The organism is Citrobacter sp. 50677481 (genome assembly GCF_001463265.1).
In the GTDB taxonomy this organism is placed as follows: domain Bacteria; phylum Pseudomonadota; class Gammaproteobacteria; order Enterobacterales; family Enterobacteriaceae; genus Citrobacter_A; species Citrobacter_A sedlakii.
The window spans coordinates 1-46,798 of sequence record NZ_LNHZ01000050.1 but is presented as its reverse complement, the minus strand read 5'-3'; the positions used below and the strand labels follow the sequence as shown (position 1 = coordinate 46,798).

The window sequence follows — 46,798 nt, the reverse complement described above, 5'->3', positions numbered from 1 at the left end:
ATTTCGGGCTGACAAGAGGAAATTTAAAATAATTTATCAACCGCGCAATTTTTATTCTTTACGTTTATTTAACCGGCGATTTGACGGTTAACTGGGCGATTTCCCGGGCAAAACCTGCAACCTGCTCCCAGTCGGTATAGATCACTTCTTTATTGGTGTCCGTTTCGCCGCCTGACATTTTCATAATCAGTTTGATCATTATGCGGTCATACCAGCGATAGCGCGGGTAAAGCAACGCGCCGGCGATCACCGCACAGCGGTCAGGGCGCCACTGCGAGCTCATTAAAAATTTACGCGCGTAACTGTTAGTCTGCGGCGTGCGCTTTTCCGGTTTACGCGCCACCAGATTTACGGAATAGAACGCGCTCGGCATCCCGTTCAGCCGCGTCGCATGTTTTTTTACGAACTCCTGAAAGGCTGTATGGTAATGCCCGTAACGTATAGACGCGCCAATAACCACGCGATCGTAGCTGTCCCATTCAGGTTCTTCGGTACGGTGCAAATTCACGACGTCTGCCCAGATGCCCAGTTCTTTCAGTTCTGACGCCAGATACGAAGCGATTTCGCGCGTTTGTCCATCCCGGGTTGAAAAAAGAATCAGTGTTTTCACGTGTTACTCCATTATTCACGCCAGAAGGTCGGGGTAAAAAGTACCAGCAAAGTGAAGACCTCAAGACGGCCAAACAGCATATTGGCAATCAGGATCCATTTCGCCACCGGATTCATACTGGCAAAGTTGTCCGCGACGACACCCAGCCCGGGTCCAAGGTTGTTAAGTGTAGCCACCACGGAGGCAAACGCGGAAAAGTCGTCCACGCCAGTCGCGATAATCGCCAGCATACTGACAATAAATACCAGAGCATACGCCGAGAAAAAACCCCAAACCGCTTCGAGGATACGTTCCGGCAGCGCACGGTTCCCCAGCTTAATACTGTAGACCGCATTCGGATGCACCAGTCGCTTCAGTTCTCGGTTCCCTTGTTTGAACAACAGGAGGATACGGATCACCTTCAGCCCCCCGCCTGTCGAACCGGCGCAACCGCCGATAAACGCGGAGCACAACAGCAGCACTGGCAGGAACAGCGGCCAGCGCGCAATACTGTCGGTAGTGAAGCCCGCCGTCGTCGCCATCGACACCACCTGGAAAAAGGCCTGGTTGAGCGTCGTTAGCGCAGAGTTATAAACATCATGGAACCAAAGCACGATCGTGCAGATGACCACCAGCGTAAGCTGCACGCCAATAAACATGCGAAACTCCGGGTCACGCCAGTACACTTTGAGGCTACGTCCGCTTAACAAAGAGAAGTGCAAACCATAGTTACAGCCGGAGATTAATAAAAAGATAGCGATAATCGTGTTAATCGTTGGGCTGTCAAAATAGCCCACGCTGGCGTCGTGCGTAGAAAACCCGCCGATGGCGATAGTGGCGAAGCTGTGCCCGATAGCGTCAAACGCGGGCATCCCGGCAAACCATAGCGCCAGCGCGCAGGCCACGGTCAGCAGGACGTAGATCAGCCACAGCGTCTTTGCCGTCTCCGCAATACGCGGGCGCATTTTGTTGTCTTTTAGCGGCCCGGGCATTTCAGCGCGATACAGCTGCATCCCCCCGACGCCAAGTATCGGCAGAATCGCCACCGCCAATACGATGATCCCCATCCCGCCAAACCACTGCAGCATCTGGCGATAAAAAAGAATCGCGTGCGGTAACGAATCCAGACCCACCAGTGTGGTGGCGCCCGTTGTGGTTAAACCGGAAAATGATTCAAAAAACGCATCGGTAATGGTGAGGTTCGGGCTTTCCGAGAAAATAAACGGTAACGCACCCACGCTACCCAGCACGGTCCAGAACAACACCACAATCAGAAACCCTTCGCGCGATTTCAGTTCACCTTTCTCGCGGCGGTTAGGCCACCACAGCATTGAGCCTATCGCCAGCGCGACAAAGAACGTTTGCGTAAATGCACGTCCCGCCCCATCACGATAGATGAGGGCTACCAGTCCGGGAATAATCATCGTCCCCGAAAATAAGATGACCAGTAGTCCAACGATTCGGGTAATGGCGCGAAAATGCATCTCTGCCGCTTCCTTAGTTCTTCAAAATGAGGGGGGATTATTCTTCAATCGCTAACAAATGCAATGAACCGCGGCTAAAATCCGCCAGCCTTGCTGAAAATTCGGCCACTTTCGCATAAGGAAGCGCCACCCTGAGCCGAACGAACGCCTGGTATTCACGCGTGACGATGTTGCCGTCATGCTGAGCCAGAAGTGTTTCCACGCCAGCCAACTGCGCGTATTCACACTGCAAAGTATATTCGGTTAACGGCGTCTTGCGCTGTGTTGTTAGCTGACGCAGCGCCTGATTGACGCCGCCGCCGTACGCTTTCACCAATCCACCTGTTCCGAGCAGGATCCCACCGTAATAGCGCACCACCACGGCGGTGATTTCTCCAACGCCGCAGCCCATCAGTTGGGCAAGCATTGGCTTGCCCGCCGTGCCCGCCGGTTCGCCATCATCGGAAAACCCCAATTGCTGCGAATCATCCGGCGCGCCTGCCACCCACGCCACGCAATGGTGACGGGCATCCGGATGCGCCGCTTTCACTGACCCGACAAAGGCTTTCGCCGCCTCAACGCCATCGGTATGCGCCAGAAGCGTAATAAAGCGGCTTTTTTTGATCTCCTCGACTACAGTGACCGGCGCCGCAGGAATTAACCAACTGTCCATTACGCCAGTTTCAGATCCCGCGTCATGTTTTCCACGCCGTTATCATGAATCACCACGTTATCTTCGATACGAATGCCGCCGAACGGTTTCAGCGCTTCAATTTTCTGCCAGTTGAAATGCTTGCTGTACTGCCCTTCGCGCCACGGCGCCAGCAGCGACTCGATGAAGTAAATCCCCGGCTCAATGGTCAGGACCATGCCAGGCTGGAGCACGCGGGTACAGCGCAGGTACGGATATTTTGACGGCGCGGCAAGATGCGTACCGCTGTCATCCTGCATAAATCCGCCAACGTCGTGTACCTGTAACCCCAACTGATGGCCGATTCCGTGCGGCATAAACGGCCCGGTAAGATTATTCTCCACCATCGCTTCTTCGCTCATATCCGTAACAATCTGGTGCTTACGCAACAACTTGGCGATGCGTTGATGGAACTGGATGTGATAATCAACGTAGCTGACGCCCGCCTTCATGGTGGCGATCAGCGCCAGCTGTTCATCGTTAACGTCTTTTACCAGCTGCGCATAATCGTTGTCGCTTTTCGCCGACCAGGTACGTGTGAGATCTGCCGCGTAACCGTTGTACTCTGCGCCCGCATCCAGCAAAAAGCTGCGGATTTCAGATGGTGCCTGATGATCCAGTTTGGTGTAATGCAGTACAGAGGCGTGTTCATTGAGTGCGACGATATTGCCGTAAGGCACATCGGTATCACGATGTCCGGTGGCGGTCAGGTAGGCCAGATTAATGTCGAACTCGCTCATGCCGGAACGAAAGGCTTCCTCTGCGGCACGATGACCATTCACCGCCATTTTCTGCGCTTCACGCATACAGGCCAGCTCATAGTCTGTTTTATAGGCGCGATAATAATGCACGTAATCAATCACCCCTTTCGGGTTGATATTGCTGGCCGCAATATCCAGTTGCAGCGCGCGCTCCGGAACCGGGCCAATATAGCCGATATTGCCGCGTGCAGCAGGCAGTTGGCTACCAATGCCCTCCGCTTTTGGCAGCGCAATGACTTCAATTTCTTCTGTCCAGAAGGAGGTCGGCAGCGGTTCCACATTGTGCCAGTAATCCACCGGTAAATAGAACCACAGTTTCGGTTTGTTTACGCCATCCACCAGCAGCCAGCAGTTCGGCACCTGCGTCACTGGCACCCACGCCTTAAACTGCGGATTCACTTTAAACGGATAGGGATGATCGTCGAGGAAGACGTTAACCAGCTCGCCGGAATGAATAAGTAACGCATCGAGTTTGAAGCGCGCCAGCGCGTCACGTGTCCGTTCCTGTAGGGTAACGATATGATTTTTATAGAGTGCGGCCAGTGATTCCATTTTCTATCCTTCTGCTTTTTTGACCTCAAGTCTCCGCATCTTAGCACAACGACCCGAAAGAGCGTGATTTCTGCCGACCGTGATCGGATCGGCATTTTTTTAATCACTTATTTGCATTTCTTTAACACAAAATACACACTTCGATTCATCTGGTACGACCAGATCCCCATGCGGATTCAGGAGACTGACATGCTTTACAAAGGCGACACCCTGTACCTCGACTGGCTGGAAGATGGCATCGCCGAACTGGTGTTCGATGCCCCCGGCTCAGTCAATAAACTCGACACTGCGACCGTCGCCAGCCTCGGCCAGGCGCTGGATGTACTGGAAAAGCAGACAGATTTAAAAGGGCTGCTGCTGCGTTCTGAGAAAGCAGCCTTTATTGTCGGTGCGGACATCACCGAATTTCTTTCACTGTTTCTGGTTCCCGAAGAACAGTTAAGCCAGTGGCTACATTTTGCCAACAGCGTCTTTAACCGTCTGGAAGACCTGCCGGTCCCTACCCTTTCCGCCGTCAACGGCTATGCGTTGGGCGGCGGCTGCGAATGCGTGCTGGCGACCGATTACCGTCTGGCGACGCCCGATCTGCGCATCGGTCTGCCGGAAACGAAGCTGGGCATTATGCCAGGCTTTGGCGGCTCCGTCCGTATGCCGCGCATGCTGGGCGCCGACAGCGCGCTGGAAATTATTGCCGCCGGTAAAGACGTTGGCGCAGAGCAGGCGCTGAAAATCGGCCTGGTCGATGGTGTGGTGAAGGCGGAAAAACTGACGGAAGGCGCAATAGCGGTACTGCGCCAGGCGATTAACGGCGATCTGGACTGGAGAGCGAAACGTCAGCCAAAACTGGAACCCCTTAAACTCAGTAAGATTGAAGCCGCCATGAGCTTTACCATCGCCAAAGGCATGGTCGCGCAGACGGCGGGCAAACATTACCCGGCCCCTATGACAGCGGTGAAAACCATTGAAGCGGCGGCGCGCTTTGGCCGCGAAGAAGCGCTGAACCTGGAAAATAAGAGCTTTGTTCCATTGGCGCATACCAACGAAGCGCGCGCGCTGGTTGGCATCTTCCTGAACGATCAGTTCGTAAAAGGCAAAGCGAAGAAGCTGACCAAAGACGTTGAGACGCCAAAGCAGGCTGCCGTGCTGGGCGCGGGTATTATGGGCGGCGGTATCGCTTATCAATCGGCATGGAAAGGCGTGCCGGTGATCATGAAGGATATCAACGACAAATCGCTGACGCTGGGAATGACCGAAGCCGCCAAACTGCTGAATAAACAGCTGGAGCGCGGCAAGATTGACGGTCTGAAGATGGCGGGGGTGATTTCGACGATTCATCCGACGCTCGACTACGCTGGCTTTGATCGCGTGGACGTGGTTGTGGAAGCCGTTGTGGAAAACCCGAAGGTGAAAAAAGCCGTGCTGGCGGAAACAGAAGAAAAGGTCCGCCCGGATGCTGTGCTGGCGTCAAACACGTCCACGATTCCCATTAGCGAACTGGCAAGCGTACTGAAGCGTCCGGAAAACTTCTGCGGGATGCATTTCTTTAACCCGGTGCACCGTATGCCGCTGGTCGAAGTGATCCGTGGCGAACAAACGTCTGATGACACCATCGCCAAAGTGGTGGCGTGGGCCAGCAAAATGGGCAAAACGCCCATCGTCGTTAACGACTGCCCGGGCTTCTTCGTTAACCGCGTACTGTTTCCGTACTTTGCCGGATTCAGCCAACTGCTGCGCGACGGCGCGGATTTCCGCAAAATCGACAAAGTGATGGAAAAGCAATTTGGCTGGCCGATGGGTCCGGCGTATTTGCTGGACGTCGTGGGCATTGATACCGCCCACCATGCGCAGGCAGTGATGGCCGCAGGTTTCCCGCAGCGTATGCAGAAAGATTATCGCGACGCGATCGACGCCCTCTTCGACGCCAACCGTTTTGGTCAGAAGAACGGTCTGGGTTTCTGGCGCTATAAAGAAGACAGCAAAGGTAAACCGAAAAAAGACGACGACGCGGCCGTGGACAGCCTGCTGGCGGACGTCAGCAACGCGAAGCGTGATTTCAACGACGACGAAATTATCGCCCGCATGATGATCCCAATGGTCAACGAAGTGGTGCGTTGTCTTGAAGAAGGCGTCATCGCCAGCCCGGCGGAAGCCGATATGGCATTGGTGTACGGCCTGGGCTTCCCGCCATTCCACGGCGGCGCGTTCCGCTGGCTGGATACGCTCGGCAGCGCGAAGTACCTCGACATGGCGCAACAGTATCAGTCTCTCGGTCCGCTGTATGACGTGCCGGAAGGGCTGCGCGACAAAGCGCGCCATAACGAACCCTACTATCCAGCAGTTGAGCCAGCCCGTCCGGTTGGCGAGCTGAAAACGGCTTAAGGAGTCACAATGGAAAAGGTTGTCATTGTTGATGCGATTCGCACCCCGATGGGCCGTTCAAAAGGCGGCGCGTTCCGTAACGTGCGCGCGGAAGATCTCTCCGCGCACCTGATGCGTAGCCTGCTGGCGCGTAACCCGGCGCTGGCTCCTGCCGCGCTGGACGATATCTACTGGGGCTGCGTACAGCAGACCCTGGAGCAAGGTTTCAACATCGCCCGCAACGCGTCGCTGCTGGCGGAGATCCCGCACTCGGTTCCGGCAGTTACCGTTAACCGCCTTTGCGGTTCGTCAATGCAGGCGCTGCATGACGCCGCGCGGATGATCATGACCGGCGATGCGCAGGCCTGTCTTGTCGGCGGCGTGGAGCATATGGGCCATGTGCCGATGAGCCACGGCGTGGATTTCCATCCGGGTCTGAGCCGCAACGTCGCCAAAGCCGCGGGTATGATGGGGCTGACCGCAGAGATGCTCTCCCGCATGCATGGCATCAGCCGTGAAATGCAGGACGCGTTTGCCGCGCGATCGCACACCCGAGCCTGGGCGGCAACCCAGTCTGGCGCGTTTAAGAATGAGATCATCCCGACCGGCGGTCACGACGCGGACGGTGTGCTAAAGCAATTTACTTACGACGAAGTGATCCGTCCGGAAACGACCGTCGAAGCGCTGTCCACCCTGCGTCCGGCGTTCGATCCGGTCAGCGGTACGGTAACGGCAGGCACTTCGTCAGCCCTTTCCGACGGCGCAGCCGCGATGCTGGTTATGAGCGAGGGCCGTGCGCGGGAACTGGGCCTGAAAATTCGCGCCCGCGTACGTTCAATGGCGGTGGTGGGGTGCGATCCCTCGATCATGGGCTACGGTCCGGTTCCGGCGTCGACGCTGGCGCTGAAGAAAGCCGGGCTGACCGCCAGTGATATCGGCGTATTTGAGATGAACGAAGCGTTTGCCGCGCAGATCCTGCCGTGCATTAAAGATCTTGGGCTGATGGAGCAGATTGACGAGAAGATCAACCTGAACGGCGGCGCGATCGCCCTCGGTCATCCGCTCGGCTGTTCAGGCGCCCGCATCAGCACGACGTTAATCAATCTGATGGAACGTAAAGATGTGGAGTTTGGTCTGGCGACAATGTGTATCGGCCTGGGGCAGGGCATCGCGACAGTATTCGAGCGTGTCTAGGTGAGTTCAAGGCCCGGCACGCTCCGGGCCACCAGAAAAATCACCGGAGGGCGTCTCCCTTCACCGGGCATTATTTAGTTGCCGTTCTTCCCGCCTGTCAGGGGCGGGTTTTTTATTGCTTAAATGAAAGCGAACGCATCGCCAAACAGACGATCGGCTCGCGCGCTGCGCTCGTTGCAGAACAGGTCGCGCGCAATTTTCGCCATCTCAAAGCGACCCGCAATATAAATATCATGTTCTGCCAACGTACCGTGATCCTGCAACACGGCGGTTAATACCGTCCCGGTGCGCCCGCGCCAGCCCACTTCAGGCTGTTCAACCACCGGCTCCACGCGCAGGTTCGGGTGCTTCAGCGTCAGCGCTTCCAGCTCTGAGAGATCGTAGAGATGCTTTTCTTCGCGGCCACCCCAGTAAATGGTCACCTCACGGTTCGGGTTGCGCGCCAGGGCCGTCAACAGTATTGAACGCGCGTAAGAAAATCCGGTACCGCCGGCAATCAGGATCAGCGGGCGCTCTTCATCGTCGCGCAGCCACGCTTCACCGTGCGGAATATCAACGACGATCTCATGATCTTTAAGAATGCGATCCATCACCGCTTTGGCATAGAGGTTAATTTCAGACGCGCCAATATGAAGCTCAATAAACCCCTGTTCGTCCGGCGTTGACGCCATTGAGAACGGACGTTTATCCCGTTCGTCCATCACCACCATCAAATACTGACCGGCACGAAAGGAAAATGCCGCGTCGGGCACTAAACGAACGCGGTATACGGTATCGGTGATAGCTTCTACCGAGGTCACTTTACAGCTTAAGGTTGTCATGCGCTCCCTCTATGGGTCTATAGGGCAAAACGTTCGCGCCTCAGGCGCCTTTACCGTGATTAAAGATGGCCAGTTCATCCCAGATCGCGTCAACACGCGCGATAACATCCGGGTCTTTTTTAATGGGACGCCCCCACTCGCGTTGGGTTTCACCTGGCCATTTGTTCGTGGCATCCAGCCCCATTTTTGAACCCAGCCCGGAGACCGGCGAAGCAAAATCCAGATAATCGATTGGCGTGTTTTCGACCAGCACCGTGTCCCGTGCAGGGTCCATACGGGTGGTGATCGCCCAGATGACGTCGTTCCAGTCGCGAGCGTTGACATCGTCATCGCAGACGATAACAAACTTGGTGTACATAAACTGGCGTAAAAATGACCAGACCCCCATCATGACGCGTTTAGCATGTCCCGCGTACTGTTTTTTCATCGTCACAACGGCCAGACGGTACGAACAGCCTTCCGGCGGCAGGTAAAAGTCGACAATTTCCGGAAACTGCTTTTGCAGAATGGGGACAAAGACTTCGTTCAACGCTACGCCAAGTACCGCCGGTTCATCCGGTGGACGACCGGTATAAGTCGAGTGGTAAATGGCGTCTTCACGCTGGGTAATATGCGTGACGGTAAAGACCGGGAAGCTGTCCACCTCGTTGTAATAGCCGGTATGGTCCCCGTATGGGCCTTCCGGCGCCATCTCGCCGGGCTCAAGATACCCTTCCAGTACGATCTCCGCGCTGGCTGGCACTTCGAGATCGTTAGAAATACATTTAACCACTTCGGTTTTTGTACCGCGCAGCAGACCGGCAAAAGCATATTCGGACAGCGTATCCGGCACTGGCGTCACTGCGCCAAGAATCGTGGCCGGATCGGCCCCCAGCGCCACGGAAACCGGGAAGCGCTCGCCAGGGTGCGCCGCACACCACTCCTGATAATCAAGTGCGCCGCCGCGATGCGACAGCCAGCGCATGATGAGCTTATTTTTACCAATCAACTGCTGACGATAAATGCCCAGATTTTGCCGCTCTTTATGCGGCCCACGGGTCACGGTAAGCCCCCAGGTAATGAGCGGCGCAGCATCTTCCGGCCAGCAGGTCATAATGGGAATGCGGTTCAGATCGACGTCATCACCCGTAATAATCTTCTGCTGACAGGGCGCGCCACGAAGGCGCTTCGTCGGCATATTCAGCACCTGTTTGAACTGCGGAAGTTTGTCAAAGAGATCGCGAAAGCCCCTCGGCGGTTCCGGTTCTTTCAGAAAGGCCAGCAGCTTACCCACTTCACGCAGTGCGGAGACATCATCCTGCCCCATCCCCATCGCGACGCGCTTTGGCGTGCCAAACAGGTTACAGAGCACCGGCATGGAATAGCCTTTAGGATTTTCAAACAGCAGCGCGGGTCCGCCAGCACGCAGCGTGCGGTCAGCAATTTCGGTGATTTCCAGGTGCGGGTCAACTTCAAGCGTGATGCGTTTAAGTTCGCCCTGTTGTTCAAGCAGCGTCAGGAAGTCGCGTAAATCGTGATATTTCATGGCGTCCATTATAGCCTCTGGGTAAGCGCCTCATTATACGGCGTTCATCATCGTGATGCTGTATTTTTGTTAAATTAGCGTGAACTCAGGCAGCCAACAAAGAAGCAGCCGGAATTACGCCGGGTATAATTAACTTAGCGCATAGCTTTTGCTATGCTTGCGCCCCGAACAAGCGGATAAGAGTCATTATGCAATCCTGGTATTTACTGTACTGCAAGCGCGGGCAACTTCAGCGTGCCCAGGAACACCTCGAAAGACAGGCGGTCAATTGCCTGACGCCGATGATCACCCTGGAAAAGATGGTGCGTGGAAAACGTACCGCAGTCAGCGAACCGCTGTTCCCCAACTATCTGTTTGTGGAATTTGATCCGGAAGTGATTCATACCACAACGATTAACGCCACGCGAGGCGTCAGCCACTTCGTTCGTTTTGGCGCTTCCCCGGCCACCGTGCCCCCCAGCGTCATCCATCAGCTCTCCGTGTATAAACCGGAAGGCATTGTGGACCCGGAGACGCCTTACCCGGGTGACAGCGTGATCATCACCGAAGGCGCCTTTGAAGGGCTTCAGGCAATCTTCACCGAACCAGACGGCGAAGCGCGCTCTATGCTGCTGCTTAACCTGCTGAATAAAGAGGTGAAGCAGAGTGTGAAAAACACGGGTTTCCGTAAGCTATAACGCTCTTGCCGACCCGCATCCGGTTCACAGCGCGATGCCGAACAGCGTTCTGACATTGGTATCCGTTGTGGCGGCAAGCCACTGCGGATCGTCCCCGCGCCAGTGCGCGATACGCGCGAAAATATGCGGCAGATGCGCCGGTTCATTGCGCCGCGACGCCGGTTTCGGCGACAGATCGCGCGGCAATAAATAGGGTGCATCGGTTTCGATCAGCAGCTTATCCGCAGGAATAAACGGCAGTATTTCACGCAACGCCAGCCCGCGGCGCTCATCACACACCCAGCCCGTAATGCCTATGTATAACCCTCTGTCGATGCACGCCTGCATCTCCTGGCGTGTGCCGGTAAAACAGTGCAGCACAGCGCCCGGGAGCTTATCCAGCCACGGGTCGAGCAGCGCCAGGAAACGCGTATGCGCGTCACGGCAATGCATAAAAACCGGCATCTGTAATTCGGCGGCTATCCGCAACTGTGCGTCGAAAGCTCGTTCCTGCTCTTCTGGCGTGGAAAAGTTGCGATTGAAATCAAGACCGCACTCGCCAATCGCCACCACCTCCGGTAACGCCGCCAGGGCGACAATGGCTTCCTCCGTTGACGGTTGCCATTGGCTACTGTCGTGCGGGTGAACGCCGGCGGTGGACCAACATTGGGGATAATGTTGCGCAAGACGCTGCGCCTGCTGACTTTCATGGAGATTCGTGCCGGTAAGAAGCATGCCGTTCACGCCAGCGGCAAGCGCTCGCGCCACCACCTCGTCCCGGTCTCTGGAGAACTGCGAACTGGTCAGGTTTACGCCAATATCAAACATGCTTCTCTCCATATGAAAACCGCCCTGACGGGCGGTTATATTTAATCTTCGGTCTTTCCGGCTCTTGCAGCGTCTGCTTCTGCTTCCGCCTCGTTATCTTCATCCCGCGTCTGTCGTTTGCCGACGTAAAAACGCGAAAAGAAAACGCCGACTTCAAACAGGCAGTACATGGGTATTGCCAGCAGTGTTTGAGAAAAAACGTCCGGCGGCGTAAGCAGCATGCCAATTACAAAGGCGCCAACCAGCACGTAGGGACGTTTTTTACGCAGATCGTCCGGCGTGGTAATACCTACCCAACACAGCAATACGATGGCAACGGGCACCTCAAAGGAAATACCAAACGCCATAAACAGCGCCATGACAAAGCTGAGATAGCTGGCAATGTCGGTCGAGACCTGTACGCCTTCCGGCGCAGTGTTAGCCAAAAAGCCAAACGCCAGCGGGAACACCACGAAATAGGCGAACGCCATACCAATATAGAACAGCAGCGAACTGGAGATCAGCAGCGGTACCACCAACCGTCGCTCATGTTTATACAACGCCGGTGCAATAAACGCCCAGACCTGATACAGGATCACTGGTGCTGACAGGATCAGCGACACCATGAAGGTCAGTTTGATTGGCGTGAAAAAGGGTGATGCGACGTCCGTCGCGATCATGGTCGCACCCTGCGGCAGCTGTTTTATCAGCGGCGCGGAAACCAGGTGATAGATGTCATTAGCAAAATAGACCAATGCCAGAAAAATCACGATAACCGCAATGATGCAGTTAAGCAGGCGTTTGCGCAGCTCGATCAGGTGCGTGATAAGCGGTTGAGTATCTTCTACAGCCATGTTTACGGTTTATCACTCGACGTGGTGGAGGCGCCTGCAGCAGGCGCAGCGGATTTCGGTTCAGCGTCTTTCACGCCAGCGACAGGCTTCTCCGCCGCCACAGGTTTTTTATCCTCGGCAACCGCAGCCGTTTCCAGAGCCTCGGGGGCCTGTTCAGGCGCGCTGGCCTGGACTTCTGCCGTCGCCGGGGTAACCCCTTCATGCTGCTCTTCGTTCCCTTTGACTATCGGGTTATGGATAGTATGCGCTTCATCACTCGCCTTTTCCGGCTCGTTAGCGCTGTAGGAACGTTTCATCGACTCTGCCGCCTGACGCAGTTCGTCCATTGAGGCCTTCAACTCAGGCGTCAGGTTTTCGAGGCTCGCTTTCTCAACTTTTTTCAGGCTGTCCTGAAACTCCTGGAGCTTCAGTTCCTGCGTCAGTTCATTCTGAACGGTCGTGGCGAGAGAGCGCAGCGCGCGAACCCAGCCCGCTATCGTTTTGACGGCTACCGGCAGTCGCTGCGGCCCCAGCACGACGAGGCCGATAATAAATACCAGTAACAGTTCGCTAAAACCGATATCAAACACGAATTACACCTGCTCTTTATCGTGGCGCTTGGCGTCTTCTGTTTTAGCGTCTGCGGGTTTGTCAGTGATTGACTTCGCGGTGAAGTCAGCATCCTGACTGGTTTTTTCCTGTTTCGCATCATCATCACTCATGGCTTTTTTGAAGCCTTTAATGGATGCGCCGAGATCGGAACCGATAGAACCGAGCTTTTTGGTGCCAAACAACAGGACAACGATGACGGCAATGATCACCAACTGCCAAATACTGATACCACCCATACATGTTCCTCAGTGATAGATGATGAAATAATTAGGCCCGTAGTATACGTTACATAGCCCGCGATGAGCGATGAAAAAATCAGCGAGTTTTGCGCCAGCCAACGATCCAGGCGACGAGGCCGCCCGCCATTAACCAGCCGGGCATATAGCCCCATTCAGGACGACTAATCAGCAGGAAGGTCCCACTTAATAGCAGCGTGGCGCCAATACCGAATAAATAACGGGACTGACCCTGACGGACATGGTTCTCATGAAGCTCGCGCGCAATCTTATCAACACTGTGCTGTAAATATTTGCCCTGGCGCAAACTGTCGTACACCAGTTCAGGCAGTTCCGGCATTTTTTCGACCCAGAACGGCGCTTTTTCCTTAAAGGCTCTGACCAGAGCAGGAATACCGACCTGATCTTTGATCCAGGATTCGAGAAAAGGTTTCGCCGTTTTCCAGAGATCGAGCTGCGGATACAGCTGACGACCCACGCCTTCAACGTACAACAATGTCTTCTGCAATAATACCAGTTGCGGCTGCACTTCCATGTTGAATCGACGCGCCGTATTGAAAAGGTTTAACAACACGTGGCCAAACGAGATCTCCGCCAGCGGCTTTTCAAAGATAGGCTCACAGACCGTGCGGATAGCGAACTCAAACTCTTCGACGTTGGTATCCGGCGGAACCCAGCCTGAATCGACGTGTAATTCCGCCACTTTGCGGTAATCACGGTTAAAGAAGGCGATGAAATTTTCCGCCAGATAACGCTTATCTTCTTTGTTTAACGAGCCGACAATACCGCAATCAATACCTATATACTGCGGATCTTCCGGGTGCTCATAGCTCACGAAGATATTGCCGGGGTGCATGTCCGCATGGAAAAAGCTGTCGCGAAACACCTGGGTGAAGAACACTTGCACACCGCGTTCTGCCAGCAGTTGCATGTTGGTGCCGTTCTTTTCCAGCGCCACGACATCGGAAACCGGAATACCGTAAATGCGCTCCATCACCATCATGTTCTCACTGCAATAGTCAGAATACACTTCCGGGACGTAGAGCATCGGGCTGCCTTCAAAGTTTCGGCGCAGCTGGATAGCATTAGCCGACTCGCGCAGCAGGTTCAACTCATCGATTAGCGTCTTCTCGTACTCGCGTACCACTTCCGTTGGACGCAGACGACGACCATCCGGCAGCAAGCGGGGCACCCAGCGCGCCAGGCGGTAAATAAGCTTAAGATCCGCTTTGATGATCGGCAAAATGTCCGGCCGGATAACCTTAATGACCACCTCTTTGCCGTTCGATTTCAGCCTGGCCGTATGCACCTGGGCGATGGACGCTGACGCCAGCGGCTTGATCTCAAAATCGTCAAACCAGGCTTCAACGGGCAGTCCGCCCATCGCCGCTTCGATTTGCGCTTTCGCCAGTTTGCCGTCAAACGGCGCAACTTTGTCCTGCAACAGCGCAAGCTGGTCAGCAATTTGCGGCGGGAAGAGATCGCGGCGGGTAGAGAGCATCTGCCCGAACTTGATCCACACTGGCCCTAACTCTTGCAGTGCCAGTCTCAGCCGCTCTCCCAGCAGTTTGTCTTTATGACGGTTTGGCATCCAGAACAGGCCATATCGCCATAACCGTAGCGGCAGCGTGATCCGCATTCTGGGGATGAGCTCATCAAGTCCGTAGCTTAAAAAGGTGCGAATGATGAAATATAGGCGCCGTACTTCACCTGGCGTCATTTAGCCTCCAGTTTTTCCAGCCGCTTCGTCAGCGCATCAACAGCGCGTTCCACCGCTGCCGTTTCTTCCGCAAACCAGGCGACCTCAAGGGGTCCGGGCGCCATTCGCCACTCTTCCGTGATTGCTTCGGCGACATAGCGCTGTTGGCGTTGAATGCCGTGACGGAGAAATCTGGCCCCACCGCGCAGGGCTTTACCGATCCCTTCCGCCGCGATATCGCCAGTGTAGGGCGCGATCAGCTCGGCAGGATCGAATTCCGCTAAATCGGCAAGGGCGACAAAATTCTGAACGACCTGAATATCACCCTGAACTTCCAGTTCGCCACTGCGAATCAGCGCGGTGAGCTGCTGACGGTCGCGCAGTTCAGGCAGCACGCTGGCGTAGGTAATGACGGTGCAATCAGCCTCGCCCGCCCACTCACCCAGCACGTCAACCTGACGCTCGCTGAAAACCAGAATCAATGATGTCGAAAAGCCTTTTAGTTCCACGCGCAGCACTTTACCCAGCAGGCGCGTTCGCGCGGTTTTCAGCGCTGGTGAACGGTACAGGAACGTATTGAGCAGACTTTCCATTCCTGCGGTCACTAAGGGTTTAAAAGGCATCCCCGCTCTCCTGTCAGAACTTATAGCCGCGATGCAGCGCTACCACACCCGCCGTCAGGTTGTAATAATCGACGCTTTCAAACCCGGCGTCCTGCATCATCGCTTTCAGCGTGTCCTGATCGGGATGCATACGAATAGATTCCGCTAAATAGCGGTAGCTGTCCGCATCGTTCGCCACCATGGAACCGATACGTGGTAGAACGTGGAAAGAGTAGGCATCGTAGGCTTTGCTCAGCGGCTCGATAATCGGCTTAGAAAATTCCAACACCAGCAGGCGTCCGCCGGGTTTCAGCACGCGGAACATGGAGCGCAGGGCTTTGTCTTTGTCCGTGACGTTACGTAGACCGAAGGAAATGGTGATACAGTCAAAGGTGTTGTCCGGAAAGGGCAGCGCTTCCGCGTTAGCCTGAACGTATTCGACGTTGCCGATAACCCCGATGTTACGCAGTTTTTCACGGCCCATCTTAAGCATGGAGTCATTGATATCCGCCAGGATCACCTTGCCGGTTTCACCGACCAGGCGAGAGAACTTGGCCGTCAGATCGCCCGTCCCTCCGGCCAGATCAAGCACCGTCTGACCGCGGCGAACGCCGCTGCAGTCGATAGTGAAGCGCTTCCACAAGCGATGAATGCCAAATGACATTAAATCATTCATGACATCATATTTTGAAGCCACAGAATGAAAAACGTGGGCCACCATGTCTGCTTTCTGTTCTTTAGCGACAGTCTGAAAACCAAAGTGCGTCGTTTCTTGTGAATTATCCACCATCTCAGTGCCTGCTCATCAAAAAATTGTTCGAGAAGTGTAACAGATTGGGGCTATTTGCCCTACCCTTCTACCCGTTCCGGCGACGCCAAACGGGCTAAATCGATTGCTGTTTGACGCCGCTATCGTCTGAATGAAGCGTGTTTTCAGGTGCTTCGGGCACCGCGCGCAAACGGTATTCTTCATCCTGCGACGTCGCCTGTTCGGCCAGTTCCGGATTAATCTCGCGTTTGATTTCCACGCCTAACCCCCGAAACGCTTCTGCCTGCGCCAGCACGTTGCCGCGCCCCGACGTCAGTTTTTTCATCGCCTGACGGTAGTTGTCCTGCGCTTTCTCGAGGCTTTGCCCGACAGACGACATATCATCCACAAACAGCCGCATCTTGTCGTACAGTTTACTGGCTCGTTCGGCAATTTGCTGCGCATTGCGGCTTTGATGCTCGTAGCGCCACAGGTTGGCGATGGTCCGTAACGCCACCAGCAACGTCGTAGGGCTGACCAGCATAATGTTATTTCTCAATGCCTCGGTAATCAGCTCGGGCTGTCTGTCCAGCGCCAGCAAAAAAGCAGGCTCGACGGGGATAAACATCAGCACATAGTCCAGCGAACGCAGTCCTGGAAGCTGCTGGTAATCTTTACGCCCAAGCAGGCGAATATGGTTACGCACGGATGCGATATGCTCCTGGAGCGCGCTCTCACGGGTGACGTCATCTTCCGCGTTGAAATAGCGCTCATAGGCCACCAGCGTCATTTTAGCGTCGATCACGACATCTTTGCCCTGCGGTAAGCGGACAATCACGTCGGGCTGCATCCGCGAACGAACATCATTTTCAATGCTGACCTGCGTTTCGTACTCATAGCCTTCGCGCAGGCCGGAAGCCTCCAGCACGCGGGTAAGCACCACCTCACCCCAGTTGCCCTGGGTTTTATTGTCGCCTTTCAGCGCGCGCGTGAGATTGACCGCTTCCTGCGCCATCTGCGCATTGAGCTGTTGCAGATTACGAATCTCATGCGCCAGCGTATGCCGCTCGCGCGCCTCCTGACCAAAGCTGTCCTGAACCTGGCGGCGAAAACCGTCCAGTTGCTCACGCAACGGCGTGAGCAGGCTGTTAAGGCTCTGTCGGTTTTGCTCGTCGACCCGGCGGTTGCTTTGCTCAAAAATCCGGTTCGCCAGGTTTTCGAACTGCTCGCTGAGGCGCTGCTCGCTGTTGATCATCTGACGAATTTTGTCTTCCGCATGCTGCTGCGTCGCTTCCATTCGCGTCGTAACTTCCCGCAGATCCGCTTCCAGCGAGGTGTTAATACTGCGCAGACTGCGAAGCTCATTGTTCAGCAGTTCGCACTCGTCGCGCCAGTGATCGCTTTGGGCAAGCTCCTGTCTGGCCGCGCTTAGCGCCGCCACCATCTCTTCACGCTCGCTAAGCTGATCGGCTTTTTGCTGTGCATGTTGATAACTGGCGATCAGCCAGCCCAGCGCAACGCCTACCAACGCTAGCACTGCATAAATTATGAGAGAGATATCCAAAATGCCTCCTGCCGCAACCACTCACCAGCACAAAATAGAATTGTGCTGTATAAACGTCCAGTTTGAAAGGGATTTCCTGCGAGGCGTTACGCAAAATAAAAAGGCCGAACGCGTCGGCCCTGGGGGGAAAAACAGAAAATTAGATCAGGCGACGCGCCGCTTCCACCACGATTTTCACCGCATGGCTTTCGGTTTGCTTCATGGTCTCGGCGTTCGGTATCTCTTGCTGAGTACGGTTGACGATAACCCCGGCAACCATTCCCGCACGCAGACCCTGGCTGGCGCACATGGTCAGCAAAGTTGCAGACTCCATCTCATAGTTCATGACGCCCATCGCCTGCCACTCTTCCATCGAGCCTTTAAAGCGGCTCACAACGCGACCAGAATAGGTGTCGTAACGCTCCTGCCCTGGATAGAAAGTGTCAGAGGACGCGGTTACGCCTACGTGCGTAGTCGCCCCTATTGATTTCGCCGCCTCGACCAGCGCGGTGGTACAGTCAAAATCTGCCACCGCCGGGAATTCCATCGGCGCGAAGTGCAGGCTTGCACCGTCGAGACGCACAGATGCCGTGGTCACCAGAACATCGCCCACATTGATATGCGGCTGAATCGCGCCGGTGGTACCGATACGCAGGAAAGTACGAATGCCCAACTGCGCCAGCTCTTCTACGGCGATGGAGGTGGACGGGCCGCCGATACCGGTCGAGCAGACAATCACAGACTTGCCGTCCAGCTCTGCGCGCCAGGTCGTAAATTCGCGATGCGATGCCAGCTTAACCGGCTTATCCATCAGCGCGGCGATCTTTTCCACACGCTCCGGATCGCCTGGAACGATTGCAAGCGTAGCCCCTTGTAAATCGCTTTTGGTGAGGCCGAGATGAAAAACATCAGACTTGGACATATAAAACTCCTCTGTGATTCGGTTTTAGTCAGAAGAAGCAAAAAGATACTCTACCGAAGGATGCAGGTGATTTTCGTGACCATCATCACCATGAGGGAAAACAGTTGCATTGAATTACGCTGATTAAGTGATGCCGATCACAATTAGTTGTCAACCCTGCCTTCCATTGCACAAAAATTGAGCCAATTCAGGCAGTGTGCTTTAGTGAAGGCTGTCTATAGTTAACATTGCGCTATGTATTTTAAGGGTACGGAGAATACCATGACCTCAACACAACAAACGGGCTTTGCACCTGCGGCCTCTCCCCTCGCCTCTACAACGGTTCACACTCCGGACGACGCCATTATTGCCGGTTTTACCTCCATCCCTTCTCAGGGAGAAGATATGCCGGCTTATCAGGCGCGACCAAAACAAAACGATGCGCCCCTGCCAGTGGTCATTGTAGTGCAGGAAATTTTTGGCGTGCATGAACACATCCGCGATATTTGCCGCCGGCTGGCGCTGGAAGGGTATCTGGCTATTGCGCCAGAGCTCTATTTTCGCGAGGGCGATCCGAATGATTACAGCGACATCCCGACGCTGTTCAGCAATCTGGTCAGCAAAGTGCCGGATGCACAGGTGCTGGCCGATCTTGACCACGTCGCCAGTTGGGCGGCCCGCAACGGCGGCGATCCGCACCGTCTGATGGTGATCGGTTTTTGCTGGGGGGGACGCATTAGCTGGCTGTACGCCGCGCATAATCCACAGCTCAAAGCTGCCGTCGCCTGGTATGGGAAACTGATGGGTGAAAAGACCCTGAACTCACCGAAGCATCCGGTCGATATCGCCACGGATTTAAATGCGCCAGTGCTGGGGCTGTATGGTGGTCAGGATACGGGGATCCCGCTCGATACGGTTGAGACAATGCGCCAGGCGCTGCGGGCGGCAAACGCGAAAGCAGAGATTGTAGTTTATCCGGATGCCGGACACGCATTTAATGCCGATTACCGTCCGAGTTATCATGCGGAATCCGCGAAAGATGGCTGGCAGAGAATGCTGGCGTGGTTCAGCCAGTACGGCGGGAAGAGAGCGTAATGATTAAAAGCCCGGTGGCGGCTACGCCTTGCCGGGCCTTTGTCACAGGGTTGGCAAAGGTATTAACCCTGACGCAAATTCTGCGCTGCCTTCACCATGTTCGCCAGCGCCGCCCGCGTTTCCGGCCAGCCGCGAGTTTTCAGGCCGCAGTCCGGGTTGACCCACAAACGTTCCGCCGGGATGCGCTGGGCCGCTTTTTGCAGCAGGGCTTCAATCCACTCCACGCCTGGCACGTTCGGGGAGTGAATGTCATACACGCCCGGCCCAATTTCGTTCGGGTAGTCGAACTCTTCAAATGACTCCAGTAGCTCCATGTCTGAACGCGACGTCTCAATGGTGATCACATCCGCATCCAGCGCGGCAATCGAGTCCATGATGTCGTTAAACTCGCAGTAGCACATGTGGGTGTGGATCTGCGTGTCGTCCTTAGCGACGGCGGCGCTGATGCGAAACGCTTCCACGCCCCACTGTAAATAGGCATCCCAGTCGCTGCGACGCAGCGGCAGACCTTCACGTAGCGCCGGTTCGTCAATCTGGATAATACCAATGCCCGCCGCCTCCAGATCCGCCACTTCATCCCGCAGCGCCAGCGCGATCTGTTTGGCGATGGTTTCGCGGGTTACGTCTTCGCGCGGGAAGGACCAGCAGAGAATGGTCACCGGACCGGTTAACATGCCTTTTACCGGCTTGTCGGTCAGCGACTGAGCGTACTTCGCCCAGTCGACGGTAATCGGCGCAGGACGGCTGACATCACCAATTACCACTGGCGGCTTCACGCAGCGCGAGCCGTAACTCTGCACCCAGCCGTTCTGGGTAAAAACAAAGCCGTCAAGATGCTCACCAAAGTACTCCACCATGTCGTTACGCTCAGCTTCGCCATGGACCAGCACGTCCAGTCCTAATCGCTCCTGTTCAACAATCGCCTGCTTAATGTGTTCGGCAATACCGGTGCGGTAGTGATTCGCATCCAGATTACCTTTTTTGAAGTCCAGTCGCAGGCCGCGGATTTCCGTGGTTTGCGGGAAGGAACCGATGGTGGTCGTCGGCCAGGCGGGTAATTTGAAACGCGCACGCTGGGCTTCGGCGCGTACTTCATACGGATTCTGACGTTGACTGTCCTGCGCGGAGATCGCCGCCAGACGTTTTTCTACCGCCGCATTATGTACGCGTGTTGACTGCCGACGCGCCTGAATTGGTACGCTCCACTCGCGAATTGCCGTCGTGTCGCCGCTGTTCAGCGCATCGCGCAGCAGGGCCAGCTCTTCACATTTTTGCAGAGCAAAGGCAAACCAGCTTTTCACCTCCGCATCCAGACGGGTCTCTACGCTCAGATCGATCGGGCTGTGCAGCAGGGAGCAGGAAGAAGCGATCCACAGCTCACGTTTGTCCACGATGTCCTTAATTTGTGCGTATTTTTCCGTTAGATCGGCGCGCCAGACGTTACGACCATTTACCAGACCTGCAGACAGTAGCCAGTCAGCGGGCAGACGCGTATGCAGTTCCGCCACATCGTCTTTACCGTGTACCAGGTCAACGTGCAGACCCTGTACCGGCAGCGCTGTAATGGTGTCGAGATTCGGCGTCACGCCCTCGAAATAGGTGGTGAGCAGCAGCTTCACCTGTCCGGTGAGCGCGTCATACGTCGGTTTAAAGGCATCGAGCCAAATCTGGGGCAGCTCCAGCACCAGCGCAGGCTCATCGATCTGTACCCACTGAATACCGCGTTTGCCCAGCTCAATCAGCACCTGTTTATAGACCGGCAGAATATCGTTCAGCAGGCTGAGACGGTCAAATTGCTCGCCTTTCACTTTACCCAGCCACAGGTACGTTATCGGACCCAGCAGGACCGGTTTCACCTGGTGGCCCAGCGCCAGCGCTTCGTCTACTTCGTCCAGAAGCTGGGTCCAGGTCAGTTTGAACTGCTGACCTTTTACGAATTCCGGCACCATGTAGTGATAGTTAGTGTTAAACCATTTGGTCATTTCTGCCGCCGCAGCCGGTTCACCGGTCGGCGCGCGACCGCGACCGATGCGGAACAGGGTATCGATATCAACAGAGCCGTCTTTATTCTGATGACGCGCCGGCACGTTGCCAAGCAGCAGGCTGGTGGTCAGCACATGATCGTACCAGGCGAAATCGCCTACCGGCAGCAGGTCAATACCGGCCTGTTTTTGTTGATCCCAGTGGCGCGCGCGCAATTCACGCCCTACCGCCAGCAGCTCTTCACGGGACGCGTTGCCCGCCCAGTAGCTTTCTTGCGCTTTTTTCAGCTCGCGACGCAGGCCGACGCGAGGAAAACCGAGGGTGTGATTAATAATTGTCATTTTTATAACCTCATAATGTGTAATCCGAAGGATTTCGGATTTAGGGAAGGCGGCAAACTTGCTCATCCCCAGCAGCTTACTGAAGTAAGTGACTGGGGTGAGGAAGTGCAGCCAACGCACCATAAATTCGAAAGACGCAGGATTTAGACGTCCAGATGTTTACACATCTATATTTGGCGGTTACTGTATATTCCTCAAGCGCAATTTGCTCATGCCGAAGTGAAGGACTTTCATGATCGAGATTAAACACCTGAAAACGCTCCAGGCGCTGCGGAATACCGGGTCGCTCGCCGCCGCCGCCGCGACGCTGCATCAGACCCAGTCCGCCTTGTCTCACCAGTTCAGCGATCTGGAACAGCGCCTTGGCTTTCGGCTGTTTATCCGTAAAAGCCAGCCGCTGCGCTTTACGCCGCAGGGTGAGATATTGTTACAGCTCGCCAACCAGGTATTGCCGCAGATTAGCCGCGCGCTGCAGGCCTGTAATGAACCGCAGCAAACACGCTTGCGCATCGCGATTGAGTGCCACAGCTGTATTCAGTGGCTGACCCCGGCGCTGGAGCAGTTCCGCGCGAAGTGGCCGCAGGTAGAGATGGATTTTAAATCCGGGGTGACGTTTGATCCGCAGCCAGCGTTGCAGCAGGACGAACTGGATCTGGTACTGACCTCCGACATTCTGCCGCGCAGCGGGCTGCACTATTCCCCAATGTTTGATTTCGAAGTGCGGCTGGTACTGGCGCCCGATCACCCGCTGGCCAGTCAAATCCAGATCTCACCGGAAGATTTAGCCAGTGAAACGTTGCTGATCTATCCGGTACAGCGCAGCAGACTGGACGTCTGGCGACATTTCCTGCAGCCCGCAGGCATCAGCCCGGCGCTGAAAAGCGTTGATAACACGCTATTGTTGATTCAGATGGTAGCGGCAAGAATGGGCATCGCCGCCCTGCCGCACTGGGTGGTGGAGAGTTTTGAGCGCCAGGGTCTGGTGGTCACCAAAACTCTGGGCGATGGGCTCTGGAGCCACCTTTACGCCGCCGTGCGCGACGGCGAACAGCGCCAGCCGGTGACCGATGCGTTTATTCGCTCGGCGCGCAGTCATGCCTGCGATCACCTGCCGTTTGTGCGGAGCGCGGAGCGACCCACTTTCGATGCACCCACAGAGAAGCCAGTATCACAACCGCGCCTGTGATAAAGCTCGGCCAGTGAGGCTGTTGATGCCAGATCGCCAGATTAACCAGCAGCCCGGCAGGCACATGCATGTTATTCATAATGCCTAACGTGCCGGCATCCACCTGCGTCGCCCCCACGTTCCACATGAAATAGCCGATACCTGACGCCGCCACGCCGAGGAAGACCAGAATGCCCCACTGCAGCGTCGTTTCTGGCATCTTCTGCGCATTGCCAAGCAAAGACCACGCCGCCACCGCCACCAGAAACGCGCCGACGTAGAACCAGGCGAACGCGTTGTACTGCGGCATAGGGCGGGTTTCCATTAGACGCTTGTAGCCCACCATGCCGATGGCAAAGCTGATATTGGAAAGCTGCACCAGCAGAAGGCCGGTCCAGAAGTGATCGGTGACCTGATCATAACGGATAATACCCGCGCCGATCACCGCCAGAAGGGCGCTAAACGCATATCCCCAGCGCAGGCGGCGTTTGCTCATCACGTCATAAATCAGCGTGATATAAAGCGGCGTCAGCACGGTAAACAACAACAGTTCCGACACGGTCAAATACAGATAGGCGTGGAAACTCAACATATACATTATGCCGAGCTGCATTGCGCCCACCAGCATATACAGCCCGACAGTTTTCAGGCTGTGGCCGCGCGTGCGCAGAAACGGTAAAAAGACCAACGCCGCCAGGCCAACCCGCACCAGCACGGCGAAATAGCTGTCGACGTGTCCGGCAAGGTATTCGCCGAACAGGCTAAAAGAAAACGCCCACAGGATGGTGGTAATGATGAGTAACGCCACAATGGAACTCTCCGGGTTCAAGGAGTATCCATTGTAGCGTAGAGTTAGGTTGACAACTGACTAACTAACGAACAATCACCTTAACGCAAAAACAGATTGCGCAGATAATGCGGCACCGCATCATCGGCATTAATCCCAATCACTTCCAGCTCGGCATGTAAATCTTTCAGACGCTGGTGGGCGTTGCCCATGATGCAGCCCTTGCCAGCCATCGACAGCATTTCCGCGTCGTTCATGCCATCACCAAAGGCGATGCAGTCGGTCAGGCTGTAGCCCATCGCCTTCGCCACGGCTTCCAGCGCGTGGCCTTTCGATACGCCGCCTGCCATCACCTCCAGACAGGTGAGCGTGGAAAAACTGACGTTCACGCGGTCGCCCCAGCGCGCGTTGATCGCCTGTTCCAGTGGCAGCAGCACCTCATGGCTGTCGCTGGTGAAGAATACCTTGCTGATGCCTTCCGGCTCCAGCAGCGCCGGCTCAAACAGGGAGTAGTTAAAGACTGCCTCTTTGAAAAAACGCATTTCATCCGGGCGGTGACGGTTCATAAACCATTCATCGTCACGATAGACATTCGTGATGATATCCGGGCTTGCGTTCACCACACCAAACAGATCGCTGGCGATATCGCGATCCAGATTATGGGTAAACACCAGATTGCCGTCCATATCATGCACCCGCGCACCGTTAGAGGTGATCATGTAGGACTTAATTTCCAGATTATCGCGGATTTGTCCCACGTCGACGTGGTGGCGACCGGTGGCAAAAACAAAGTTAACGCCACGCGCGGTCAGCAGTTTCAGTGTCTCTTTAGCGTAAGGAGATAGGGTATGGTCGGGCGAGAGCAGCGTGCCATCTAAATCAGACGCAACAACCTGATACATATAGAAATTCAACCTCTAAGCAAAGCGGTTTCCGCTGGTGAGTTATGCTTGTTGAAAAAATCAACAATAGCGTGAAGCGCGACTGAGCGCATGGCGTCCTTTTCAAAAAGGATCTCATGGTACGCGCCTTTGATGACAAGCGGTTGACCCCCTTCGATCGGGTGTCCCGCCGCGGCGCGGATTTCACAAAAACGGTAATGCATGCGGTTATCCACCACACGCTCTTCTTCGGCCTGGATCAGCAACGTTGGCGTGGCGTCGTCGCCCGCCCCGGCCAGCACATGCTCTGCCGCCAGGATGCCTTCACGTACCCAATGGTAGGTCGGGCCGCCCACGCGCAATTGTGGCTCATCGGCGTAAAACCGCAGGTTACGCCGATAACGCTGCCGACTGTGCGTTAACAAATTCATGCCAAACGGCAACGCCCGCCAGCGCCCGGTGCCAATCGCATAACCTTCACGGATGCGGGGATGCCCCTCGGCCCAGTCGAGAATATGGCGAACCATCCAGTCGGGCAGGCGCATCACAATACCAAACATCGGCGCGCATAGCGCGATCGCATCGCACTGGTTTGGATGACGTTGCAGAAACAAAGTCGCAATCGCGCCGCCCATCGAGTGCGCCAGAATGTAGCGCTTCCGCCACGGTCCCGGCTGCACTTCCTGTTCCCAGAACGCCGTTAAATCATCAACATAATCGTTGAAGTTATCGACATGACCACGGTGCGGATCCGATAACATGCGCCCGGAACGGCCCTGCCCCCGGTGATCAATGATCAGGACATCAAAGCCAAGATGAAACAGGTCATAGGCCAGTTCGGCATATTTAACGTAGCTTTCAATACGCCCCGGACAAACCACGATCACCCGATCGTTTTGCTCTGCGCGAAAACGGACGAAACGTACCGGCACGCTGTCTACGCCCGTAAATTCCGCTTCCTCCCGCTGGCGCCAGAAATCGGTCAGCGGTCCCATTGAGAACGCCGCGAACGCATTTTCTCTCGTTTCCCAGTCTTTTTGCTGCTGAAACATCAGGTATCCAGCCTCGTTTACCAGGTAAAATCGTTTTTTTGTCGTTGCCTGACACAACCGCACAACAGTAGCGTATTGTGGCATAAAAATAGACAATCAGGGAGTTTCCGATGACTTTCGAATGGTGGTTCGCCTACCTTTTGACGTCCATAATTTTGAGCCTTTCACCGGGCTCCGGCGCCATCAATACCATGACCACCTCCATTAACCATGGCTATCGTGGCGCAATGGCCTCTATCGCCGGGTTACAGGCGGGCCTGGCTATCCATATCGTGCTGGTCGGCGTCGGACTGGGAACGCTGTTCTCTCGGTCGGTACTCGCATTTGAGATACTGAAATGGGCGGGCGCGGCCTATCTGATCTGGTTGGGCATCCAGCAGTGGCGTGCAGCGGGGGCCATTGATTTGACCACAATGGCGAATACCCAATCCCGCGGACGTCTGTTTCAGCGCGCCGTCTTCGTCAACCTGACCAACCCGAAAAGCATCGTTTTTCTCGCCGCGCTGTTTCCACAGTTCGTCATGCCGAAGGAGCCGCAGCTGATGCAGTACATCATTCTCGGTGTGACGACGATTGTCGTTGATATTGTGGTGATGATTGGTTACGCGACGCTGGCGCAGCGAATTGCGCTCTGGATCAAAGGACCGAAGCAGATGAAGGCGCTGAATAAAGTGTTCGGTTCGCTGTTTATGCTGGTCGGCGCGCTACTGGCTTCGGCAAGGCATGCGTGACAAACGGAGTCGCGCTCGCAATACCTTGTTGACGATCAGAACGGTGGAATATTGACCGTCGAACCAGACAGCAAAGAAAGAAACAGGGTTCATTCTTTGCTGTTGAACGCAGTGTTGCTGGATAGACTGACTCAGCGGTTTATGCTGGAGCAGATGAGCGGACAACAAATTACCGTGCTGGTAAGGCGGGAAATAAATCAGCGCGAAATGATCAAATGGATGCCAAAGCCCGCAAACAGCGCGCCGGCAAAGCCGTCGATCCATTTCGCCAGCCGCTGATAGCCGCGACGCATCTGTGGCAGCGCAAACAGACTCGCCACCACCGTAAACCACGCGAATGTTTCCACGATAATCAGCACAAAGATACCCCAGCGCGCGGCGGTACCCACGTTATCGCCAACAAACAGGGAAAACACCGAACCGAAATAGATTATCGCTTTTGGGTTCGCCAGATTGGTCAGCAATCCCTTCAGAAAACTGCGTCCGCTCTGCGCCAGTTCAACCTGCGGCGCGGGCGCGGCAGTATCCTGCTTTTTCAGCGCGCCGCGTAGCATCTGGTAGCCCATCCAGCACAGATACAGACCGCCGCCGACCATAATAATGGTATGCAGCCAGGCCATTTTTTCAATAATCAGATGCAGGCCAAGCAGCGCGATGCCCGCCCAGACCATAACGCCACAGGTAATCCCCAGCACGCCCATCATCGCTTCTTTACGCGAGCGGCTGACGGCAGTCTGCGAGACGAAAAAGAAATCCGGACCCGGACTCATGAGCGCTACAATGTGCACCATCGCCACGGTGAGAAATAACATTAGCATGATCGAAATACTCGCGGGGGAAACAGTTCAGTGAGTAACCATCCTGGCACTTTTTTGCCTGGCTGACTACTCCTCGTCGTCACCGTCTACGTGAGCGCGAATCAGCGCCATAAATTCTTTACCGAAGCGTTCGAGTTTACGCATCCCGACACCGTTGACGCTGAGCATTTCGCTGGCGGAAACCGGCATCTGTTCGGCCATCTCAATCAGGGTGGCATCGTTAAACACCACGTACGGCGGGATATTTTCTTCGTCGGCGATCGCCTTACGCAACTTGCGCAGTTTTGCGAACAACTTGCGATCGTAATTGCCGCCGAAGGATTTCTGCATAACCCGCGGCTTAAGGGCTACGATACGCGGTACGGCAAGCTGAAGCGGCACTTCGCCGCGCAGCACCGGACGCGCCGCGTCGGTCATTTGTAACGCGGAATGCTGGGCGATATTTTGCGTCACCAGCCCCAGGTGGATCAGTTGACGGATCACGCTGACCCAGTGCTCATGGCTTTTCTCGCGTCCCATACCGTAGACTTTGAGCTTGTCATGTCCCAGTTCACGGATGCGCTGGTTGTTGGCGCCGCGGATCACCTCAACAACATACCCCATGCCAAAACGCTGGTTCACCCGGCCTATCGTCGAGAGGGCAATTTGCGCGTCCTGCAGGCCATCGTACTGTTTTGGCGGATCAAGGCAGATATCACAGTTGCCGCACGGCTCCTGCCGCCCTTCACCAAAGTAGTTGAGCAATACCAGGCGACGACAGGTTTGCGCCTCGGCAAACGCGCCCATCGCATTCAGCTTATGTCGCTCGATATCCTGCAGTTGCCCCTGCGGTTTTTCTTCCAGGCAGCGGCGCAACCACGCCATATCCGCCGGATCGTAAAACAGCATGGCTTCCGCAGGCAGGCCGTCACGACCCGCGCGTCCCGTCTCCTGGTAATAGGATTCAATGTTGCGCGGAATATCAAAATGCACCACAAAACGCACGTTGGGTTTGTTGATGCCCATGCCGAACGCCACGGTCGCCACCACGATTTGCAGGTCGTCGCGCTGGAATTTCTCCTGCACGTCCGCACGCACGTCATTTTCCAGCCCCGCATGGTACGCCGCCGCGCTAAGCCCGCGGCTTTGCAGGCGTGCGGCGGTATCTTCCACTTTCGCCCGGCTGTTGCAGTAAATGATGCCGGACTTGCCGCGCTGCTCCTGCACGTAGCGCATCAGTTGATCGAGCGGCTTAAATTTCTCCATCAACATGTAGCGAATGTTGGGCCGGTCAAAACTGCTGATCTGAATTAAGGGGTCGTTGAGGCCTAATAAACGGACGATATCCAGCCGGGTGGTTTCATCCGCCGTAGCGGTCAACGCCATGAACGGCAGCGCGGGGAAGCGCTGGCGAAGCTGGCCTAACGCCGCGTATTCCGGGCGAAAGTCGTGGCCCCACTGCGAAATACAGTGCGCTTCATCAACGGCCAGTAAGACGGGATTCCAGTGGGCAAGATGCTCGAGGAAGTTATCCAGCATCAGACGTTCAGGTGCGATATAGAGCAAACGAATCTTCCCGGTACGGCATCCTGCCATCACCTCATGTTGCTGTTCACGCGTCTGGGTCGAGTTCAGGCAGGCCGCCGCCACGCCGTTCGCCAGCAGCTGATCGACCTGGTCTTTCATCAGGGAAATCAGCGGCGAGACCACCACTGTTAACCCATCAAGGAGCAAAGCAGGGATTTGATAGCACAGGGATTTTCCGCCGCCGGTCGGCATAACCACCAGGCAGTCGCGTCCGGACATCGCAGTGTCGATGATCGCTTCCTGGCCCGGGCGAAACTGTTGGTAGCCAAAGGTCTCCTGCAAAACCTGTTTAGCTCCGGACTCCAGATTCAACACTTCCGCCTGCGCCACATTCACCCCGTTCGCCATCAAATAAAACAGGCGCTATTTTCAGCGCCTGAGAGAGAAACTGCAATGTTTAATCGATCAGAAGATATCGTTAAGCATCACGCCGACACCCACTCGCGTCTGGTTGAAGTTGTAATCGATAAGCGACTCGCCATAGCCGCTGTATACCTGGGTGTAAAGCCGAACGTGCTTCGTCAGCGGATAGCTCAGACCCAGTTCAGCGCCGCCGTAGCCGGTGTTCCAGTTATACTGTCCTTTCGCGCTCAGCACCGCATCGCCGAGGTGATACCCGATTTTCAACTGGTAATAGCCCATATATTTGGTGATATCGGGGTTATCGTCGGTGCTGCCGATGACGTACCACGGTTTCACCTCCACCAGCCAGTTGCCGTTTTCCGCCATCAGGCGCGTGTAAAGACGGTTCCAGCTACGTGAGGTTGGGTCCGAACGCCCGTTGGAATCATGGTTGTACCCCATTTCCACGTCGCGCAGCGTCCAGCCCGCAAAGCGATAATCGGTTGCAAAGCCGAGAAAAAGTTGTGGCTCGTAGTTGGTTTCACGAAACGGCGAGGACTCTTCGCTGTTGGAAAGCTGCCACCAGGATTTCTGAGTATACGACGCCCCCAGGACTGAATGGGGTCCCAGGAGCCCTCGCCACAGCGGGAATGCCAGGCTCAACTGGAATTTCACTTCGTCTTTGCGGGCGTTTTCAGACCAGTTATAAGTGCTGATCGCTTCTTTATTTAAGTCGCTGGTACTGGTGTAGATCAGGTAGTTGGTGTCGTAAGGGTAAAGCGTGAACGGATTGTCATGCTCCACCAGCATATTGGCGATGATACTGCCCTGTACCGACGGCGTGTCATGCACCTCTTTTACCGTCGCTTCTTGCGCAAAAGCGACCACTGGCAGCATAGCTGCCGTCCATAAACCACCCAGAATCGCCCGCATTCTTGTTGTTCTCCTGAACGAAATAGTTAAGTTTTGAATAAAAATTGTTTCCGCCATTCTACATATTTACTGGTGTTGCGGTTAGTTATCCCGTCTTAAAGTAGAAATCAACAAACAAGAAGCATAACATCAACATTTCATTAACCAATGGAGTGACGGAATCGTATGTCTGCTGTACTCACCGCGGAGCAAGCCCTGAAGCTTGTGGGCGAAATGTTTGTCTACCACATGCCGTTTAACCGGGCGCTGGGGCTGGAACTCGAACGCTACGAAAAAGAATTTGCCCAACTGGCGTTTAATAATCAACCGATGATGGTCGGTAACTGGGCGCAAAGTATTTTGCATGGCGGGGTGATCGCCTCAGCGCTGGATGTTGCCGCCGGACTGGTTTGCGTAGGTAGCACGCTGACCCGCCATGAAACCATCAGCGAAGACGAGCTACGTCAACGGCTGTCGCGAATGGGGACCATCGATTTACGCGTCGATTACCTGCGTCCGGGCAGGGGTAACCGTTTCACCGCTACCAGCAGCTTGCTGCGCGCCGGGAATAAAGTCGCCGTGGCGCGGGTGGAATTACACAATGAAGAGCAGTTATACATTGCCAGCGCCACCGCCACTTATATGGTAGGGTAAAACACGATAAACTGTTGTTACATTTCAGACACGAGTTTTCCCGATGGATGCAAAGCAAACGCGGCAGGGCGTGTTACTCGCTCTTGCCGCTTATTTTATTTGGGGCATCGCCCCTGCGTACTTCAAACTGATTCATTACGTTCCTGCGGATGAAATCCTGACGCACCGGGTGATCTGGTCATTCTTTTTTATGGTGGCGCTGATGAGCGTCAGCCGTCAGTGGTCCGGCGTCAAAACGCTGCTGCAGACACCGAAAAAGGTGTTCCTGCTGGCGTTGTCTGCCGTGCTGATTGGCGGTAACTGGCTGTTGTTTATCTGGGCGGTGAACAATCACCACATGCTGGAAGCCAGCCTCGGTTACTTCATTAATCCGCTGGTCAATATCCTGCTGGGAATGATTTTCCTCGGCGAACGCTTTCGCCGGATGCAGTGGGTGGCCGTGATTCTGGCGGTGTGCGGCGTGCTGGTGCAGTTATGGACCTTTGGGTCGCTGCCAGTCATCGCGCTGGGGCTGGCGTTTAGCTTTGCCTTTTACGGTCTGGTCCGTAAAAAGATTGCCGTGGAAGCACAAACCGGCATGCTGTTTGAAACGCTGTGGCTGTTGCCAGTGGCGGCGATTTACCTGTTTGGTATTGCGGACAGCACAACCAGCCACATGGGGCAAAACCCGCTGTCGCTTAATCTATTGCTGATCGCCGCAGGCGTCGTGACTACCGTCCCGCTGCTGTGCTTTACCGGCGCCGCAACCCGTTTGCGCCTCTCAACGCTGGGCTTCTTCCAGTACATTGGCCCGACGCTGATGTTCCTGCTGGCAGTCATGTTTTACGGCGAAGTGCCGGGGGCAGATAAGATGGTGACGTTCGCGTTTATCTGGGTGGCGCTGGCGATTTTTGTCGCCGATGCGATTTATACCCAGCGCCGGACGCGTAAAAGCGTGTGATTTACCCGTCCCCCTGACCCTCTCCTGTCTGGAGAGGGAACCCGCCAGGTTTTACAGCCAGTTCTTACGTTTAAAGTACAGATACGGCGCCAGCCCCGCGAGGATCATGAAGATAATCGCGCCAGGGTAGCCAAAGCTCCATTTTAGCTCCGGCATAAACTCAAAGTTCATCCCGTAACTGGATGCCACCAGCGTCGGCGGCAGGAACACTACGGAGACCACCGAGAAGATTTTGATGATGCGGTTCTGCTCGATGTTGATAAAGCCCATCGCCGCCTGCATCAGGAAGTTCACCTTCTGGAACAGAGATTCGTTGTGCGGCAGCAGGGATTCGATATCGCGTAAGATCTCGCGCGCCTGCTCCAGTTGACCACCCGGCAGACGCGCTTTGCGTACCAGGAAGTTTAGCGCGCGCTGGGTATCCATCAGACACAAACGCACCTTCCAGCCGATATCCTCCAGCTCCGCCAGCGTCGAAAGCGCTTCATCATATTCATCGCCCTGATGCCCTTCCATGATCACACGGCTAAGCTGTTCCAGGTCGCTGTAGATGTTTTCAATTTCATCCGCCAGCTGTTCGATTTTGGTTTCGAACAGATCGAGCAGCAGCTCATAGGCGTTACCGTCGACCATCGCCTGGCTACGGGCGCGCATGCGGTATAAACGAAACGCGGGCAGTTCGCGCTCACGCAGGGTAAACAGACGGCCATCGCGAATGGTAAACGCCACGGTGGAGTTACCGGCGTGATCTTCCGCGTCTTCAAAGAAGAAGAAGGAGTGGATGTGCAGGCCGTCTTCGTCTTCAAAAAAACGCGCGGATGCTTCGATGTCTTCCAGTTCGGGGCGGGTTGCCAGGCTCTGCCCCAGCTCGGATTGTACGCGCAAACGCTCGTCATCGTCCGGTTCGACCAGGTCGACCCACACGGCATCAATCAGGGTTTGTGATTCTTCGACTTCCAGCCGGCTCAGTCGATTGTTTTCCAGTTGAAATGCGCTCAGCATGACCGGGACTCCCAATGCGTAAAAATATCGGACAGTTCGGTGGGCACACAGAAACAAATTGGGTTTCAGACCATAAAAGCCTGACTCAGCGCGACGGGAAAAAATGCAGGTCGCTGACAACCGCTAAGGCCATCAGCAAAAAGGGATAGCCTTAGGAGTTGATCCTGGATGACAGGATAATGAGCCAGTATCTACTGGGTGTGTCCAAGGCGAATGTCCTCTTAGCGTAATCGTGCGCGCATGTTACGCCAGCAAAAATTTGCCGTCAACTCGCAACGGAACGCGAAAAAGTAATAATTTCCCCTTATGTAAAAAGGTTAGCAGAGAGGGGGGATTTATCTATGATTTCAGAATATTAAGCGGCGATGTGGAAGCGAAAAGCGTCTGTCTGATAAGACTGCCATTATCCGGGAATAAGCCAGGCCGGACGATGGCAAAACTCCCTTATCCGGCCTAAGAATCAATGCGTTAGCGCCATCAGACCGTTTCCAGCTTCGCGTATGCCGCGACCAGCCATTTTATCCCCTGTCCCTGGAAGGCGACCTGTAACCGGCTGTGCTCGCCGCTGCCTTCCAGATTCACAATGGTGCCGTCACCGAACTTCGCATGGCGCACGCGCTGGCCCAGCTTATACCCGGTATCGTTTTCTGCAAGGGGGGCGCCCATCCGCTGATGGCTGACCGGACGGCTGACCGTCGCCCGCAGGCGGACTTCTTCCACACACGCTTCCGGTAGTTCGCCGATAAAGCGCGACGGGCGGTGATAGACCTCTTTACCATACAGACGACGAGTTTCGGCGTAGGTCAGGGTAAGTTTTTGCATCGCGCGTGTTACGCCAACGTACGCCAGGCGGCGCTCTTCTTCCAGACGCCCCCCTTCATCCAGCGACATCTGGCTGGGGAACATCCCCTCTTCCATGCCGACGATAAACACCTGTGGGAATTCCAGCCCTTTCGCGGAGTGTAACGTCATGAGCTGAACCGCGTCCTGCCAGGTATCCGCCTGCCCTTCTCCCGCTTCCAGCGCCGCGTGGGAAAGGAACGCCTGCAGCGGCATTAAATCTTCATCTTCTTCGTTGTAGCTGAACTGACGCGTCGCCGTCACCAGTTCCTCTAAGTTTTCAATACGGGTTTGCCCTTTCTCGCCTTTTTCCTGCTCGTACATAGTGCGCAGACCGGAATCTTTAATCACCCGGTCAGTCTGCACGTGCAGCGGCATATCGGCGGTTTCCTGCGCCAGCGCGTCAATCAGCTCCATAAAACGCTGGAGCGCACTGGCGGCGCGTCCGGCCAGCGCTTTTTCTTGCAACAGGTCGCGACAGGCCTGCCAGAGAGTAAGCTGGCGATCGCGCGAGGTCTGGCGCACCACGTCAAGGGTGCGATCGCCAATCCCGCGGGTTGGCGTATTGACCACGCGTTCAAAAGCGGCGTCGTCATTGCGGTTCGCGATCAGGCGCAGGTAAGAGAGTGCGTCTTTAATTTCCTGACGTTCGAAGAAGCGCATACCGCCATAAATTCGGTACGGCATGCTGGCTTGCAGCAAGGCTTCTTCCAGCACGCGCGACTGGGCGTTGCTGCGGTAGAGAATGGCGCACTGTTCCAGCGCCCCACCGTTGTCCTGCCAGGTTTTGATGCGGTTAACCACAAACCGCGCTTCGTCCAGTTCGTTGAAGGCGCAGTAAAGCGAGATAGGCTCACCGTCAACGCCGTCGGTCCACAGTTTTTTCCCCAGTCGACCGTTGTTATTTTCAATCAGGGCGTTGGCCGCGCTCAGGATGTTGCTGGTCGAACGGTAGTTCTGCTCCAGACGAATGGTTTGCGCGCCGGGGAAGTCGTTGAGAAAGCGCTGGATATTTTCCACCTGCGCGCCGCGCCAGCCATAAATGGACTGGTCGTCGTCGCCCACAATCATCACTTTTCCGCTATCGCCCGCAAGCAAACGCACCCACGCGTACTGGATGTTATTGGTATCCTGAAATTCGTCCACCAGAATATTGGTGAAACGCTCGCGGTAGTGCTGAAGGATATGCGGTTTATTAAGCCATAGCTCATGGGCGCGCAGCAGCAGTTCGGCAAAATCCACCAGTCCGGCGCGATCGCACGCTTCCTGATAGGCCTGATACACCTTCTGCCAGGTCTGCTCTACCGGATTTCCAAAACTCTGTAGGTGGTGTGGCCGCAGCCCTTCGTCTTTCTGGCTGTTGATGAACCACATGGCCTGGCGCGGCGGCCACTGCTTCTCGTCAAGGTTCATCGCCTTGATCAGACGCTTGAGCAGACGCAACTGGTCTTCACTGTCCAGGATCTGGAAATCCTGCGGCAGGTTGGCGTCCATGTGGTGCGCACGCAGCAGCCGGTGTGCCAGCCCGTGGAAGGTCCCCACCCACATTCCGCCCTGGCTGGTGCCCATCAGTTGGCCGATACGGTGGCGCATTTCCGCCGCCGCTTTGTTGGTGAAGGTCACCGCCATAATCGAATACGGCGAGTTGTTCTCCACGGTCAGCAACCAGGCGATACGGTGTACCAGAACGCGGGTTTTACCACTCCCCGCCCCGGCGAGAACCAGCATGTTGCTGCGTGGCGCGGCCACCGCTTCGCGCTGTTTGTCATTGAGGCTGTCGAGCAGGTAAGAAACGTCCATTGGCACCGCCGCGTATAAGTAGGTAGGGCGGATAAGCGTAGCGCCATCCGCCAAAAAAAGCTGGGTATATATACAGAGTTCTGCTGGTGATTATATCAGCGTCGTGAGGGATGCCAACCGTGAAATTTCCATATGCGGCAACAAGCGGCTGTCATAGGTCTGCATCAGGTCAGCATTTTGCGGTTTGATCCAGCAGGCCTGCAAACCGCTGCGGATCGCTCCGGCAACATCGGTGGTCAGATCGTCGCCCACGTGCAGGATCTCGCCGATCGGCACGTTGAGTTTTTCCGCCGCCAGAAAGTACATGTCGCTAAACGGCTTTGAGCGACCATCCGGACCTGCGCGCAGCACAAATTCAAAATAGTCGCCAAGACCAAACAGTTCCGGCTGGGCGTTACCGTTGGTGATCGCCACCAGCGGCCATTTCTTCGCTAACGCCTTCAGCGTGTCATGGGTGGCTTGCGGCACATCGACCTGACTGCGCCATTTAGCAAAGTTCATCATCGCCGCATTTGCGCCTGCTATCGCGTCTTCCGCCGGGAGGCCCGCGTTGAGCATTGCCTGTTCCACCGCGCGATGCCGCCAGCGGGTCACATCGTGATAGATGTCCGGTTCCGCCTCGCGCACAACCTGGCGCAGGCGTTGCAGATCGGCATTCTGAATCGTGCGCAGCGCCGGATGATAATTTTGCACAAAGGCAAGCGCTTCCTGCTCGGTGCGCAGGATAACCGGACGGTTATCATAAAGGGTGTCATCGAGATCGAAGGTGATCGCGGAAATGTGCCCTAAAGGCCGGTAAAAACGCATTATTTCCCCCGTTTGGCGCGCGGGTGCGCCGCATCGTACACCGAGGCAAGGTGTTGAAAATCCAGATGAGTATAGATTTGCGTGGTGGAGAGGTTAGCGTGTCCTAACAGCTCCTGTACGCCACGCAGGTCGCCGCTTGACTCCAGCATGTGGGTCGCGAATGAATGACGTAACTTGTGCGGGTGGACGTGGCTGTTCAGTCCCTGTTTGATCCCCCACTCGGCAAAACGCTTCTGCACGTTACGCGCGGAGATCCGCTTGCCAAGCTTCGACAGGAACAGCGCGTCTTCTTCACTGCCAAACAGACCGCGCAGATCCAGCCAGTGTTCAATCCACGCCACTGCGTTCCGGCCAATGGGCAAACGGCGCTCTTTGCTGCCTTTCCCCATCACCCACACTTCGCCAGTGTCGAGATCGAGATGCTTAATATCCAGCCCCACCAGTTCGGACAAACGCAGCCCCGCGCCGTACATCACCTCCAGCATCGCCCGGTCGCGCACGGCGAGCGGATCGTTAAGGTCGATGTCCAGCAAACGGTTCATGTCGTCAACGTCGATATTTTTCGGCAAATGGCGAGGCGTTTTCGGCGCAGAAACGCCTTTCGCCGGGTTGGCGCTCAGTTTTCCTTCACTGACCATCCAGTCGAAGAAACTGCGCAACGCGGAAAGACGTAACGCCAGGCTGGCAGGGCCAAGCCCTTGTCGACGGCTGCGCGCCGCGAAACTGCGCACCATCGCCGCGTCACAGTGTTGCCAGCTCTCCAGTCCCGCCGCGGTAGCAAGGGCGATAATGGCATCCAACTGGCGCTGGTAGTTTTTCAGCGTAATGGGGCTAAGCTGGCGCTCCACGCCGAGATAGCGCAGGAAACGGTCGACATCGGTGTTGAAATCGCTCATACGCGTTCAATCCAGCGCTCCAGCAGATCCGGCAGCATCAGCGCGACCTCCTGCAGCAACTGCGTTCCCTGTCCCTGTTGATAATGATGCACATCGCGGCTGCTGAATACGATCACGCCCAAATCGCCGTCGCGCCCCAGCATCGACATCGCGACCGAGCCAATCGCTTTGGCTTCCGGCAGCACCACCAGCAACTCCGGACCGTTTAAAGGCCCAAGATAATGGTGTGCCTGCCCCAGTCGTTGAATACGCAGCGGTTCAAAGGCTTGCCGGTTTAGCGCCAGATGGGTGTAGCTCGACGGCGCGCCGAGTCGCCAGCGATCGGGAAACAAACGGACGGTCGCGCCCGCCAGCCCCAGATCCCGCGCCCAGCGATGAAAGCGCATTAACATATCATCCAGGCTGGTTGCAGCGACCAGCCGCCCCTGCAAATGCAGTAGACGGTAAAACAGGCTTTCGTTCGCTGTCGCCTGCGCCACCAGCAGCGACATGTTTTCTTCAAGAACGTTGATGTGATTACGCGCGCGCGCCATATGCCACTCAACCAGCGATACCGTGCCCCGCACCGGATGGGGAACACGCATCGCTTCCACCGCGTGCGCGTTGCGGATAAAGAATTCAGGATTCTTTTGCAGATAGTCGACGACCGCCCGGTCATCGAGTTCCATAAGCGTTTCCTGTAGTTCTTCCCCTGGCTGCTTCATAGATGGATAAACCCGTCGTAAACATGTGCCGCCGGACCTGTCATGTATAACGGATGGCCCGGACCTTTCCAGGCGATATCAAGGCGACCGCCCGGTAATTCGACGCGAACATCTTCCGCCAGCAGACCCTGTTGAATGCCGACGGCGACGGCCGCGCACGCACCGCTGCCGCAGGCTTGCGTCTCGCCCGCGCCGCGCTCGTAAACGCGTAAACGAATATGCTCACGCTTCACAACCTGCATAAAACCAATATTTGCCCGCTCGGGGAAACGCTCGTGGCTTTCCAGCACCGGTCCAAGCGTTTCCACTGCCGCCGTGTCGACGTCATCGACCTGAATCACGCAGTGCGGGTTTCCCATTGAAACCACGCCGCACAATATTGTCTGCTCGGCGGCGCGCATAATATAGGTCTTTTCCGCTTTGTTCGCGCGAAACGGCACTTGAGACGGCTCGAAATTGGGTTCCCCCATGTTCACCCGCACCAGCTCGTCGTCCGTTACGCTCAGCACCATTCGGCCATTGGCCGTACTGACGCGAATATCGCGTTTATTGGTCAGCCCTTTCAGGCGCACAAAACGCGCGAAGCAGCGCGCGCCATTACCGCACTGGGACACTTCGCTGCCGTCGGCATTGAAGATGCGATAATGAAAATCCAGCTCCGGATCGTACGGCGGCTCGACCACCAACAATTGGTCAAATCCCACGCCCAGATGCCGGTCAGACAGGCGGCGGATGAGTTCCGGTGAAAAAAAGACATTCTGCGTTACCGCGTCGACGACCATAAAATCGTTGCCAAGGCCATGCATTTTAGAGAATTGCATTATTCACTCCGTTCACGCGGGGACAGAAACACACCGTCAGTAGTTCACCTGCGTTGGCCCGTCTCCCGTTGCGCGATCGTTTTGATCGGGCGTCGTTGATTGCGTTTGCGGATCAACAGGTTTGGTCGGCGGCGGCGCGTTTTTATCGGCTGGCGGGAAATAAAGCGGACCTTTTAAGCCACAGCCCGTCAGGCTGAACAGAGTCAGAAGTACAGCGAGTGCCTGAAACACGTTTTTCATTATGGATTGCCTGTAAGTTCATGCTTTCTGCTTTCTATCATCGCAGGAGAAGACGTAAAAGCAAGAGTTTGCCAGTAATCTGCAACACGTTTTGTTTCGCGTTATACTGCCGCCATCACGAAAAAAACGGGAAACGACAATGAACGACAGTGAATTCCATCGCCTGGCAGATACCCTGTGGATGACCATCGAAGAACGTCTGGACGATTGGGACGGTGACAGCGATATCGACTGCGAGATCAATGGCGGCGTGCTGACCATTAGCTTTGAAAACGGCAGCAAAATTATTATCAACCGTCAGGAACCGTTGCATCAGGTATGGCTGGCAACCAAACAGGGCGGTTACCATTTTGACCTGAAAGGCGACGAATGGGTGTGCGACCGCAGCGGCGAAACCTTCTGGGATCTGCTGGAACAGGCGGCAACGCAGCAGGCGGGCGAGACGGTCAGCTTCCGCTAAGTTTGTTTCAGGTTCGTCCGAATGTCGGCCCGATAAGCGAAGCGTCATCGGGCGCGATAATTACGAAAAGTACTGTTGCAGCAGCGGCGCGTCGTTATCCTGGTTGGCCGGCGGGACGTTGCTGATAGATTGTGCGCGGAACGGGATCACCTGGGCGCGCCCGTCGGTTTTCACAATCTGATAAAACTGCGGCAGGTTGAAATTTATGAAGCTGGAGCCGTAGGTAAAGCGGTCATGCGAAGACGAGTAGAAGCGGCTGACGTCACGCACCAGCTCTTCCTTACTGCCTTCGCAGTGATGATACACTTCCGCACGGTTGCTCTCGTCCAGAATGTAAATATTAAAGCCCTTCTCATCGCCGGTTTCTTCAAAGAAGAACTGGATGATCCCTTCGCTGGCAAAGCCATCCACCACCGGCGGCAGCTTCACCTGGTTCGTTTCCACCTGCACGGAAAGGCCGTGCAGCTTGTTATGCGAAATCGCGCCGTAAAACTCAATGGCGTTTTCCAGCTTCTGCACCGACACGTTAAGGCGCTCAAAGAACAGGCCCCAGGTCTGGCCGGAAACGCGCAGCGCCTTAAAGCGTCCCGTTTCCTGGCGGGTGCTGGAAAGACGCAGTTCAATGCATTCGGAAACCAGTTGCTGTACGCGGGTACGAATTAAGCCGCGCAGATGCTGGCTGTAGCAGAACACTTCCACGCTGTCCGGCGGCGCGGCATCCTGGTGCATTTTGCCGAGAATCGTCTTCAGCGCTTCGATCATCGCCTGTTCGCCGTTAAAGTGCAGGGTACGCACTTCGTTCCACGAGTTGCGGTACAACAGGTCAACGCTGCCGACCAGGCAATTTTGCTCTTCGCCAAAGCTGAACACATCCAGTTTACGGAAGTCGAAATGCACCACCTGATTGCGGAACGCCGCCGTCGGGTCATATTCAAGGTTAACGATAATCGCCAGATGGCGAATTTCACACGGACTGTAGAGCGCTTTCGGCGTCGGCGCTGGCAGACGCAACGGGAAGTGATGCGAAACATCCGCCACCATCTCCTGCAGCTTCGGCAGGTCCACAATACCGTTGCCCTTAATAAACAGATGCGTCCGCGAGGTCAGCAGGCCGTTAAACCACGCCCAGGCCACCAGTTTGTTCAGATAGCGGTTATATTCCAGCGGTTGATGGCTGATGATCGAATCCATGTTCGGCGCGCGGTTATAAAGATACCAACCTGAACGGTTGGCGCGGCCCGGCGGCACATGGATAAAGGTTAAATTCGGTTCAGAGAGATCGGGCGAAATCTGCGGGTTCACCAGCGTGACTTTACCCGGCAGGGCTTCAAACGCCGCGTACAGTTTACGGGTAAGAACGCCGATATCCTGCGGACTGGCGCTAACGCTAAGATTATTCCTGCGCGCAAAGCGGATCAGATTACGATAGCTTTGCATCATGGCGTCGAGCAGCTCGTTATGCGCTTCACGCACCTGATCGATCTTCCAGTTTGCCCGGTTATCGAGCATAGCCAGACGGGCGTCGTCCCATCCCCATTCGTTCACTAACTGGCTCAGTACCTCACGTCGCCAGCCCACACAGGCGCGCTCGCGGCTCAGTTTCTCGCACACTTTCAGATAGAAACATCGACGCACCAGATCCAGGCGCGTCGGATCTTCAATCGCCGTGAGATATTCAGTAACGCGCTCCAGCATCATGCAGTATGGATCGAGCCCAAATGAGACAATTTCGCCGTCGTGCAGGCGCTGTTTAATGTCTTTTGCCAGCAGGCGCGGATTGGGGTATTCCCAGGAATAAGCCTCAAGCAGCAGCGTTTTGAGCACCGCTTTGTAGGGGGAATCTATGCTTTTATACAGTTGCCACAGGCTGGCGCCGAAGTATTCCTCGGCGGAGAGTGAGCTTAAGCCGCCCAGATCCAGCCATTCGTTCGGCGTGAGCACGCCCTGCGCGTAGAGCGTCATCACGTAGTCATCATAATGCTCTTCTTCGTCGCCCGGCACCATATTCCACAGAATACGCTTACCGGCGAGGCGCACAGCAGTGCGGTAAAATTCGTCGAGCAGCAGGATGTGCTGGGTGGAGCCACAGTCCTCTCCCCCCAGGCTACCGCTTTCATTGTGACGGAAACGGTTTTCATCGATCAGGAAGAAGCTGACTTCCACCCCCAGCGAGGCGGCCCAGCTTTCCAGCAGGCTGCATTTTCGTTGCAGAAGTTGGCGCTCTTCACTGTCGAGCCACGACTGGTGGCATACCCAGATATCCAGGTCAGACGAACAGCTTTGCCCAACGGAGGAGGTGCTGCCCATTGAGTAAACGCCAGTGATAGGCAATTCGCCCTTCGGCGGATCCTGCGGCGCGAGTCCGCGGTGCAGTTCCAGTTCGTTCAGGTAGTGGCGTTGGGTTTCATCAGGCGTGTAGAAGCAAATGCCTCGGGGAACGTTACCATCGAGGTACCCCGGCATCAGCGGATGGTGGTAATGCAATAATGTCGGCAGAAGACTGTACACCTGCTGAAAAGCAGGTCCCATGGCAGCAAGCGCGCGATCCACGCGCAATTGATTTATGGCATCCAGTCTCTGTTTCAGAGTCTCAATATAGAGGTACAAGACGTATCGCCTGATGTTGCTACCCGTCATGTTGTCGATCGTCGCAGTAAGAACGCCTGCGCGCGACCTTCACCATTCGGGATAAACCGTATGTCAAAAAAACCGTTACCCTTTTCGCCCGTATTTTTGTGCTTACCGACGAAAAAATGGTCTAAAACGTGATCAATTTAACACCTTGCTCATTGACCGTAAAGAAAGATGCACTACATACAAGTGTAGCACCAATCGCTGCGCGTAAATTCTGTAATACGATCGGGCGGCTTCTCGTCATTATTTACTGCCAGCTGTCGCGCTGCGTCTTATCCTTTACTTACCTTTGACCGTAACACTGCCATCCCACTTGTAAGGATGTTAGGATGAACCACGGACGATAATGACGGTAACAAGCATGTTAGACAATGTTTTAAGAATTGCCACACGCCAAAGCCCCCTTGCGCTCTGGCAGGCACATTATGTCAAAGACGCGCTGATGGCAAATCATCCCGGCCTGGTGGTGGAACTGGTGCCGATGGTGACGCGTGGCGACGTCATTCTTGACACCCCGCTGGCCAAAGTGGGCGGTAAAGGCTTGTTCGTGAAAGAACTCGAAGTCGCGCTACTGGAAAAACGCGCCGATATCGCAGTGCACTCAATGAAAGATGTCCCGGTCGAATTCCCGGAAGGGCTGGGGCTGGTGACTATCTGCGAACGCGAAGATCCGCGTGACGCCTTTGTTTCAAATACCTTCAATACACTCGACGAATTGCCCGCAGGCAGTATTGTGGGCACGTCGAGCTTACGCCGCCAGTGCCAGCTCGCCGAGCGCCGTCCGGATCTTATTATCCGTTCCCTGCGCGGCAACGTCGGCACGCGTTTAAGCAAACTGGATAACGGCGACTACGACGCGATTATTCTTGCCGTTGCAGGCCTCAAACGCTTAGGACTTGAATCACGCATCCGTACCGCGCTGCCGCCGGAAATTTCGCTCCCTGCAGTGGGCCAGGGCGCGGTCGGCATTGAATGCCGTCTTGATGATACGCGCACCCAGGCGCTGCTGGCGCCGCTGAATGACGAGATCACCGCGCTGCGGGTGAAAGCTGAGCGCGCCATGAACACCCGTCTGGAAGGCGGCTGCCAGGTGCCGATTGGCAGCTATGCTGAAATGATTGATGGCGAAATTTGGCTGCGTGCGCTGGTTGGCGCCCCGGACGGTTCGGTGATGGTGCGCGGTGAACGTCGCGGTACCCCCGATCAAGCCGAGCAGATGGGCATCTCGCTTGCCGAAGAGCTGCTGGACAACGGCGCCCGCGCTATTCTGACGGAAGTGTATAACGGAGAGTCCCCCGCATGAGCATTCTGGTCACCCGCCCGTCTCCCGCAGGGGAGGAATTAGTGAGCCGTCTGCGCGCACTGGGGCAGGAGGCCTGGAGCTTTCCGCTCATCGAATTCACGCCGGGGCGCGATCTGTCGCGACTCCCCGAGGCGCTGGCGGCGCTGACGGATAACGATCTGCTGTTTGCGCTGTCGCAACACGCGGTCTCTTTTGCCCATGCGCACCTGGAGCGGCAAAGGGAGAAGTGGCCCGCTGAACCGCGCTATTTCGCCATTGGCCGCACCACCGCGCTGGCGCTTCATACCGTCAGCGGTCACGATATTCGCTACCCGCAGGATCGGGAAATTAGCGAAGTGTTGCTACAATTACCTGAATTACAAAATATTGCAGGTAAACGGGCGCTGATCTTACGCGGTAACGGCGGTCGGGAACTGTTGGGGGAAACCCTGACGACGCGCGGCGCTGACGTGGCGTTTTATGAATGTTATCAACGCAGCGCTAAACATTACGATGGCGCGGAAGAAGCGATGCGCTGGCAGTCGCGCGGGGTGACGACGGTGGTTGTCACCAGCGGCGAAATGCTGCAACAGCTTACCGCGCTGATTCCGCAGTGGTATCGCGAAAACTGGTTACTACGCTGCCGGCTTATTGTCGTCAGTGAGCGTCTGGCGCACCTCGCCCGGGAACTGGGCTGGCAAGATATTCAGGTCGCCGATAACGCCGACAACGATGCGCTACTGAGCGCATTACAATAACTCTCATAATGGGAAGCCATAATGACGGAACAAGAAAAATCCTCCGCCGTGGTTGAAGAAACCAGGGAGGCCGTGGACACCACGCCACAGCCAGTAAAAGCTGAAAAAAAGAGTAAGAACAGCACCGCGCTAGTCCTGAGCGCAGTGGCTATCGCGATTGCGCTGGCGGCGGGCGTTGGGCTTTATGGCTGGGGGAAACAACAGGCAACCACCCAAAGCGCCGCGAACGATGCGCTGGTTAATCAACTGACCGCGCTGCAAAAGGCGCAGGAAAGCCAGAAAGCGGAGCTGGAAGGCATTATCAAACAGCAGGCGACACAGCTTGAGCAGGCCAATCGCCAGCAAGCCGAACTGTCCAGACAACTGGATGAAGTGCAGCAAAAAGTCGCCACTATTTCCGGTAGCGATGCAAAAACCTGGCTGCTGGCGCAGGCGGATTTCCTCGTTAAGCTGGCAGGGCGTAAGTTGTGGAGCGATCAGGATGTCACCACGGCGGCGGCATTGCTGAAAAGCGCCGACGCCAGCCTGGCGGACATGAACGATCCGAGCCTGATCGCTGCTCGTCGGGCGATTACCGACGATATTGCCAGCCTCTCCGCGGTTTCCCAGGTGGATTACGACGGCATTATCCTGAAGGTCAATCAGCTGTCTAATCAGATCGATAACCTGCGTCTGGCCGATAACGACAATGACGGTTCGCCGATGGATGCAGACAGCCCTGAGCTTTCCAGTTCGATCAGTGAATGGCGCATTAATCTGCAAAAAAGCTGGCAGAACTTTATGGACAGCTTTATTACCGTTCGTCGTCGCGACGACACCGCCGTGCCGCTACTGGCGCCGAATCAGGATGTCTATCTGCGGGAGAACATTCGCTCTCGTCTGTTAGTCGCCGCGCAGGCAGTGCCGCGTCATCAGGAAGAAACCTACCGCCAGGCGCTGGATAATGTCTCAACCTGGGTACGCGCTTACTACGATACTGACGACGCCACCACCAAAGCCTTCCTTGAAGAAGTGGATAAGCTCAGCCAGCAGAACATCACGATGGACGTGCCGGAAACGCTGCAAAGCCAGGCCATTCTTGAGAAATTAATGCAGACCCGTGTGCGTAACCTACTGGCGCAACCAACCGCGACAACAACGGAAGCCGCGCCTGCACCTGCCGCACCGCAGGCTGAAGCCCCGGCAGCCGCGCCGCAAGGAGAATAATGATGCTGAAAGTATTATTGCTCTTTGTGCTGTTGATAGCCGGGATCGTGGTGGGGCCGATGATCGCCGGCCACCAGGGCTACGTGCTGATCCAGACCGATACATATAACATCGAAACCAGCGTCACCGGGCTGGTCATCATCCTGATCCTTGCGATGGTGGTGCTGTTTGCCATCGAATGGGTGCTGCGCCGAATCCTTCGTACCGGCGCCCATACGCGCGGCTGGTTCGTTGGCCGTAAGCGTCGTCGCGCGCGTAAGCAAACGGAACAGGCGCTGCTGAAGCTGGCGGAAGGCGACTACCAACAGGTTGAAAAGCTGATGGCGAAAAACGCCGACCATGCCGAACAACCGGTCGTAAACTATCTGCTGGCGGCGGAAGCGGCGCAACAGCGCGGCGATGAAGCGCGCGCTAATCAGCATCTGGAACGCGCAGCGGAACTGGCAGGTAACGACACCATTCCGGTGGAGATTGCCCGCGTACGCCTGCAGCTGGCGCGTAATGAGAACCATGCGGCGCGTCACGGCGTTGATAAACTGCTGGAAGTCACGCCACGTCATCCGGAAGTACTGCGTCTGGCGGAACAAGCCTACATCCGCACCGGCGCGTGGAGTTCACTGCTGGATATTATCCCGTCAATGGCGAAAGCCAACGTCGGCGACGAAGAACATCGCGCCGCGCTGGAGCAGCAGGCGTGGATTGGTTTGATGGATCAGGCGCGAGCCGATCAGGGCAGCGAAGGGTTACGTGAATGGTGGAAACACCAGAGCCGTAAAACACGCCATCAGGTCGCCCTGCAGGTGGCAATGGCTGAACACCTGATCGAGTGTGACGATCACGATATGGCGCAGCAGATTATCATCGACGGCCTGAAGCGCCAGTATGACGATCGTCTGGTGCTGCCAATCCCTCGTCTGAAAACCAACAACCCGGAACAGCTGGAGAAAGTGCTGCGTCAGCAGATCAAGACCGTGGGCGATCGTCCGCTGTTGTGGAGTACGCTGGGGCAATCGCTGATGAAGCACGGTGAATGGCAGGAAGCGACTATCGCCTTCCGCGCCGCGCTTAAGCAGCGTCCGGACGCGTATGATTACGCCTGGCTTGCCGACGCGCTGGACCGACTGCATCAGCCGGAAGAAGCGGCCACCATGCGCCGCGACGGCCTGATGCTGACCTTGCAGAACAATCCCCCGCAGTAATACCTCTCTCACGCCCGGTGACGCTTCGCTTACCGGGCCTGCAATGCCCGTACGCTAATCGCATAAAAAAACGCCTGCTCTTTTAGGGGAGCAGGCGTCAAAACAGGTCTGTATGACAACATAAAGGGGTGCTTCACTCAACGTTATGTCCATGGTGTTTGATGAGGCCGAAGCGACATCTGTCAGTGGACGATAAGCACCGTAAACGGCTCTGCATCATTCCTGAGTTTATGAGGCACTATGGCGAGCATAAGAGATGGAATGAGCATCTACGCGTATATTATTGCACAT

44 protein-coding genes and 1 pseudogene are annotated in these 46,798 nt (G+C 55.7%); 14 read left to right on the top strand and 31 right to left on the bottom strand.

Going from position 1 to position 46,798, the window contains the following annotated elements:
* Positions 1–64: 64 nt before the first annotated feature.
* The 4 genes from hemG to pepQ are packed head-to-tail and all read right to left on the bottom strand — an operon-like array spanning position 65 to position 4,056.
* Positions 65–610, bottom strand: coding sequence for a menaquinone-dependent protoporphyrinogen IX dehydrogenase (gene hemG, locus APU02_RS12615; RefSeq protein ID WP_042292697.1), 546 nt, complete (start codon positions 608–610; stop codon positions 65–67).
* An 11-nt stretch (positions 611–621) separates the two neighbouring features.
* On the bottom strand, positions 622–2,073 hold the full coding sequence (gene trkH / locus APU02_RS12610; RefSeq protein WP_060570174.1) for a Trk system potassium transporter TrkH: 1,452 nt from the start codon (positions 2,071–2,073) through the stop codon (positions 622–624).
* Positions 2,074–2,110: 37 nt separating this feature from the next.
* Positions 2,111–2,725 carry an IMPACT family protein gene (locus APU02_RS12605; protein ID WP_042292704.1) on the bottom strand — a complete coding sequence of 205 codons (615 nt, stop codon included), beginning with the start codon at positions 2,723–2,725 and terminating at the stop codon, positions 2,111–2,113.
* Positions 2,725–4,056, bottom strand: coding sequence for a Xaa-Pro dipeptidase (pepQ, locus tag APU02_RS12600; RefSeq protein ID WP_060570173.1), 1,332 nt, complete (start codon positions 4,054–4,056; stop codon positions 2,725–2,727). The genes APU02_RS12605 and pepQ overlap by 1 nt, the downstream gene beginning before the upstream one ends.
* Positions 4,057–4,245: 189 nt before the next feature.
* On the opposite strand from pepQ, the gene fadB reads away from it, so the two are divergent.
* Both fadB and fadA read left to right on the top strand, forming a co-directional pair.
* Positions 4,246–6,435 (top strand): fatty acid oxidation complex subunit alpha FadB, encoded by a 2,190-nt coding sequence (gene fadB / locus APU02_RS12595; RefSeq protein ID WP_060570172.1) that lies wholly within the window; start codon positions 4,246–4,248, stop codon positions 6,433–6,435.
* Positions 6,436–6,444: 9 nt separating this feature from the next.
* Positions 6,445–7,608 carry an acetyl-CoA C-acyltransferase FadA gene (fadA, locus tag APU02_RS12590; RefSeq protein WP_060570171.1) on the top strand — a complete coding sequence of 388 codons (1,164 nt, stop codon included), beginning with the start codon at positions 6,445–6,447 and terminating at the stop codon, positions 7,606–7,608.
* Positions 7,609–7,727: 119 nt separating this feature from the next.
* Here the strand turns inward: fadA and fre are convergent, their stop codons facing one another.
* Together fre and ubiD are read right to left on the bottom strand one after the other, a co-directional pair.
* Positions 7,728–8,429: an NAD(P)H-flavin reductase gene (fre, locus tag APU02_RS12585; protein WP_060570170.1), complete on the bottom strand. Its 702-nt coding sequence runs from the start codon at positions 8,427–8,429 to the stop codon at positions 7,728–7,730.
* A 40-nt stretch (positions 8,430–8,469) separates the two neighbouring features.
* Positions 8,470–9,963 carry a 4-hydroxy-3-polyprenylbenzoate decarboxylase gene (gene ubiD, locus APU02_RS12580; RefSeq protein WP_072197114.1) on the bottom strand — a complete coding sequence of 498 codons (1,494 nt, stop codon included), beginning with the start codon at positions 9,961–9,963 and terminating at the stop codon, positions 8,470–8,472.
* Positions 9,964–10,142: 179 nt separating this feature from the next.
* Here ubiD and rfaH point away from each other — a divergent pair, with 179 nt between their 5' ends.
* Complete coding sequence (gene rfaH, locus APU02_RS12575; RefSeq protein WP_042292718.1) at positions 10,143–10,631, top strand: transcription/translation regulatory transformer protein RfaH; 489 nt, start codon at positions 10,143–10,145, stop codon at positions 10,629–10,631.
* Positions 10,632–10,655: 24 nt separating this feature from the next.
* On the opposite strand, the gene tatD is transcribed toward rfaH, so the two are convergent.
* The 9 genes from tatD to udp all read right to left on the bottom strand — a co-directional run bounded on the left by tatD (position 10,656) and on the right by udp (position 18,612).
* Positions 10,656–11,438: a 3'-5' ssDNA/RNA exonuclease TatD gene (gene tatD, locus APU02_RS12570; RefSeq protein WP_042292721.1), complete on the bottom strand. Its 783-nt coding sequence runs from the start codon at positions 11,436–11,438 to the stop codon at positions 10,656–10,658.
* A gap of 41 nt (positions 11,439–11,479) precedes the next feature.
* Positions 11,480–12,271, bottom strand: a complete 792-nt coding sequence (tatC, locus tag APU02_RS12565; protein ID WP_042292723.1) for a Sec-independent protein translocase subunit TatC — start codon at positions 12,269–12,271, stop codon at positions 11,480–11,482.
* Positions 12,272–12,273: 2 nt separating this feature from the next.
* A complete protein-coding gene (gene tatB, locus APU02_RS12560; protein WP_042292725.1) occupies positions 12,274–12,840 on the bottom strand; it encodes a Sec-independent protein translocase protein TatB in 567 nt (188 codons plus the stop codon).
* Between the two features lie 3 nt (positions 12,841–12,843).
* Entirely contained in the window at positions 12,844–13,098 is a 255-nt protein-coding gene (gene tatA / locus APU02_RS12555) for a Sec-independent protein translocase subunit TatA (RefSeq protein ID WP_042292727.1), read from the bottom strand.
* A 79-nt stretch (positions 13,099–13,177) separates the two neighbouring features.
* Positions 13,178–14,818: a ubiquinone biosynthesis regulatory protein kinase UbiB gene (gene ubiB / locus APU02_RS12550; protein WP_042292730.1), complete on the bottom strand. Its 1,641-nt coding sequence runs from the start codon at positions 14,816–14,818 to the stop codon at positions 13,178–13,180.
* Positions 14,815–15,420, bottom strand: coding sequence for a ubiquinone biosynthesis protein UbiJ (ubiJ, locus tag APU02_RS12545; RefSeq protein WP_042292733.1), 606 nt, complete (start codon positions 15,418–15,420; stop codon positions 14,815–14,817). The genes ubiB and ubiJ overlap by 4 nt, the downstream gene beginning before the upstream one ends.
* Before the next feature lie 13 nt (positions 15,421–15,433).
* The gene (gene ubiE / locus APU02_RS12540; RefSeq protein ID WP_042292737.1) at positions 15,434–16,189 is read right to left on the bottom strand and encodes a bifunctional demethylmenaquinone methyltransferase/2-methoxy-6-polyprenyl-1,4-benzoquinol methylase UbiE; all 756 of its coding nucleotides are present in this window, start codon (positions 16,187–16,189) and stop codon (positions 15,434–15,436) included.
* Between the two features lie 94 nt (positions 16,190–16,283).
* Positions 16,284–17,711 (bottom strand): DNA recombination protein RmuC, encoded by a 1,428-nt coding sequence (rmuC, locus tag APU02_RS12535; RefSeq protein WP_042292740.1) that lies wholly within the window; start codon positions 17,709–17,711, stop codon positions 16,284–16,286.
* A gap of 139 nt (positions 17,712–17,850) precedes the next feature.
* Entirely contained in the window at positions 17,851–18,612 is a 762-nt protein-coding gene (gene udp / locus APU02_RS12530; RefSeq protein WP_042292742.1) for a uridine phosphorylase, read from the bottom strand.
* A gap of 261 nt (positions 18,613–18,873) precedes the next feature.
* Here udp and APU02_RS12525 point away from each other — a divergent pair, with 261 nt between their 5' ends.
* Positions 18,874–19,686 (top strand): dienelactone hydrolase family protein, encoded by an 813-nt coding sequence (locus tag APU02_RS12525; protein WP_060570169.1) that lies wholly within the window; start codon positions 18,874–18,876, stop codon positions 19,684–19,686.
* Between the two features lie 62 nt (positions 19,687–19,748).
* Here the strand turns inward: APU02_RS12525 and metE are convergent, their stop codons facing one another.
* Positions 19,749–22,010: a 5-methyltetrahydropteroyltriglutamate--homocysteine S-methyltransferase gene (gene metE, locus APU02_RS12520; RefSeq protein WP_060570176.1), complete on the bottom strand. Its 2,262-nt coding sequence runs from the start codon at positions 22,008–22,010 to the stop codon at positions 19,749–19,751.
* A 232-nt stretch (positions 22,011–22,242) separates the two neighbouring features.
* Here metE and metR point away from each other — a divergent pair, with 232 nt between their 5' ends.
* Positions 22,243–23,196: an HTH-type transcriptional regulator MetR gene (metR, locus tag APU02_RS12515; protein ID WP_060570168.1), complete on the top strand. Its 954-nt coding sequence runs from the start codon at positions 22,243–22,245 to the stop codon at positions 23,194–23,196.
* Here the strand turns inward: metR and APU02_RS12510 are convergent.
* The 3 genes from APU02_RS12510 to pldB all read right to left on the bottom strand — a co-directional run bounded on the left by APU02_RS12510 (position 23,084) and on the right by pldB (position 25,895).
* A complete protein-coding gene (locus APU02_RS12510; protein ID WP_042292751.1) occupies positions 23,084–23,983 on the bottom strand; it encodes a carboxylate/amino acid/amine transporter in 900 nt (299 codons plus the stop codon). The genes metR and APU02_RS12510 overlap by 113 nt on opposite strands.
* Positions 23,984–24,063: 80 nt before the next feature.
* A complete protein-coding gene (gene yigL, locus APU02_RS12505) occupies positions 24,064–24,864 on the bottom strand; it encodes a sugar/pyridoxal phosphate phosphatase YigL (RefSeq protein WP_042292754.1) in 801 nt (266 codons plus the stop codon).
* 8 nt (positions 24,865–24,872) lie between these two features.
* Complete coding sequence (gene pldB, locus APU02_RS12500; protein ID WP_060570167.1) at positions 24,873–25,895, bottom strand: lysophospholipase L2; 1,023 nt, start codon at positions 25,893–25,895, stop codon at positions 24,873–24,875.
* A gap of 110 nt (positions 25,896–26,005) precedes the next feature.
* Between pldB and rhtB the strand changes: the two genes are divergently transcribed.
* Both rhtB and APU02_RS26955 read left to right on the top strand, forming a co-directional pair.
* Positions 26,006–26,626, top strand: a complete 621-nt coding sequence (rhtB, locus tag APU02_RS12495) for a homoserine/homoserine lactone efflux protein (protein WP_042292759.1) — start codon at positions 26,006–26,008, stop codon at positions 26,624–26,626.
* A 108-nt stretch (positions 26,627–26,734) separates the two neighbouring features.
* Positions 26,735–26,809, top strand: a pseudogene (locus APU02_RS26955) (hypothetical protein); the annotation flags it as partial.
* A 14-nt stretch (positions 26,810–26,823) separates the two neighbouring features.
* On the opposite strand, the gene rhtC reads toward APU02_RS26955, so the two are convergent.
* From rhtC to pldA, 3 genes are all read right to left on the bottom strand, one after another.
* Positions 26,824–27,444: a threonine export protein RhtC gene (rhtC, locus tag APU02_RS12490; RefSeq protein WP_042292762.1), complete on the bottom strand. Its 621-nt coding sequence runs from the start codon at positions 27,442–27,444 to the stop codon at positions 26,824–26,826.
* A gap of 66 nt (positions 27,445–27,510) precedes the next feature.
* Complete coding sequence (gene recQ / locus APU02_RS12485) at positions 27,511–29,340, bottom strand: ATP-dependent DNA helicase RecQ (RefSeq protein WP_042292863.1); 1,830 nt, start codon at positions 29,338–29,340, stop codon at positions 27,511–27,513.
* A 75-nt stretch (positions 29,341–29,415) separates the two neighbouring features.
* Positions 29,416–30,285, bottom strand: a complete 870-nt coding sequence (pldA, locus tag APU02_RS12480; protein ID WP_060570166.1) for a phospholipase A — start codon at positions 30,283–30,285, stop codon at positions 29,416–29,418.
* 165 nt (positions 30,286–30,450) lie between these two features.
* Here pldA and yigI point away from each other — a divergent pair, with 165 nt between their 5' ends.
* Together yigI and rarD are read left to right on the top strand one after the other, a co-directional pair.
* Positions 30,451–30,918: an acyl-CoA thioesterase YigI gene (gene yigI, locus APU02_RS12475; protein WP_042292767.1), complete on the top strand. Its 468-nt coding sequence runs from the start codon at positions 30,451–30,453 to the stop codon at positions 30,916–30,918.
* Between the two features lie 43 nt (positions 30,919–30,961).
* Positions 30,962–31,858 (top strand): EamA family transporter RarD, encoded by an 897-nt coding sequence (rarD, locus tag APU02_RS12470; RefSeq protein WP_060570165.1) that lies wholly within the window; start codon positions 30,962–30,964, stop codon positions 31,856–31,858.
* Positions 31,859–31,909: 51 nt separating this feature from the next.
* Here rarD and corA read toward each other — a convergent pair whose 3' ends face one another.
* From corA to APU02_RS12435, 8 genes are all read right to left on the bottom strand, one after another.
* Positions 31,910–32,860, bottom strand: a complete 951-nt coding sequence (corA, locus tag APU02_RS12465) for a magnesium/cobalt transporter CorA (protein WP_042292773.1) — start codon at positions 32,858–32,860, stop codon at positions 31,910–31,912.
* Between the two features lie 151 nt (positions 32,861–33,011).
* Positions 33,012–33,068, bottom strand: a complete 57-nt coding sequence (gene ysgD / locus APU02_RS26950; RefSeq protein WP_212723238.1) for a YsgD/CorL family protein — start codon at positions 33,066–33,068, stop codon at positions 33,012–33,014.
* Between the two features lie 269 nt (positions 33,069–33,337).
* Positions 33,338–35,500, bottom strand: coding sequence for a DNA helicase II (gene uvrD / locus APU02_RS12460; RefSeq protein WP_042292776.1), 2,163 nt, complete (start codon positions 35,498–35,500; stop codon positions 33,338–33,340).
* Positions 35,501–35,590: 90 nt separating this feature from the next.
* On the bottom strand, positions 35,591–36,307 hold the full coding sequence (yigB, locus tag APU02_RS12455; protein ID WP_060570164.1) for a 5-amino-6-(5-phospho-D-ribitylamino)uracil phosphatase YigB: 717 nt from the start codon (positions 36,305–36,307) through the stop codon (positions 35,591–35,593).
* On the bottom strand, positions 36,307–37,203 hold the full coding sequence (xerC, locus tag APU02_RS12450; RefSeq protein WP_042292780.1) for a tyrosine recombinase XerC: 897 nt from the start codon (positions 37,201–37,203) through the stop codon (positions 36,307–36,309). Before xerC ends, yigB begins: the two co-directional genes overlap by 1 nt.
* Positions 37,200–37,907: a DUF484 domain-containing protein gene (locus APU02_RS12445; RefSeq protein WP_042292783.1), complete on the bottom strand. Its 708-nt coding sequence runs from the start codon at positions 37,905–37,907 to the stop codon at positions 37,200–37,202. The genes xerC and APU02_RS12445 overlap by 4 nt, the downstream gene beginning before the upstream one ends.
* On the bottom strand, positions 37,904–38,728 hold the full coding sequence (gene dapF / locus APU02_RS12440) for a diaminopimelate epimerase (protein ID WP_042292786.1): 825 nt from the start codon (positions 38,726–38,728) through the stop codon (positions 37,904–37,906). The genes APU02_RS12445 and dapF overlap by 4 nt, the downstream gene beginning before the upstream one ends.
* A gap of 36 nt (positions 38,729–38,764) precedes the next feature.
* Positions 38,765–38,968, bottom strand: a complete 204-nt coding sequence (locus tag APU02_RS12435; protein ID WP_042292789.1) for a lipoprotein — start codon at positions 38,966–38,968, stop codon at positions 38,765–38,767.
* 139 nt (positions 38,969–39,107) lie between these two features.
* Here APU02_RS12435 and cyaY point away from each other — a divergent pair, with 139 nt between their 5' ends.
* On the top strand, positions 39,108–39,428 hold the full coding sequence (cyaY, locus tag APU02_RS12430; protein ID WP_042292793.1) for an iron donor protein CyaY: 321 nt from the start codon (positions 39,108–39,110) through the stop codon (positions 39,426–39,428).
* A gap of 60 nt (positions 39,429–39,488) precedes the next feature.
* Here the strand turns inward: cyaY and cyaA are convergent, their stop codons facing one another.
* Positions 39,489–42,035: a class I adenylate cyclase gene (cyaA, locus tag APU02_RS12425; RefSeq protein ID WP_042292797.1), complete on the bottom strand. Its 2,547-nt coding sequence runs from the start codon at positions 42,033–42,035 to the stop codon at positions 39,489–39,491.
* Positions 42,036–42,423: 388 nt separating this feature from the next.
* Between cyaA and hemC the strand changes: the two genes are divergently transcribed.
* Genes hemC through hemY form a run of 4 tightly spaced genes read left to right on the top strand, consistent with a single transcriptional unit; the run spans position 42,424 to position 46,507 of the window.
* Positions 42,424–43,365 carry a hydroxymethylbilane synthase gene (gene hemC, locus APU02_RS12420; protein WP_060570175.1) on the top strand — a complete coding sequence of 314 codons (942 nt, stop codon included), beginning with the start codon at positions 42,424–42,426 and terminating at the stop codon, positions 43,363–43,365.
* Positions 43,362–44,102 (top strand): uroporphyrinogen-III synthase, encoded by a 741-nt coding sequence (gene hemD / locus APU02_RS12415; protein WP_060570163.1) that lies wholly within the window; start codon positions 43,362–43,364, stop codon positions 44,100–44,102. Before hemC ends, hemD begins: the two co-directional genes overlap by 4 nt.
* Positions 44,103–44,123: 21 nt before the next feature.
* Positions 44,124–45,308 (top strand): uroporphyrinogen-III C-methyltransferase, encoded by a 1,185-nt coding sequence (hemX, locus tag APU02_RS12410; RefSeq protein WP_060570162.1) that lies wholly within the window; start codon positions 44,124–44,126, stop codon positions 45,306–45,308.
* Between the two features lie 2 nt (positions 45,309–45,310).
* Entirely contained in the window at positions 45,311–46,507 is a 1,197-nt protein-coding gene (gene hemY, locus APU02_RS12405) for a protoheme IX biogenesis protein HemY (RefSeq protein WP_042292802.1), read from the top strand.
* Positions 46,508–46,798: the final 291 nt, after the last annotated feature.

What these genes read in the sequence shown, in the direction of transcription:
- trkH (WP_060570174.1), bottom strand. Translation starts at nt 2,073, where the DNA reads ATGCATTTTCGCGCCATTACCCGAATCGTTGGACTACTGGTCATCTTA.
- APU02_RS12605 (WP_042292704.1), bottom strand. Translation starts at nt 2,725, where the DNA reads ATGGACAGTTGGTTAATTCCTGCGGCGCCGGTCACTGTAGTCGAGGAG.
- pepQ (WP_060570173.1), bottom strand. Translation starts at nt 4,056, where the DNA reads ATGGAATCACTGGCCGCACTCTATAAAAATCATATCGTTACCCTACAG.
- fadB (WP_060570172.1), top strand. Translation starts at nt 4,246, where the DNA reads ATGCTTTACAAAGGCGACACCCTGTACCTCGACTGGCTGGAAGATGGC.
- fadA (WP_060570171.1), top strand. Translation starts at nt 6,445, where the DNA reads ATGGAAAAGGTTGTCATTGTTGATGCGATTCGCACCCCGATGGGCCGT.
- fre (WP_060570170.1), bottom strand. Translation starts at nt 8,429, where the DNA reads ATGACAACCTTAAGCTGTAAAGTGACCTCGGTAGAAGCTATCACCGAT.
- ubiD (WP_072197114.1), bottom strand. Translation starts at nt 9,963, where the DNA reads ATGGACGCCATGAAATATCACGATTTACGCGACTTCCTGACGCTGCTT.
- rfaH (WP_042292718.1), top strand. Translation starts at nt 10,143, where the DNA reads ATGCAATCCTGGTATTTACTGTACTGCAAGCGCGGGCAACTTCAGCGT.
- tatD (WP_042292721.1), bottom strand. Translation starts at nt 11,438, where the DNA reads ATGTTTGATATTGGCGTAAACCTGACCAGTTCGCAGTTCTCCAGAGAC.
- tatC (WP_042292723.1), bottom strand. Translation starts at nt 12,271, where the DNA reads ATGGCTGTAGAAGATACTCAACCGCTTATCACGCACCTGATCGAGCTG.
- tatA (WP_042292727.1), bottom strand. Translation starts at nt 13,098, where the DNA reads ATGGGTGGTATCAGTATTTGGCAGTTGGTGATCATTGCCGTCATCGTT.
- ubiB (WP_042292730.1), bottom strand. Translation starts at nt 14,818, where the DNA reads ATGACGCCAGGTGAAGTACGGCGCCTATATTTCATCATTCGCACCTTT.
- ubiJ (WP_042292733.1), bottom strand. Translation starts at nt 15,420, where the DNA reads ATGCCTTTTAAACCCTTAGTGACCGCAGGAATGGAAAGTCTGCTCAAT.
- ubiE (WP_042292737.1), bottom strand. Translation starts at nt 16,189, where the DNA reads ATGGTGGATAATTCACAAGAAACGACGCACTTTGGTTTTCAGACTGTC.
- udp (WP_042292742.1), bottom strand. Translation starts at nt 18,612, where the DNA reads ATGTCCAAGTCTGATGTTTTTCATCTCGGCCTCACCAAAAGCGATTTA.
- APU02_RS12525 (WP_060570169.1), top strand. Translation starts at nt 18,874, where the DNA reads ATGACCTCAACACAACAAACGGGCTTTGCACCTGCGGCCTCTCCCCTC.
- metE (WP_060570176.1), bottom strand. Translation starts at nt 22,010, where the DNA reads ATGACAATTATTAATCACACCCTCGGTTTTCCTCGCGTCGGCCTGCGT.
- metR (WP_060570168.1), top strand. Translation starts at nt 22,243, where the DNA reads ATGATCGAGATTAAACACCTGAAAACGCTCCAGGCGCTGCGGAATACC.
- yigL (WP_042292754.1), bottom strand. Translation starts at nt 24,864, where the DNA reads ATGTATCAGGTTGTTGCGTCTGATTTAGATGGCACGCTGCTCTCGCCC.
- pldB (WP_060570167.1), bottom strand. Translation starts at nt 25,895, where the DNA reads ATGTTTCAGCAGCAAAAAGACTGGGAAACGAGAGAAAATGCGTTCGCG.
- rhtB (WP_042292759.1), top strand. Translation starts at nt 26,006, where the DNA reads ATGACTTTCGAATGGTGGTTCGCCTACCTTTTGACGTCCATAATTTTG.
- rhtC (WP_042292762.1), bottom strand. Translation starts at nt 27,444, where the DNA reads ATGCTAATGTTATTTCTCACCGTGGCGATGGTGCACATTGTAGCGCTC.
- pldA (WP_060570166.1), bottom strand. Translation starts at nt 30,285, where the DNA reads ATGCGGGCGATTCTGGGTGGTTTATGGACGGCAGCTATGCTGCCAGTG.
- yigI (WP_042292767.1), top strand. Translation starts at nt 30,451, where the DNA reads ATGTCTGCTGTACTCACCGCGGAGCAAGCCCTGAAGCTTGTGGGCGAA.
- rarD (WP_060570165.1), top strand. Translation starts at nt 30,962, where the DNA reads ATGGATGCAAAGCAAACGCGGCAGGGCGTGTTACTCGCTCTTGCCGCT.
- corA (WP_042292773.1), bottom strand. Translation starts at nt 32,860, where the DNA reads ATGCTGAGCGCATTTCAACTGGAAAACAATCGACTGAGCCGGCTGGAA.
- uvrD (WP_042292776.1), bottom strand. Translation starts at nt 35,500, where the DNA reads ATGGACGTTTCTTACCTGCTCGACAGCCTCAATGACAAACAGCGCGAA.
- yigB (WP_060570164.1), bottom strand. Translation starts at nt 36,307, where the DNA reads ATGCGTTTTTACCGGCCTTTAGGGCACATTTCCGCGATCACCTTCGAT.
- xerC (WP_042292780.1), bottom strand. Translation starts at nt 37,203, where the DNA reads ATGAGCGATTTCAACACCGATGTCGACCGTTTCCTGCGCTATCTCGGC.
- APU02_RS12445 (WP_042292783.1), bottom strand. Translation starts at nt 37,907, where the DNA reads ATGAAGCAGCCAGGGGAAGAACTACAGGAAACGCTTATGGAACTCGAT.
- dapF (WP_042292786.1), bottom strand. Translation starts at nt 38,728, where the DNA reads ATGCAATTCTCTAAAATGCATGGCCTTGGCAACGATTTTATGGTCGTC.
- APU02_RS12435 (WP_042292789.1), bottom strand. Translation starts at nt 38,968, where the DNA reads ATGAAAAACGTGTTTCAGGCACTCGCTGTACTTCTGACTCTGTTCAGC.
- cyaY (WP_042292793.1), top strand. Translation starts at nt 39,108, where the DNA reads ATGAACGACAGTGAATTCCATCGCCTGGCAGATACCCTGTGGATGACC.
- hemC (WP_060570175.1), top strand. Translation starts at nt 42,424, where the DNA reads ATGTTAGACAATGTTTTAAGAATTGCCACACGCCAAAGCCCCCTTGCG.
- hemD (WP_060570163.1), top strand. Translation starts at nt 43,362, where the DNA reads ATGAGCATTCTGGTCACCCGCCCGTCTCCCGCAGGGGAGGAATTAGTG.
- hemX (WP_060570162.1), top strand. Translation starts at nt 44,124, where the DNA reads ATGACGGAACAAGAAAAATCCTCCGCCGTGGTTGAAGAAACCAGGGAG.
- hemY (WP_042292802.1), top strand. Translation starts at nt 45,311, where the DNA reads ATGCTGAAAGTATTATTGCTCTTTGTGCTGTTGATAGCCGGGATCGTG.